Raw genomic sequence first — 54,991 nt, forward strand, 5'->3', positions numbered from 1 at the left:
AGACGCTCGACCGGCTCGACGTCGACCGCTCCGGCGACGACCTGATGGTGACGGCGGTGGCGCGCTCGTTCCTGCATCACCAGGTGCGCTCGATGGTCGGCTCGCTGGTGATGGTCGGCGACGGCCGCTGGAGCAGCGACGACCTTTTCGCGGCGCTTCAGGCCCGCGACCGCTCGGCCTGCGGCCCGGTCGCCCCGCCCGACGGGCTCTATCTGGTCGCCGTGGAGTACTGAGGCGGCGTCCGTCATTCCGGGGCGCCGCGCAGCGGCGAACCCGGAATGAATCAGCCAAAATATCTCGCAAAGATCTCGCGATAGACCGCCGTCAGCCCCACCAGATCGGCGATCGGAACGCGCTCGTCGACGCCGTGCATCGAGGCATTGGTGAGCCCGAACTCGATCACCGGGCAAAAATCCTTGATGAAGCGCGCGTCCGACGTGCCGCCCGAGGTGGACAGTTTCGGCGCACGGCCGGTGACGGATTCGATCGCCTCTCTCACCAGCGTCACGAACGGGCCCGGCGCAGTCAGAAACACGTCGGCATTGGACGGCTCCCAGACGAACTTGAACCGGGCCTCCGGCGCGGCTGCAATGGCACGCGCCTCGACCAGGGCCTTCAGCGACTCGCGCGTGTGATGATCGTTGAAGCGGATGTTGAAGCGCGCCCGCGCCTCGGCCGGGATGACGTTGACGGTGGGGTTGCCGACATCGACCGAGGTGAATTCGAGGTTGGACGGATCGAAGTGATCACTGCCGGCGTCGAGCGGCGCGGCGAGCAGCGCCGCCACCAGTTGCACCATGTGGCGCACCGGATTGTCGGCGAGATGCGGATAGGCAACGTGGCCCGATGTGCCGTGGACGATCAGCGTGCCGTTGAGCGAGCCGCGCCGGCCGATTTTCAGCATGTCGCCGAGCGCCGTCGGATTGGTCGGCTCGCCGAGGACGCAGTGATCGAACTTTTCGCCTCGCGCCGCGGCCCACTTCAGCAATTTGACCGTGCCGTTGACGGCGACGCCCTCCTCGTCGCCGGTAAGCAGAAAGGACAGCGAGCCCTTCGGGCGGCCGCCGCTGGCGGCGACATGGTCGAGCGCGGCGGCGAGCGCGCAGGCGACCGCGCCCTTCATGTCGACGGCGCCGCGGCCGTAGAGCACGCCGTCGGCGACCTCGCCGCCGAACGGCGGATGCCGCCACGCCGCCTCGTCGCCCGCCGGCACCACGTCGGTGTGGCCGGCGAAGACGAGATGCGGCCCCTCTTCGCCGGTGCGGGCGTAGAGGTTCTCGACATCGGCGTAGCCCGGCTCCGAGAACACCGGGCGCTCGACCGTGAAGCCCGCTCGCAAAAGCACGTCCGCCACATAGGCGAGCGCGCCGCCCTCGGCCGGCGTCACCGAGCGACAGCGCAGGAGATCGCGGGCGAACGCGACGGGATCGGCCGGCATGGTCGTGATCACTCCGAGCCGTCGATGCGGCGAAGGCCGCGCGCCTGCGGGTCGGGCCCGTAGCGGTTCGGTCCCGGCGTGCCCGGCCGGAAGCCGAGGTCGATCAGCAGGACGAGGGCGAAGACCAGCCACGGCACGGTGAGGAGCAGGAGCAGCGGGGTCGGCTGGTCGGCCGTGCCGGCCTCGCCGATCACGAACAGGAAGTCGATCAGCACGCTGATGGCGAAGAACGCGCCCGGCACGACGGTCGGCATGCCGCGGTCGTGGCCGCGCTTCGCCATGATGGCGAACTCGGGATAGCTGAAGGCGAGGCTGATGATCGAGGTCAGCCGCTCGCCGTCGATCTCGTTGGCGATGGCGTGGCACAAGAGCTCGATCGCCGTGACGGCGATGAAGGCGACCCAGAAGGTCTTGCGCCCGATGCGGCCGTCGAATCCGAACAGGACGTCATGCCATGTCATGTCGTCCCCCGCCTGGCGCCGCCGCTCAATCGCGTAGCAGCTCGTTGATGCTGGTCTTGGACCGGGTCTTCTCGTCGACCCGCTTGACGATGACGGCGCAGTAGAGGCCCGGCCCCGGCGAGCCGTCCGGCAGCGGCTTGCCCGGCATGGTCCCGGACACCACGACGGAATAGGCCGGCACCTCGCCGGTGAACACCTCGCCGGTGGCGCGGTCGACGATCTTGGTCGAGGCGCCGAGATAGACACCCATCGACAGCACGGAGCCGGTGCGCACGACAACGCCCTCGGCCACCTCGGCGCGAGCGCCGATGAAGCAGTTGTCCTCGATGATCACCGGTCCGGCCTGCAGCGGCTCCAGCACGCCGCCGATGCCGGCGCCGCCCGAGATGTGGCAGCTCTTGCCGATCTGGGCGCAGGAGCCGATCGTCGCCCAGGTGTCCACCATGGTGCCGGTATCGACATAGGCGCCGAGATTGACGAAGGACGGCATCAGCACGACGCCCGGCGCTATATAGGCGGACCGCCGCACGATCGCGCCCGGCACGGCGCGAAAACCGGCGTCGCGGAAATGCGCCTCGATCCAGCCGTCGAACTTCGACGGCACCTTGTCCCACCAGCCGCCGCGGCCGGGGCCGCCCGGGATCACGGTCATGTCGTTGAGGCGAAACGACAGCAGCACGGCCTTCTTGAGCCACTGGTTGACCCGCCAGGAGCCGTCCTGTTGCGGCTCGGCCACCCGCTCCTCGCCGCAGTCGAGCAGGCGCAGCGCCCGGTCGACGGCCTCCCGCACCGGCCCGGTGGTGTCCGGACCGACATCGTTGCGGCGCTCGAACGCCTCGTCGATGGTCTTGGCGAGCTCGGCATGGGACATGCGGGCAATCCTTCGCAGGCGCAATGGCGCCGCGTTGTCGGGGCAGGCGGCAGTTCTGTCAAGGGCGGCAGTCAAACGCCGGTCGCGAGCCGCCGGTCGCCGACCAGACGCTCCAGGAAGCCGGTGAGATCCTCGGTGACGTGGTCGACATGGGGCTCGTCGTGCCCCTCCAGCTCCCAGCCCTCGCGAAACACCTCGCGGGTGCGTTCCGGCACCACCAACACGGTCACCATGCCGAGCGTGTGCGGCACCTCGAGGTTGCGGGCCAAATCCTCGAACAACGCCGCCTTGCGTGGATCGACGCCGTGGCGGCCCAGGAACTTGTCGTAGACCTCGGGAAATGGTTTCGGCGACAGCTCGCCGGCGACGATGTCGAAGACGTCCTCGAAGCAGTGGTCGATCGCGAGCCTCGCCAGCACGGCGTCGGCATGCGCCCTGGTGCCGTTGGTGAGGATCAGCTTTCGCCCGGGCAGCCGCTCCAGCGCGTCGCCGAGCGCCGGGTTCGGCGTCAACGGCGAATGGTCGATCCGGTGCACGTAGTCGAGGAAGTCGTCCGGCTTCATGCCGTGCTCGGCCATCAGGCCGCGCATGCTGGTGCCGAAGCGCTTGTAGTAGTCCTTCTGCACCCGGAACGCCTCGTCATGCGTGATGGCGAGGAAATTGGCGATGTAGTCGCGGATCCGCACGTCGACCTGCTGCCACAGGTTGAGGTGATGCGGATAGAGCGTGTTGTCGAGATCGAACACCCAGGTCTCGACATGGTCGAACAATCGGGGCGCGGCGGAGCTTCGGGAGGCGGTCGAGGACATGGGCGGATGTTTAGCCCGATCGGGGCAGCGCGTCACTCCTGGAACCGCACCGTGGTGCTGGGCCGGCCGGCGAGGTCGACCGGAACGAAGCCGGTGGCGTCGAAGCCGGCGGCGGCGCAGTCCTTGTGGTCGGACAGCTCGAAGCGCGCCTCCCGGGTGCACAGCGTGAGGCCGCCGCCCCAGGCGAGTCGGTGGTCGCCGCGGCGCACCGGCTGGCCGTCGGCGTCGATCGCCTCGCCGAAGCTGTAGAGCCGGCGCGGCTTGCCGGCGACCTCGGGGCGCAGGCACTTGCCCGGCTCGATCCGATACCAGCCGCGGGCGACGATGGCGCCCTTCTCCTCGGTGCCGACCGCCGCCATCACGGCATAGCGGGTGTCATTGCACCAGGAGAAGCCCGAGGCGGCCGGCTGCTGCGCCGCTTCGATCAGCAGGTCGAAGAAGTTTTGGGCTGCCCGTGCCTCTGCCGGCAGGCCACGATCCTTGATGAACTGGGCAATGGCGCCCTCGGTCTTCGGCCCCTTCACCCCGTCGACCGGATTGACGTCGTAGCCGGCCAGCACCAGCAGGCGCTGGATGCCGGCGAGGCGCGCCTGCTCGTCCGAGTACTCGGCCTCCTCGGCGAGCGCGGCGACGAGGCCCTCCGGCGTCTCGGTCGGCTTCACGGCGGCGAAGCGGGCGAAGCGCTGCGGCGGCCGGCAGGCGCGCGCCGCCGCGATGAGGAAGTCGCCGGTACCGACGCAGAGATCGGCGTGGCCGCTCTGCGGCTCGGGCGAGGGGCCGTACACCGGCAGGGCGCGAGCATGCAGATAGAGCTGGTCGGCCTCGACGGCGCCCTGCAGCACGGTGCGGCACTGGCCGGGATCGAGCCGGAACCAGCCGCGCGTCGCGGTGGCGCCCTTCTCCTCCAGCCCGAGCGCCGCCTCGACCACGAAGCTCAGCCGGTTGCAGACCTTCAGGTCGGCCCTGGCCTCGCCGGCCGAGAGGACGCCCACCAGGACGGCGAGCGCGAGCGCCGCCACGCCGAGCCCGAGCCGCCCTCCCCTGCCCCGCATGAGTCCTCCGCCGCGCCGCGCGATTCGCGTGTCCCGAAAGGGATGAATCGATCCCGCCGCGGCCGCAAGGAGACTTGCGACTCGCCCTACTGGACGACGGCGTGCCGCTCGGTCGGCTCGCCCCGCAGCAGGGCCGGGCCGGCGGCGGCATCCAGCTCGGCGATGCGGCGGTCGATCTCGCCGATGGCATGGCGCGAGAACGGCCCGAGATGCAGATAGGCCGCCATCAGCAGAACGATGTAGCGCAGCGCCGCCGGATTCGACTTGGCGACCGAGACGAACACCCGCCAGAACGGCTCGCGCACCTCGGGCAGCGCCCGCATGATCTGATAGACCGTGTCGATGCCGCCCAGCCGCTTGCGGACGTCGCCCTCGGGCAGATCGCGGCGCCGGTCGGAGCGGTCCATCATGGCGGCCATCCGGCTGAGCCGGCCCGCATAGGCGACCGGATCGAACACCCGCGTCAGCACGGTGCGGTAGTCGACCAGGATGTCGCGCAGCGGCCGCAGCGTGTCGAAGTTGCAGCCGAGCGTGCACTGGTCGCCGGCCTGGTCGACCAGCATGATGTCGTGCCCGGGATGCAGCCGGCCCTCCTTTTCGAGCCGCCGGGTGAGCTGGGTGCCGGGCAGCGCATAGAGGAGGCCGACCATGCAGATCGGGATCGCGCATTCCTCGATGAAGTCGGTCATCGCGTCGGCGATCGACACCTTCTCGGTGTCGAAGCCGACGATGAAGCCGGCCGTCACGAACAGGCCGTAGCTGTAGACCTTGTGCACGCATTCGGCGATGTTGCGCCTGGTGTTCTGCTTCTTGCGCATCTGCCTGAGCGTCTCGGGATCCGGGCTCTCGATGCCGATGAAGACGGCGAAGAAGTTGGCGTCCTTCATGGCCTGCAGCATCTCGTCGTCGTCGGCGAGATTGATCGAGGCCTCGGTCGAGAACTCGAACGGGTAGTCGTGCTCCACCAGCCAAGCCTTCAGGCGCGGCATCAGGATGCGGATGTTCTTCTTGTTGCCGATGAAGTTGTCGTCGACGAAATCGACATGGCCGCGATAGCCACGGTCGTACAACGCCTGCAGCTCGGCCAGGATCTGGTCGTTGGTCTTGGTGCGCGGCACCCGGCCGTAGAGCTCGATGATGTCGCAGAACTCGCAGGTGAACGGGCAGCCGCGGGCGTATTGCACGCCGATATAGAGATAGTGCTCGAACTTGAGCAGATCCCAGCGCGGCAGCGGCGTCTTGGTGATGTCGGCCTGGAATTTCTCGGCCGTGAACACGCCCTTGCGCTCGCCACGCTCCCAGGCGGCGATGAAATCGGCGATCACGGTCTCGGCCTCGCCGATCACCTGGAAGTCCGCGGCGGCATAGAGATGCGGGCTCGACGACACGTCCGGGCCGCCGACGCAGACCGGCTTGCCGTGCTGGTGGGCGACGTCGATCAGATGGATGAAATCGGGCTGCTGGTTGAGCATCCCGCCGATCATGATCAGGTCGGCCCAGGCGAGGTCGTCGTCGGCGAGGGTCTCGGTGTTGCGGTTGATCAGCCGCACGTCCCAGCTCGGCGGCAGCATGGCGGCGACCGTGATCAGCCCGAGCGGGGCGGCCGGATACTTGGCGCCCACCAGCTCACAGGCTTCCTTGTAGTTCCAGAACGAGTTCGGGATGAACTCGGGATAGATCATCAGAATGCGTGGCGAGCATGCAGTCACGTCGGGGTCTCCGCGGCTGGCAGCAACATCCGGAAATGTTGCGGCACCTTGCACGGATCGCTCCGCGCACTCAAGCGCCCGCGCGCGACCTAGCCCATGTTGGTGTGTCGCCACCGTCGAGCGGTTCAATGCGTGTCGAAAGAACGTCCGCGGCGTGACGCCGCGGTGACGACGCCTCCGGCGTCACGGCGTGGTTCGGCGGGGGGCACATCGGCTCGGAGGCTTCGGTGCCGACCTCGGCAAGGCGTGCGCCTCTCGTCCGCTCCGGGCTCGCCCGGACGGGCGACCCCCGCCCGTCAGCCGCGGCAGCGCCGGGGTGCCACGACGGATCATTCCGACGTGATGCCGTTCTCGCGCGCGACCGGTCCCCAGATGCCCATCTGGTCGTGCACGAAGCGGCGGAGCTCGTCCGGGCCGCCGCCGACCAGGGTCACCTGCTGGCCCTCGGTGATCTGCCTGGCGAGGCCGGGGTCCTGCACGGCCGCGTCGACGGCGGCGCGGAAGCGCTCGGTCATCGCGTCCACCGTTCCGGCCGGTGCGAAGAAGCCCCACCACGCATCCGCAGCGATCTTCGGAAATCCGCTCTCCTTCGCGGTTGGCACGTCCGGCAATGCCGCGGCGCGCTTCTCGCCGAGCTGCGCGAGCGCCCGGACGGTCTTCGACTCGATCTGTGGCAGAGCGATCGCGATGCTGCCGACGAACAGCTCGACATGGCCCGCGAGCGCGTCGTTCAGGGCCGGCGCCGCACCGCGGTAGGGCACATGGACGAACTGCACGCCGGCTTCCTTGCCGAGCAGCGTCATCGCGAGATGGCCGAGGCTTCCGGCTCCGGGCGTCCCGTAGCTGAACTTGCCAGGCCGCTCCTTGGCCGCGGCGATGACGTCGGCGAGCGACCGATAGGGCTTGCTCGCCTGCGTGCAGACGACGTAGGGCGCCTTGCCGAGCAGATAGACGGGCTGCAGATCCTTCTCGGTGTCGAACGGAAGCTTGCCGAGGACGAAGGGGTTCAGGACGAGATTGTCGAAGCTGAACAGCCAGGTGCTGCCGTCGGGCCGCGCCTTGGCGACCATGTCGGTGCCGATGCTGCCCGAGGCGCCGGTCCGGTTCTCGATGATGACGGTGGTGCCGAGACGCTGCTGCAAGCCCGGCTGGATCAGCCGGGCGATCGCGTCGACCGAGCCGCCCGGCGGATAAGGCACGATGATCCGCACCGTGCCCGGCAGGGTCTGGGCACGCGCCGCGAACGGAGCGAGGGCAGCGCCGATGACGACGGCGCGTCGATTCAGTCGAAGCATGGTCTCCTCCTGTGATCGTGTCGGCAGGCGCCGTGCGGAGGCTCCCACGCTCAGGCCGGCGGCGCACCGCCGATCCCGAGCACGCGCAGACGCCCGTTCAGACGGCCGTAGACGCGGCGGGCATTCCCTTCGAAGATTTTTCCCCGGTCGGCGTCGCTCAGCGTCTTCACGCCGTCGATGTATCGTTTCGTGTCGTCGTAGTGATGGCCGGTCCGCGGATCGATGCCGCGCACGGCGCCGATCATCTCCGAGGCGAACAGGATGTTGTCGACGGGCACCACCTTGGTGAGAAGCTCGATGCCGGGGCGGTGGTAGACGCAGGTGTCGAAGAACACGTTGTTCAGCAGCAGCTCCTCGAGCGGCGGCCGCCCCATGTCCTGGGCGAGCCCGCGGTAGCGACCCCAGTGGTACGGAACGGCGCCGCCGCCGTGCGGAATGATCAGCTTGAGGGTCGGGAAATCCTTGAACAGGTCGCCGGTGAGGAGCTGCATGAAGGCGGTGGTGTCGCCGTTGATGTAGTGCGCCCCGGTGGTGTGGAAGCACGCGTTACACGACGCGCTGACATGAACCATCCCGGGCACGTCGAGCGCGACCATCGCCTCGTAGAGCGGATACCACCAGCGGTCGGTCAGCGGCGGCGTGGTCCAGAAGCCGCCGCTCGGATCGGGGTTCAGGTTGCAGCCGACGAAGCCGAGGCCGTCGACGCAACGCACCAGCTCCTCGACGCACGCCTTCGGATCGACTCCGGGCGACTGCGGAAGCTGGCAGACGCCGATGAAGTTCGTCGGGAACAGGTTGCAGATGCGATGGATCAGGTCGTTGCAGACCCGCGACCAGGCGAGGCTGACGGCGCCGTCGCCGACATGGTGGGCCATGCCGGCGGCCCTTGGCGAGAACAGCGTCAGCGAGGTGCCACGTTCCCTCTGGGCGGCGAGCTGCGCGCCCTCGACGCTCGCCCGCAGCGCGTCGTCGCCAATCGCCAGCGTCTCCGGATCGGGCGGTGCGGCGCCCTCGGCATGCGCAGTGATCTGCCGGCGCCGGAACTCGTGGAGCGCGTCCGGCTCGGTGGTGTAGTGGCCGTGGCAGTCGATGATCATGTCCGGCTCGCCCCGCTGAGTCTCCCCGGCCGCGCCGCCTCGGAAACCCGGCCGGCGCCGCGGCGAGAGTCGTCGTAGCATTGACGCCGCATGCACAAAAAGCGATAAATTATGATGCATTCCAATCGCTTCTAGGACTGTGTCGACGGACATAAGCCATGGTCACGCTCAAGCAGATCGAGGCTCTGCACTGGATCGCCCGCCTCGGCACATTCGAGCGGGCCGCCGCCCGGCTGAGCACGACACAGTCCGCCGTGTCGAAGCGCATCCAGGAGCTGGAGACGACGACCGGGTTGCCGCTGTTCGACCGCACGCATCGCGGCGCACGACTGACCGAAAGCGGCGAGCAGGTGCTGGCGCTCGGCCGCGAGATGATGGCGCTGCAGAGCCGCATCCTCGACCTGCGAAGCGGAGCCGAGACGCCGGCGCGGCGACTGCGGATCGGCGTCACCGACCTGTCGGCCCTGACCTGGCTGCCGCGCCTGGTGGCGGTCCTGCGCAAGACCCATCCGGCCGTCACGGTCGAGCCGGACGTCGACCTCACCCGCAATCTGCACGAGCGCCTGCTGGAGGGAGAGCGCGACCTCGTCGTCGCTCCGCAGCTCGCTCCGGATCCCGACGTCGTGACGGTGCCGCTGGCCGATGTCGAGAACGCCTGGATGAGCCGCCCCGGCCTGGTGAAGCGGCGCGGCGTGATCGCCATGCAGGAGCTGACCCGCTATCCGATCGTCACCCAGGGCAACCGCGCCGGCTCCGGGGTCTTGTATGCGAGATGGTTCAAGTCACAGGGAATCGCGCTGGAGCGCACCATGTCGACCGACAGCATGATGGCCGCGATCGGCTTCATCGTCGCCGGGCTCGGGGTCGGCTATCTGCCGCGCCACTGCTTCCGCCCGCTGGTGCGCGAGGGCAAGCTGGTGATCGTGCCGACCCGGCCGGCGTTGCCGCCAGTCCCCTATGTGGCGATGTATCGCCGCGACGGCCCGACGGCGTTTCTCTCGGGCGTTGCCGCGCTCGCCCGCAAGGTCTGCGATTTTTCGCGCCAGCTCCAGGGCTGAGCGGCCCCGGGCGAACCCGCGGCCGATGCGCCCCCGCAGGGTTCTTGGGCAGGCCGCCCGGGCTCAGCGATGGATCAGCGTGCCGGCGCCGAGATCGGTCAGGAGCTCGAGCAGCACGGCGTGCTCGACCTTGCCGTCCATGATGACGACACCCTCGACGCCCGCCTCGAGCGCGTAGATGCAGGTCTCGACCTTGGGGATCATGCCGCCCGAGATGGTGCCGTCGGCGATCAGCCGGCGGGCATCGTCGATCGACAGCTCCTTGATCAGCGACTTCGACTTGTCGAGCACGCCCGGCACGTCGGTGAGGAGCAGCAGGCGCTTGGCCTTGAGGGCGCCGGCGACCGCGCCCGCGAAGGTGTCGGCGTTGACGTTGTAGGTGCCGCCCTCGGCCGCGGTGGCGATCGGCGCCAGCACCGGGATCAGCTTCTTGCCGAGGATCTGGTCTAGCACGGCGGTGTCGACCGTCTCGGGCTCGCCGACGAAGCCGAGATCGACGATCTGCTCGATCGCCGAGCCGGGATCGACCACGGTGCGGCTGACCTTGCGGGCCGTCACCATGTTGCCGTCCTTGCCGCACAGGCCGACCGCCTTGCCGCCGGCCTCGTTGATGAAGCCGACGATCTGCTTGTTGATCGAGCCGGCCAGCACCATCTCGACGATCTCGATGGTCGCCGCGTCGGTGATGCGCAGGCCGGCCGCGAACTCCGACTTGATGCCGAGCCGCTTGAGCATGCCGCCGATCTGCGGGCCGCCGCCGTGCACCACCACGGGATTGATGGCGGTCTGCTCCAGCAGCACGATGTCGCGGGCGAAGCTCTTGGCCGCCGCCTCCTCGCCCATGGCGTGGCCGCCGTATTTCACCACGACGATCTCCTCGTCGTAGCGCTGCATGTGGGGCAGCGCCTCGATCAGCACGCGGGCGATGTCGTGCGGCGACACGGTCATGGGAGGTCCTCGGAAGCGAACGGCGGGGCCGGTACGGGCGCGTTTTACCGGGCCGCGCCGCCGCGGGAAAGGGCCGAGTGGGCGTCGGGGGGCGGCAACGACCGCCCGACATGGCGGCGAGCGCCCGGCGGGCGCGTCACGCGCCCTCCCACGCCGCCACGGCGGCGTCGACCTCGGCGGCGCTCGCCGTCGAGCTGTCGCCCGGCGAGGTCATCGCCAGGGCGCCGTGGACGACCCCGCGGTTGACGGCCGCCTGTGGATCCTTGCCGGCCAGGAACGCAGAGGCGAGCCCGGACGCAAAGGCGTCGCCGCCGCCCATCCGGTCGTAGATCTCGAGATTTTTTCGCGGGGCGCCCCGGTAGACCTGCCCGCCGGCCCAGAGGAGCGCGCCCCAGTCGTTGAAGCCCGCCGTCCGCGCGTCACGCTGGGTCGTCGCCGCCACCTTGAAGTTGGGGAAGGCCGCGACGGCGGCCGCCAGGATGGTCGTCGCATTGTCCGGATCGAACTGGGTCGCGCCGGGATGCGGCACCGTCACGTCGAGGCCCAGGCGGGCCAGAAAATCCTCCTGGTTGCCGATCATGACGTCGACGAAGGGCGCCACGGTGCGGTTGACGGCGCGGGCCGCGTCCGGCCCGCCGCGATCCTTCCAAAGGGACGCGCGAAAATTGAGGTCGTAGGACACGATGGTGCCGTGCCGGCGGGCCGCCGCGACGGCCTCGATCACGGCCTCGGCCGTGTTGGACGCGAGGCCGGCGAAGATGCCGCCGGTGTGGAACCAGCGCACTCCCTCCTGGCCGAACAGCCGATCCCAGTCGATCTCGCCGGGCCGGATCTGCGAGGCGGCCGAGTGGCCGCGATCGACGCAACCGAGCGCGGCACGGCCGCCAAATCCCTTCTCGGTGAAGTTCAGGCCCACGCGGGTGTTCTGGCCGATGCCGTCGCAGGGGCGCCAGACCACATGGGAGGTGTCGACACCGCTCTGCCAGACGAGATCCTCGGCCAGCCGGCCGAGCTCGTTGTCGGGCAGCGCCGTCACGACGGCGGCGCGCAGGCCGAAGCACTTTCGCACCGCACGGGCGACATTGTACTCGCCGCCCCCCTCCCAGACCCGGACCCGGCGGGTGTCGCGCACCCGGCCGAAGCCGGGGTCGAGGCGCAGCATCACCTCGCCGAAGGCGACGCAATCCCACCGCGTGTCGGTCGCCGGACGGATGGTGAGGATGTCGGTCATCGGGATGCAGCAGCACGGCCGGACTGCGGGACCACGCGGGTTGCCGCCGGCCCACTCGGCACCCGGAACCGAACAAGTAACTACATGGTTACTTGTTCGGCGTCCAGCCGCGGCGCCCGCCCGAAAGGCGTAGCGGCTCCACGCCGAAAGCACAGCCGCGGTGCCGGGGCGCGGCAAGTCCCGGCGTCCCCAGGGCGCCGGGAGGCGCGGCGGCGTGGGCGCCCTACTGCTCGATCATCGCCATGGCGCCGGGGGCGTAGCGCATGCCCACGGCACCCGCCGCGATCGGCTCCAGCGCCGCGAGGTCGGCGGCATCGAGCGTCAGGCTGCGCGCGGCGGCGTTCTGCTCGAGGTAGCTCACCCGCTTGGTGCCGGGGATCGGCACGACATCGGCGCCGCGCGACAGAACCCAGGCGAGCGCCACCTGGGCGGGCGTCGCGCCGTGCTTCTTCGCCACCTCCTCGACGGGCGCCACGGCGGCCGCGTTGCGGGCCGCGTTCTCGGCGCCGAAACGCGGGTCGTTGTTGCGGGAGTCGGTCGTCGCCAGCGCGCCCCTGCCGGTAACGGCGCCGGTGAGAAAGCCGCGGCCGAGCGGGCTGTAGGCGACGAAGCCGATGCCGAGTTCCCGCAACGTCGGCAGCACGGCTTTTTCGACGCCGCGCTCCCACAGCGAGTACTCGCTCTGCACGGCGGCGATCGGATGCACGGCATGGGCCCGGCGGATGGTCTGCGGCCCGACCTCGGAGAGGCCGAGATGGCGCACCTTGCCGGCCTTCACCAGTTCGGCCATCGCCCCGACCGTCTCCTCGATCGGCACGGCGGGGTCGCGCCGGTGCTGGTAGAACAGGTCGATGACGTCGATGCCGAGCCGCTTCAGCGAGGCGTCGGCGACCCGGCGCACATTGGCCGGGCTGCCGTCGACCCCGCGCGAGCGCATGTCGAGCGGATTGTCGGAATTGAACTTGAAGCCGAATTTCGTCGCGATCACGTAGTCGCCGCGGCGGCCCGCGACGGCCCGGCCGACCAGCTCCTCGTTGGTGAAGGGGCCGTAGAGCTCGGCGGTGTCGAGCAACGTGATGCCGAGCTCGTGCGCCCGGTGGATGGTGGCGATCGAGGAGGCGTCGTCGCGCTCGCCATAGGCGAACGTCATGCCCATGCAGCCGAGGCCCATGGACGAGACGGCGAGGCCGCCGAGGCGGCGCGCCGGATAGGTCGTGTCTGACATGTGGGATCCTGCCGGTTCGGGTCGCAGGTGGATCGGGAGGAACGAACCGCTGGGTCCATTTATGTCCGGTGCCGGCCCGCGGCAAGGGCCACGCGAGTTCCTGGGGCGTCCGACGCTGTCAGGCACCCCGCACGAGCCTGACGGCCGCCGCGACGGCGAGAGCGAGCCAGCTCAGAATCAGGATGCTGCCGCCGGTCGGCGCCGCCATCGGGAACAGGCGGTTGCCGACGAAGGCGCGCAACGCGATGTCGCCCGAGAAGAACAGCGCGCCGAGCACGAACCCGATGAGCCCCGCGAGCGCGAGCGGCCGCCAGGCGAGGCCGGCCGCGACGGCGGCAGCGCCGGCGAACAGCGCGACCGCGTGCACCATCAGGATCTGCGCGGCGCTCTCGAGGCCGACGCCGGGCGCGGCATGGGCGGCGGCCGCCGCGAGCGCGACTCCGGCGGCGCCCATCAGGCCGGCGATCAGCACGAAGAACGAGAGGGTCATCCGGTCGCATCCTTGCACGAGAGCGAGCTGCACCACCCGCAGCGTCATCGCCGGGCAACGACCCGGCGATCCATCCGGCAAAAAAGCATCTTCTGTCGATGGACGCGCGGGTCAAGCCCGCGCGTGACGGCGGCGGCGTGGAGGCGACGTCACCGCTTCTCGGACATCAGCCGGGCGACGGCGGCACGCAGCTCGCCGATGCCGGCTCCGGTGCGCGCCGAGGTCGCGAGAATGCCCGGATAAGCGGCCGTGTGCTTCTTCAGCACCGCCTCGGTCGCGGCGAGGACGTCGGCGAGCTCGCCCGGCTTCGGCTGGTCGGCCTTGGTGAGCACCACCTGGTAGCTCACGGCGGCCTCGTCGAGGAGGTCGAGCACCGGGCCGTCGGTGTCCTTGAGGCCGTGGCGGGCGTCGATCAGCACGTAGACCCGGCCGAGATTGGCGCGGCCGCGCAGATAGGCGCGGATCAGCTCGGTCCAGGCCGCGACCTTGGATTTGGGGGCCTCGGCGTAACCGTAGCCCGGCATGTCGACGAGGCGCAGGCGGTCGCCGGTCGCGAAGAAGATCAGCTCCTGGGTGCGGCCGGGCGTGTTGGAGGTGCGGGCCAGCCCGTCGCGCCCCGTGAGGGCGTTGACCAGGCTCGACTTGCCGACATTCGAGCGGCCCGCGAAGGCGATCTCGACGCCGAACATCTTCGGCAGTGCCGTCATGGTGTCGGCCGCCGCCATGAACTGCCAGTCCACAGCGAACAGCTTGCGGCCGGTGGACATCTCGGCGGGCGTGAAGGGCGCGGGCGCAACGGGAGAGATCGGTGCGTCGGACATGATGGCGGTGACCCAACTCCGAACCCGATGCCCGGGCGAGCAGCTCCTGATCCGCCCTCGTCCCGAGGAGCCGCCACCGATCTCGGGCTTGCCCGAGATCGGTACGATCGAGTGCCCAAGTCGGCAACGGCCGACTTGGGTGGCGGCGCCTCGAAGGGCGGGGGCGGCCCCGGACCGGACCTCGTGGCCTCATGGTTCGAGACGCGGCCTGCGGCCGCTCCTCACCATGAGGATGATGGCGGTGCAACGACGCACCGACTCGAGACGTGGATGGCCGGGACGAGCCCGGCCGAGACGCCGGAAACTACAGCGGAGTGGGTCTCGCCCGCTACTCCTGCGGCTTCCGCTTCGGGATCCATCCCTTGAGGTTGTCGAAGAGCTCGATCTTGGCGCCGTTGCGCTTCATGATGATGCTCTGCTGGACGACCGACAGGAAGTTGTTCCACGCCCAGTAGATCACCAGGCCGGCCGAGAAGCTGGCCAGCATGAAGGTGAAGATCACCGGCATCCAGTCGAAGATCATCTTCTGGGTCGGGTCGGGCGGCGCCGGGTTCAGCTTCATCTGGAACCACATGGTCACGCCCATGATGAGCGGCCAGGCGCCGAGATGGAGGAACGAGCCGATCATCGGCAGCGCCATCGGGTCGAACGGAATGAGGCCGAACAGGTTGAACACCGTGGTCGGATCGGGCGCCGAGAGATCGTGGATCCAGCCGAAGAACGGCGCGTGCCGCATCTCGATGGTGACGAACAGCACCTTGTAGAGCGAGAAGAACACCGGGATCTGGATCACCACGGGCCAGCAGCCGGCGATCGGATTGATCTTCTCCCGCTTGTAGAGCTCCATCAGCTCCTGCTGCTGCTTCACCTTGTCGTCCGGATAGCGCTCGCGCAGCGCCGCCATCTGCGGCTGCACGGCCTTCATCTTGGCCATCGAGGCGTAGGACTTGTTGGCGAGCGGGAAGAAGATGAACTTGATCAGCACCGTCACGGCCAGGATGGCGAGGCCGAAATTGTGCAGCCACTGGAACAGGAAATCGATGGTCCAGAACATCGGCTTGGTGATGAAGTAGAACCAGCCCCAGTCGATCAGCAGCTCGAAGCGGTTGAGCTTCAGCGCCTTGTCGTAGCTGTCGACGGTTCCGACCTCCTTGGCGCCGGCGAACAGGCGCCCCGTCGCCGTGCCGGTCTGGCCGGGCGCAATCGTCTGCGCGTCGAGCAGATAGTCGGTCTGGAAGGTGCGCAGATTGCCGATGAGGCCGGTCGAGAACTTGGCCTGCAGGCTGGCGGCCGGATCGGGCAGCAGAGTCGCGGCCCAGTATTTGTCGGTGATGCCGAACCAGGCATTGGTCACCTTGAAGGGGATGAGCTTCTTGTCCTCCATCGCCTTGTAGGTGATCTCCTGCAGGCCCTGGTCGCCGAGCACGCCGATCAGGCCTTCGTGCAGGATGTAGTAGCCGAGCGTCTGCGGGGTGCCGTGGCGCGACACCAGCCCGTACGGATAGAGCGTGACGGCGGCGGCACTCTTGTTGACGACGTCGTCCTTGACGGTGAACAGGAACTTGTCGTCGACCGTGATGGTGCGGCGGAACTCGAGGCCCTCGCCATTGTCCCACACCAGCGTCGCCGGCCGGTCCGGCGACAGCGCCCCCGAGCCCTCCTGGCGCCACACCGTGTCGGGGCCGGGCAGCTTGACCGGGGCGCCGGCGGCCGGCACCCAGCCGAACTCGGCGTAGAACGGGTTCGGCGTGCCGGACGGCGACAGCAGCACGATGGCGGGCGACTTCGGGTCGACCGTCTCGCGGAAGCGCACCAGCGCGACGTCGTCGATGCGGGAGCCCTTGAGAGCGATCGAGCCGTGGATGTTCGGGGTCTCGACCTGCAGGCGCGGACCGGCGGCCAGCGCGGTCTCGCGCGACTGCTCGGTGGTCGAGACGGCCTGGCCGGGAACCGGCGGGGCACTGCCGCCCGGCGTCGGTGCGCCTCCGGGCTGTGGCGTGCCGCCCGCCTGCTGGGCGGCGGGCTGGCCCGGAGCCGGTTGGGCCTGCTGGGACTGGGTCTGCTGCTGGGTCTGGCGCTGCTTCTCCAACTGCGGCATGCCGAAGAAGTACTGCCAGACGATCAGCACGACCGCCGACAGGACGATGGCCAGGATGACGTTTTTCTGTTCGTTCATGAGACAGCTCGGGCGGTCGGCCGCGGATCGGGTTGCTGGCTGGGCGCGCCGTCGCGCGCAGGCTGGTCGGGCTCGCGCGGGGGCCGGTGAACCCGCTTTATCGCGCCGATGAAGTCCGCGACGCAGCGGTCGAACGGCCGGTCCAGGGCGGCGCGCCGGCCGATCATCACGTAGTCATTGCCGTTCCGCAGACGCCCCGCGGCGGAAAGCCGCACGACCTCGCGGAGACGGCGGCGGACGCGGTTGCGTTCCACCGCGGTGCCGACTTTCTTTGTGACCGTGAAGCCGACCCGCGGCGGGTCGTGGTCACTCCGCGCTCGCGCCTGCAGGACGAAGGCCGGCGTGGGCGCCTTGGCACCCTTGGCGGCGGCGAGGAAATCGGACCGTTGCCGTAACCGTTGCATCGAGGTGACGCCCGGTCGGCATCGGCGCGATCACGCGCTGAGCCGCTTGCGGCCGCGCGCCCGCCGGGCGTTGAGAACCTTGCGTCCACCGACAGTCGCCATCCGGGCACGAAAGCCGTGGCGGCGCTTGCGCACCAGTTTGCTCGGCTGATAGGTCCGCTTCACGGTCTTCTACTCCGCTTCTCGTGTCGGCCGGATGGTCGGGCGCCGGCGCCTGGTCGGCAACGTTCCGCAGATCAACGCTGTTCGGGGATCGGCGCGGCCGAAAATTCAGGGCGGCTTATACGGGAGGGGCTCTGCCCCGTCAATGCGAGGCCTTCCGGGGCCGACGGCCGCGCGACGATGCCGCCGCGGGCAAGAGCCGCCACGCCGGCACCCGTCATGGTTGAGCTGGATTATGGCGTAGTCTCCCTGGTCTAAAGTCATGCGGCGGCCGTATTCTCGGTGCAGTCGTGGTGGGCACCCATGCGGGCAGGGACGCAGGGATAGAGCCCGCGGAGACATTTTTGTTCGCGCGGTCGGGCCGATCCGGGTGAGCCGGACGATCGGCCGGCTGTGTCGGTTGGGCTGATGGACGCCGAGATTTCTCCGCAGACGCAAGGCACGCCCCCCCCGGCCGCGCCTCCCGACGACGGCGCGGCTGCGACGTCGCGCGAGGCCGCGCCGGCCCGGCATCTCGGCCTGCCGCGCTTCGGCCTGTCGGCGCGCCTGCTCGTCCTCACGATCCTGTTCGTGATGATCGCCGAGGTGCTGATCTACGTCCCCTCGATCGCCAATTTCCGGCTGAGCTGGCTGAACGACCGGCTCGCCGCCGCCCATACGGCCGCCCTGGTGCTCGACGCGGCGCCGAGCGGAATGGTGCCGGACAGCCTGAGCCGGCAGATCCTCGACAGCATCGGGGCACGCGCCGTCGCCATGAAGATGGGGCAGCAGCGGCGGCTGCTCGCCACCACCGAGCTGCCGGCCGCGGTGAGCCAGGAGGTCGACGTCCGCGAGATCGGGGTCTGGTCGGCGATCTCCGAGGCCTTCACGACCCTGCTCGCGACCCGCGACAGCGACCTGATCCGCGCCGTCGGCCCCGCCCCGATGGGCGGCGAGTTCGTCGAGATCGTGCTCGAGGCCGGGCCGCTGCGGCACGCGATGTGGCAGTTCTCGCGGAACGTGCTCCTGGTCTCGCTGGTCATCTCGGCCATCACGGCGGCGCTGGTCTATCTCGCCCTGCACGTGCTGTTCGTGCGGCCGCTGCACCGGATCACCGCCAACATGACGGCGTTCCGGGCCAATCCGGAGAACCCGGCCCGCATCGCCCGCCGCTCGAACCGGATGGACGAGCTCGGCATCGCCGAGCGCGAGCTCGCCGCCATGCAGACCGACCTCGCCTCCATGCTGGCCGAGCGCTCCCGCCTCGCCGCGCTCGGGCTGGCGGTGTCCAAGATCAACCACGACCTGCGCAATCTGTTGAACTCGGCGCAGCTCATCTCGGACCGGCTCGGCGGCATCGCCGATCCGCAGGTGCAGCGCTTCGCCCCCAAGCTGATGCTGGCGCTGGAGCGCGCCATCGCGTTTTGCGAATCGACGCTGGCCTATGGCCGCGCCCAGGAGCCGCCGCCCGACCGCAAGCCGGTCGCCGCCGAGGCGCTGGTCGAGGAGGCGCGCGAATCGCTCGGCGTGGCGCTCGACGGGCCGATCGGCTGGGTGACGGCGATCGAGCGCGGGCTGACGCTCGACGCCGACTACGAGCAGATGCTGCGCGTTCTGGTCAATCTGGTGCGCAATTCGATCCAGGCGCTGGAAGGCCGCGCCCCCAACGAGCCGGGCCGCGACCAGATCCGCATCAGCGGCCGGCGCGAGGGCGCGGTGGCGGTGCTGGAGGTCTCCGACACCGGCCCGGGCCTGACGAGCCGGGCGCGAGAACACCTGTTCGAGGCGTTCCGCGGCTCGACCCGCTCGGGCGGCACCGGGCTCGGGCTGGCCATCGCGGCCGAGCTGGTGCGCCTGCACGGCGGCGAGATCAGTCTTGTCGCCGGGACGCTGGGGGCGACCTTCCGGATCGCCATCCCCGACCGTGCCGTCGACCTGCAGGACCGCCGCGACCAGCGCGCCCGGGCGTGAGGGCGCCGCGGGGCGCGACATCCGCCGTCATCGCAGCGCCGGCCGGCCCTGTTCGCCAGAGTCTTGCCAAGCCGGCGGCGAGACGTTAGGGAATGCGTCACCGCGCCCCGCGTCCCTCCGGATGCCCTCGGGCCGGGTTGGTATGCGCCCGTAGCTCAGCTGGATAGAGCACCAGACTACGAATCTGGGGGTCGGACGTTCGAATCGTTCCGGGCGCGCCAGTTTCTTTTTCAAGATCAATAGCCATCCGGCCCGACCGGGGCTCGTCACCGGACCCACCCTCGGGGTTGGACGCCAATTTCCGCGTCCTCCGACGCCCGTCGCGGACGCCCCTAGGCGGCCAGATCGGCGGGGCGGAATCGTCCGGGGTCACCCGAACCGCTTTCAGGCCGTGCGTCGTCGCCCGCCGGGATGACGTTCCGGATATCGGTGCCACTGCCACCCGGGCCGACATCTCGGCCTGCAATTCGGCGCAGCGGTTGGAGGTGCAGGTTTCGGAGGCCCGCCCGAGGACGGACCAATTCGGCGGGGTGCCCCGCCCCCATCGCATCGCCGGCCGGGTTCCGTCGATCGACGTTCGCCGCAACCGGACGGACGGCGTCCATATGCGGACGCATCGGCGAGAACCGGCCCACCTGCGCCGTCGGCCCCAGGGGGGCGACGGGCCGGCGTGGACGATCTCGGCGAGCGACACCCGCAGGCCGCGACGACAATCAGCGGGTCGCGATCCCGGCGGGCGGGATCACCTCCCGATCGGCATCACGAGCGGCGAATATGATGCTTCTCGCCACCCACCTGAATCGTGAAGCACCATCCGCCGAAGCCGTATGTGTCGTCAGGCGACGGCGGAAATATTCCATGTTCGACATATGACCTGACGAGGACCTCGACCATCCGCTTTTCCTCGTCCGTAGGACCGTCCAGGATGTCCTGCGCCGAACGATCGGATGCTTCGTTGTCTGCCGCCATCTCCACGGCGACACCCACGGCGGGATGCAGTCCGTGCTCGTCGATCCACTCTCGAGAGATATACGCGACTTCCCTCAGGTAATGCGGCTTCAGTTCTTGGGTCATTGTTCCTCCCGATGCCGGCTTGTATCTGTTCATTAGCAATAGACACTCACAGTCGGCAATAGCTCGGCGGACACGACAGCGTCACAGGCAGGGCCGAGCCTCGTCCAATCGTCGCATGACCGAGGTCCCGGCCGCCGATCGGGCCGGAGATGTGGGACCGACATGGGCGGCCATTGCTGCAGTGCGACGCTGTCCTCCACCTGACAGTCGACAGCGTCGATCAAGCCCGGACTGTTTGTCGACAGATGCCGCGCGACGCCGTCCGCGACCGGGAGGCGTCACGGCCGGCGGTTCCTGATCGTGATCAGTACGCTCGTCTTGTTGAACCTCACGTGATCACCCCGCCGTGATCATCACCCACACGCGCATGGCTCGCTCGTGACACGACCGATCTCGCCGGGAGCGTGGCGCCGACGACGGCACCGACACGCCACGAGATCTTTCGAGTGGGCGCGCCGCTCGCGCGTCCGCGTTCGTCACCGGAACAAGCCTGGGCGTGGACCGCAGGCAACCGCGCAACGAGAGCGCGGCGGGCCGCGGCTGCCGCGGCGGCGCGTGGGGTCTCACAGCGCCGCTCAGCGGCGGATGGCGCCGCCGATGACACCGCCGATGAAGCTGCCGGCGACCCCCGGATCGATGCCGGGCTGGGCGCGTTGCGGCGGCGGGGCGGCCGGTTGCATCCGCGGCTGCTGCGGCGGGGCGGCCTGGCGCACGACAGGGCGGGGCGGTTCGGCGACGGGCTGGATTTCCGCCAGAAGCGCCGTGTACTGCGGGCGATTGAGAAAGCCGGAATTGGGATAGCCGCGCGCCGCCTGCCAGCGCGTGATGACGGTGCGGGTGTCCGCCTCGAACTTTCCGCTCTGCCGGACGTCGAATCCGAGCCCGGTCAGACGCCGCTGCACGTCACGACGTTGGGCCTGGCTCAAGCCGATCTGGTCCTCGGTGAGCTGCGTCGCCTCCGCCGTCAGCACGGCCGGGTCGACGCCCGGGGCGAGCTGGCGCGTCGCCGCCGCCGGCGCCGCCTGCAGAGAGGCGATCCGCGCCAACGCCAGCGGCTTGAACTGGCCGTTCGGATAGGTCGTGACGTAGGCGTTGAGCTCTTCGACCTTGTTGGAATCCCTGATCGACCGCCAGAACTCGATCTCGGCCTCGGACCCGCCTGCGGGTGAGGCCATCGCCGTGGGCTGGGCCGACGATGCGGCGTCGGACGGCGTGCCCGCCGGCGCATTGAGATAGACCGTGCCGATCAGATTGGTGTGGCCCCACGGAAGCTGCTGCTTGCGGGTTTCCTCGTTCACCTGCGCGCGGACCTTGGTCATCGCCTGCTGGATCTCGAGGCCGGGCGAGGCGATGTTGTCGAGCAGGGCGCGCGTGAACGGGCTGTTGCCGCCGCTCTGGCCGTCGAGCGCGGTCTGGCCGGGACCGGTCGCAAAGGCGATCAGGGTTCCTTCGCCCGACTTCATCTCGGCGAGACCGGTCTGTACCGTGACGCTGCGGGTCCGCGACGCCGAGCGGATCCGCTCGGCAAAGGGATTGTCGCGGCAGGCGTCGAGGAAGACGAGCTTGACCTTGGCGTCGCTCATCGTCTGGTCGAGCGTCACGTCGACGTCGATCGCGGCGCCGAGCTTGACGTCCATCTCGGATTTCAGATCGGCGTCGATCGGCAGCAGATAGTTGATCCCGTTCACGGCGATGCCGTGGCCCGCATAGAAGAACACTGCGACGTCGGCGCCCTGTGCCCGCTTGCCGAACTCGATCAGCTTGTTGGTCATTGCTTCGCGGGTGAGATTGGTGCCCTCGACCACCTCGAAGCCGACATTCCTCAGCTTCGCCGCCATCGCCGTGGCGTCGATGGTCGGATTGGGCAAGGCCTGGACGTTCTTGTAGGCGCCGTTGCCCATCACCAAGGCGACCCGCCGATCGGCCTGGGCGCAGAGCGTGGAACCGAGGATGCACAACAGGGTCAGCGCAGGAACCGCGAGCCGCATCTGAAGCCTCATCCGCTCGATATGCTGTCGCCAAGCTACCATCGGGCAGACACCCCGCCCAGTGTTCGGCCGGCAACAGGCGTCCTAATTTCTTCCGTCCTCGACGCGATTATCCTGACGCGCCGAGACCGTCCCCCGACTCCGGACGGCGCCAGTGTCGACATTCGCGCCGGGCGTTGCCCGGCAACCGCGTCATGCCGCGCGGGTCTCCATATCCGCGACCATCTGGTCGATCGCGCCCATTCGCCGAACCGCTCCGCCCTCGTATCGCGTCCAGGCCGCCTCGAGCCTCAGACGGGTCCGCTCGAACCTCGCCGGGCTTGGAAGCGCGCCAGACGCGATGTTCTCATGGAGCATGCAGGCCGCATCATACGCTCGGCCCAGATAGTCCGGCATGTCCCGGTCCCAAGTGGCCAGCATGATGTGCTGGCACAGCTCTGTCAGGCGATTGGCTGATACGACCATTGTCCCCGACTCCACTTCGGCATCCGAGAGTAAAGCACGAGTCTCGCCGATTGTATGATGCGCCCCTGCAACACCCGCGCACTCTCTTCGAGTGCAATTGCGCCCGAAAGCAGACCAAAGGGCGCCGAAACGAAGCCTTCTTCGACGGTCGGGCGAGCCGCAAGGTTGCCGGTGTGGCTCGCCACGCCGTGACGTGGCGGCCCTCACGAGCCCTCGCCCTCGGCGCGCGCCTGGCGCGGCGTGCGCATGAAGAACATGGCGGCGACGAGCGCGACCATCAGCACGGTCAGGGCGGCCGGATGGTGAGCGAGCGACGTCACCTTGCCCTCGGTGATGATCAGGGCCTGACGCACGGAGAGCTCGAGCTGCGGCCCGATGACGAAGCCGATCAGGAACGTCACCCGCGAATAGTCGAAGCGGTGCATCAGATAGCCGAGCAGGCCGAAGCCGACCATCATGCCGACCGCGAACACCGAGTGGCTCTCCAGATAGGCGCCGACCAGGCACAGCATGGTGACGACCGGGATGATGATGGTGGCCGGGACGCGCGTGAGCTGCGCGAAGGCGAGGAGACCGATGCGGCCGACCACCAGCATCACCAGCGCGGCGATCAGCATGGCGCCGAAGATGCCGTAGATCAGCCGCGGCTGCTCCTCGAACAGGCGCGGCCCCGGCGTGACGCCGTGGATGGTCAGCGCCGCGATCAGGATGGCGGCCGAGACGCTGCCCGGCAGGCCGAGCGCGAACAGCGGAATGAAGCTCGCCGGCACCACGGCGTTGTCGGCCGTCTCGGCGGCCGCGACGCCCTTCAGCTCGCCCTTGCCGAACTGCTCGCCGGGCTTGGCGAAACGCTTGGCGAGCGCATAGGACGCAAACGACGCCACCGTCGGGCCGAGCCCGGGCAACAGGCCGATCGCCGTGCCGACCAGGCTCGACTGCAGGAAGGTCGGCAGCACATGGCGGAACTCCGTCCAGCCGAAGCGGTCGCCGGCGGCGTCGGTCACCACCGCGCTGGCCGCGTCGGCCGGCCTGGAAAACACCTCCTCGGCCTGGATGATCATCTCCGACAGCGCCAGCATGCCGACCGTGACGGCGAGCAGCGGGACGCCGTCGAACAGCGCCACCTGGTCGAAGGTGAGCCGCGGCGTGCTGCTCTCGATGTCGAGGCCGACGGTAGCGCAGAGAAGCCCGAAGGCGCCGGCGGCAAGCCCGCGCAGCAGCGAGTTGCCGGCGAGCGCCGCGATGAAGGTCAGCGCCAGCACCATCACGGCCGACATCTCGACCGGGCCGAAGCCGAGCGCCAGCGTCGCCAGCGGGCGCGCCAGCAGGATCAGGGCGAACGTGCCGACCAGGTCGCCGATCACCGAGCCGTAAAGGGCGACCTTGAGGGCCTGCTTGGCCTTGCCGGCACGCGCCAGCGGATAGCCGTCGAGGCAGGTGACGGCGGCGTTGGGCTCGCCCGGCGTGTTGATCAGGATCGCGGTCGTCGCCCCGCCGGCGCCGGACGCCTTGGCGATGCCGATCAGGAACGCGACGGCGGCGAGCGGTGTCAGGTAGTAGCTGATCGGGATGGCGATCGCGAGCGCCGCCGGACGGTTGAGGCCGGGCAGCACGCCGATGACATAGCCGAGCAGCACGCCGAGAATGACGAAGCCGATGGTGAGCGGTGCCAGCGCATCGCCGAGGCCGAGAAGCGCGTCGGACATGGGGCGACCTTCAGAAGACGAGCCAGACCAGACCAGCGGAAAGCAGCGCGGCGCCGGCGATCCACAAGGGCCGCCGCTCGCCCAGCACGGCCATGCCGGCCGGCACCGTGACCAGCGCACAGACCGCGATGCCGGCGTTGGCCAGCACGACCGCGCCGACGATGGCGACGGCGCCAATGCGCGCGAACGCTGTCCACCCCTCGGGATAACGTGGCTCCGAGGTACCGCGCAAAATACGGAGCACCGCGTCCGCCACGGCGAAGACGCCGAGCGCGCCGGCGCACACGGTCGGGAAGACGGCCGGCGACAGGCCGACGCCGCCGTCGGTCGTCTGCATCGGGATGACCCAGACCACCGCGGCGAGCGCGGCGCCGCCGAGCAGCACGGCCTCGGCGAGCAGCGAGACGCGCGAGCGTGGGGCCGACGCGTCGCCGTGCAAAGCGTCGGGCTGCGGAGCGTCGGGCTGCGAAGCAGCCGTCACTTCGAGGACTCGATCAGCTTGGCATAGCCGTCGATGTGATCCTGGACGGTCTTGGCGAGTGCGGCCCCGGTCTCGACGAAATTGTTGAGGCTGCGCTTCTCCATCAGCGAGACGATGGAGGGATCGCTGCCGGCCGCCGCGAAGGCTTCGTCGAGCTTCCTGGCGACGTCGCCCGGCAGGCCCTTGGGCGCGACGAACAGAATGAGGTTGACGCTGGAGATGCCGTAGCCGAGCTCCTTGAGGGTCGGCACGTCGGGCAGCCCGGCGACGCGCTTGTCACCCAGCACCGCCATCACGGCGATCTCGCCCGCCTTGGCCTGCGGATAATAGGCGCCGGACGAGTAGCCGAGATCGACATGGCCGCCCATGACCTGGGTGACGACCTCGGCACCGCTGCGGGTCGGCACCGGCACCAGCGCGACGCCGGCCTTCTTGGCGATCGCCGCCGAGATCATGCGGTCGACCGCCGTGTTGGAGGCGTAGTTCATGCGGCCGGTCGCCTTGGCCGCCGCCATGGCGTCGTTCAGGGTCTTCCAGCCGTGCTTGGGCAGCGCGATGAAGGCCTCGGGGAACTCGCCCACCGCCGCCACATAGGTGAAGTCGGCCGGCGCGTAGCCGAGCTTCATGAGCTGCGGATCGAGCGTGATGGTGGTCGAGGTGGTGGCGACCAGATTGTAGCCGTCCGCCGGCATCTTGGTCAGGCCGGTCGCCGCGATGGCGCCGCCGGCGCCCGCCTTGTTCTCGATCACGACCGGCTGGCCGAGCTTTCGGGCGACCACCTCGGCGACGGCGCGGGCCGCGACGTCGGTGGTGCCGCCCGCCGCGAAACCGACCGAGATGGTGATCGGCTTCTCGGGCCACTCCGCCCGGGCCGGCACCGCCAGGACGAGACATGCCGCGAGGAGCGCAGCCCCCCGGACGGCCGATCGGATCGGCATGGCGGACAAGGGCGCGGACACGGGCGCGAAGGTGGGCATCGACGGCTCCTGTTGGTTTTGCGCGCGACGGCGGAAGAACATGCGGCGGGACTGACGAATACAATTATCGTGCCCGCCGCCAGGCCGCGTGTCCAATCGGCAGAGGACGGTGGCGCGGCGTTGCGGCGGCCGGCGCGAAGATGGCACCTCGCATTCGGGCGTGGCGTAGGCCTGCCAGGGCCGGCCCCGGCGTATCACCGCGGGGTGGCGCACCGCCCGGTGCCCATGCTGAACTCACAAGGTGATTCCAATGGAGACGCGAATGTCCACGGCATGCGCGCGCCGGTCGCGGCGACTTCTTTCGGTTCTGGTCGTGCTCGGCGCGGCCGCCTGGCTCGCCGGGCCGGCGGCGGCCGAGATCGACCCCGCCAAGCTGCCGGCCGCCAAGGCCGCCGCCGCCAGCCTGCTGGCGATGGCCAAAGGCTCGGAGACCAGCGGACGGCTGCCGCGCGAAAACGATCCGGCGGCGAAGCCCCTGCTCGACGCGGTGTTCGATGCGAGCGACGTCGGCGCCGGCCGCGCCGTCTCGGTCCAGGAGCTGACGCCGCTCAGCGAGCGCATGGTCACGGGCGCCCGGGTCGGCACCGCCTACATGCTGGCCGGCACCGGTGCGGCCGATCTCGGCACGCTCGCCCAGGACCCGAAGGCGGACGAGAAGGTCAATCTCAACGTCGTCAAGTTCGCCCCCGAGATGGGGCACTTCCTCGACTTCCAGCTCCGCATCCAGGGCGCCATCGTCGAGGCCGTGCTGGCTCGCATCGCCACGGCGCGGCCGGGCGACGCCGCCACGCCGACCTTCCAGACCGGCATCGCCCAGATCCGCCGGAGCAGCCTGCGCACCGTCGCGAGCGTGATCGAGACGCTCGCGGTCGACGGCCTCTCCGACGACTGGCGGCGCGCCCGCCTGCCGGCGCTCGGCGCGATCGGTCCGCGGCTGGCGAAATTCCTGCAGCCGGACCAGAAGACCGAGTTGCAGACGCTCGTCGCCGCCTGCGCCGACATGATGAGCGACACGCAGGTGAAGCAGGGCCTGCGGGCTTTTGGCCGGACGATCGCGGGCGGGTAGGCGCTGCAGCGCCGCGCGGCCGTCCCGCGCTCCACTGCCGTTGTGGCCCCGGCGGGCGACATGGCATGGTGGCGCGGTCTGACAGGCCTTCGGGAGTTCATCGATGAGTACCGCGTCGCCGTCCGGGACCACGTCGCGCTGGCGCCGCCTGCAGGCAGCGACCGACGCGGTGCACCGCGCCCTCGACGCCCGCATCATGATGGGCGACCCGTTCCGCGACCGCGACCGCTACGGCCGCTTCCTCGCCATGCAGCTCGCCATCTTCCGCGACATCGACGTCCTCTACGCGGACCCGGCGCTGCGCGCGGTGTTTCCTGATCTCGCCGAGCGCCGCCGCCTGCCGCTCGCCGAGCAGGACGCCCAAGATCTCGGCCTCAACCTCGGCCTCGATGCGGCCCCGATCGTGCCGCCGGCCCTCGCGGGTCCGGTCGATCCGCCGACCGGCATGGGCTGGCTCTATGTGATCGAGGGCGCCGATCTCGGCTCGCCCTTCCTGCTGCAGGAAACCGTCAAGATCGGCATCGACGAGGATTTCGGCGCCCGCCACATGCGCGGCCACGCGCAAGGCCGCGGCCTGCACTGGCGGCATTTCACCGAGGCGCTGGACGCCGCCGTGCTGACCGAGGCCGAGGAGGCGCGGGTCGTCGCCGGCGCCGAGGCGGCCTTCGCCCGGGTGAACCGCCTGTTCGAGGCGGCCGGACTGGCGACACCCTCGCCCCAGGACGCGCCGGCGCGCTGACGCGCGCTCGGCATCACGCCGCCGGCAGGCCGCGCGCAACCAGGCGGTTGAGCCGCTGCGCGAAGGCGGCCGGATCGTCGGGCAATTCGCCGTCGAGGATCTGCGCCTGCTCGAACAGCAGGAAGGCGAGGTCGCTCGCCTCGTCGGCGTCGCCCGCCGTGCTGGTGCGCGCCACCGCCTCGACCAGCGCGTGGCGCATGTTGAGCTCGAGGATCGGCTTCGCCCCGGAGCCGCGGTTCTGCCTGGACAGCAGCCGCTCCAGCTCGCGGTCCGGCCCGAACCCGCCGGCGACCAGGCAGGCGGCGCTGTCGGTGAGTCTTTGGGACGCCTTGACGTCCGACACGCGCTCACCGAGCGCCAGCTTGACGGCGGCGATCACGGCCGCCTCGTCGACGGGCTTGTGGTCCGTCTTCTCCGCCTCGGCCTTGGCCTCCTCGGCGAGCGGCACCAGGCTGAAATCGACATCGCCCTGGCTCAGCGACTTGAAGCCCTTGCCCTCGAAATCGAGCCGCAGCGAGGTCCACAGCGCATCGACCGGATCGGTGAGCAGCAGCACCTCGATGCCGCGGGCGCGGGCCGCCTCCAGCTTGGGATTGGCCTTGAGGCGATCGAGATCCTCGCCGGCCAGATAGTAGATCTCGGTCTGGTTCTCCTTGATGTCGGCGACGTACTGGGCGAGCGAGCGGCCGCTGCCGGTCGTCGAGGTGAAGCGCGCGAGACCGAGAATCTGCGGGCGCCGCTCGGGCTCCTCGTAGAGGCCTTCTTTCACCACGGCGCCGAACGTGTCCCACACCTTGGCGAAGGTGTCCGGCTCCTTGGTCGCGACGCTCTCCAGCTCGGACAGCACCCGGCCCGTGATCGCCTTGCGCATCGCCGCGACCTGCGGGTTGTTCTGCAGCATCTCGCGCGACAGGTTGAGCGGCAGATCCTCGCTGTCCACCACGCCGCGGACGAAGCGCAACCAGCTCGGCAGCAGCGTCGCGTCGTCGGTGATGTAGACGCGGCGCACATAGAGCTTGAGGTGGCTCTTGCGGGCCGGATCGACCATGTCGAACAGCGTGCCGGACGGCACGAACAGCAGCACCGCATAGGACTGCCGGCCCTCGACCCGGTAGTGCAGCGTCACGGCCGGATCGTCGAAGGCGCCGCAGATCGACTGGTAGGCCTGCTTGTAGTCCTCCGGCTTCAGCTCGGACTTCGAGCGCTGCCAGACGGCGCTCGCCGTGTTGATCTGGCGGGGCGCCTCGTCGGCCTTCTGGTCGCCTGCGGGCTTGTCGCTTGCGACCAGCATGATCGGGAACTGGATGTGGTCCGAATAGGCGTGGACGACGCGCTCGATCTCGTGCGGGGCGAGGTATTTTTTGGCGTCCTCCTTGAGATGGAGAACGATCTCGGTTCCGCGGAGGACGCGGGCGGCGCGGGCCTCGTCGGCCGGCTCGATCTCGAAGCCGCTGGTGCCAGTCGAGCGCCACACGAACACGTCGGCGCTGCCGGCGCGGCGGCTGGTCACCTCGATGCGGTCCGCCACCATGAAGGCGGCGTAGAAGCCGACGCCGAACTGGCCGATCAGTCCGCCGCCGTCCTTGGCCTCGGCGAGCCGGTTGATGAAGGCGCGGGTGCCGGACCGCGCGATGGTGCCGAGATTGTCGATCAGCTCCTGGTGGTCCATGCCGACGCCGTTGTCGCTGACCGTCAGGGTGCCGGCCTCGGTATCGGGCCGGATGCGGATCGCGAGGTCGGGGTCCTCGGCCAAAAGCTCGGGCCGCGCGATGGCTTCATAGCGCAGCCGGTCGCAGGCGTCCGAGGCGTTGGAGATCAGCTCGCGCAGGAAGACGTCGGTTTCCGAATAGACCGAATGCACCATCAGGCGCAGCAACTCGGCCACCTCGGCCTGGAACGGATGGGTCTCGGGGCGGGGCTCGGCAGGTGCGTCGGGATGCGTGTCGGTGCTCATACGGACCACTCGGCAAGGTGATGAAACGAACGGGATATAGCGGGGAATTTCGCCCTCGCAAGAGGGACGTGGGCGGCAGACCCAAAAGGCAAAACACCTGCACCCGAAAAAATCCGCCCCCCATGTCACAGTCTGTACGGCCGCCTCGTCTTGCTCCCGAACCCACCGCTCGCAAGGGAGATCCGACATGACAGAGCGACTGAACAACTGGCTGGGCCGCAAGAACGACGGCGTGACCGCCATGATGGGCGTCGAGGCCTGGGTGGCCAAGGCGCTCGACAAGCGGCTGCTGTCGCTGGTGAAGACGCGCGTCTCGCAGATCAACGGCTGCGCCTTCTGTCTGCACATGCATTCGGCCGAGGCGCGCAAGGCCGGCGAGACCGACGCCAGGCTGCTGCTGCTCGACGCCTGGCACGAGTCGGCGCTCTACAGCGACCGCGAGCGGGCAGCGCTCGCCTGGGCCGAGGCGCTGACCCGGATTGCCGACACCCATGCGCCCGATGCAACCTGGGAGGAGGCGCGGCGGTTCTTCTCTGAGGACGAGCTGATCGCCCTGTCGATCGCCATCGGCATGATCAATGCCTGGAACCGGCTGGCGATCGGTTTTCGCGCCCAGCACCCGGCCGACCGCCCGGCGGCGGTCGTCGCCTGAACGCAGGAGCCGCACATGGGCACGGTGCCGCACGAGGCAGCCGACACGTTCGAGGCGCATCGGCGGCACCTGCTCGGCCTCGCCTATCGCATGCTCGGCTCGGTCGCCGAGGCCGAGGACGCCGTCCAGGACGCCTATCTGCGCTGGCACCGCACCGACCGCGCCGCCGTCGAGAACGCCAAGGCGTTCCTGTCCCGGACGGTGGCGCGGCTGTGCCTCGACCGGCTGCGCTCGGCCCAGGCGCGCCGCGAGATCTATGTCGGACCCTGGCTGCCCGAGCCGGTGCTGGACGCCGATGCGCTCGCCGCCGACACGGCGAGCGAGTACGCTTCCGACCTCTCGGTCGGATTGATGCTGGCGCTCGAGCGGCTGTCGCCGCTGGAACGCGCCGCATTCCTGCTGCACGACGTCTTCGACGTGGATTTTGCCGAGGTCGCCGGCCTGCTCGACCGCAGCGAGGCCGCCTGCCGGCAGCTCGCCGCGCGGGCCCGCAGCCATGTGCGGGACGCGCGGCCGCGCTTTTCTGTCTCGCCCGAGCTCGGGTCGAGCATCGTGTCGGCCTTCGCCGAGGCGGTGCGGAACGCCGATGCGGGCGCATTGGCAAAGCTGCTCGCCGCCGACGCCGTGCTGCACAGCGACGGTGGCGGCAGGAAGGCCGCGGCGCTCAACCCGATTTTCGGCCGCGACCGGATCGCGCGATTCTTCGCCGGCATCGCCACCAAGTTCCCAGACGTGGTGGCGGCGCAGCGCAGCGCCATCATCAACGGCCTGCCGGGCCTGATCGTCACCGAGGCCGACGGCAGCCTGCAGACCATGGCGTTCGAGATCGCCGACGGAGAGATCACCGCCATCTATTTCGTCCGCAACCCCGACAAGCTGGCGCATCTCGCGCCAGCGCGGCTGCAGTCCTAGGACCGCATCCCGGCGACGGCGGCGCGCGCCGGCCCGCGGATGCGGGTTCCGACCAGCAGGACCGCGACGACGGAGAGGCCGAGGCATCCGGTGATCACGGCGAACCCGGCGTGAAAACTGTGGGTCAGCTCCAGCGTCCAGCCGACGATCGACGGACCGAGAAAGCCGCCCAGATTGCCGACCGCGTTGATCAGCGCGATGCCGCCGGCCGCCGCCGTGCGGGTGAGGAAGATCGGCGGCAGGCCCCAGAACGGCCCCAGTGTCATATAAATTCCCACCGTAGCTATGCCGAGCGCAAAAAGCTCAGGCAGGCCGGACGGCACGGCGATGGCGGCCAAAAGGCCGGCGGCGCTGAGCAGCACCGGCAGCGCGACGTGCCAGACCCGTTCGCCCTTGGCGTCGCTGTGCCGCCCCCACACCAGCATCGCGCCGGCGCTGACCAGATAGGGCACCGCGGTCAGCAGCCCGACCTGGGTGATGGAGAAGCCGAGCCCGCGGGTGATCTGCGGCAGCCACAGGCCGACCCCGTAGAGGCCGACCACGATGCCGAAATACGCGGCGCCCAAGAGCCACACGCGGCCGTCGAGCAGGGCCGGGCCGAGCGCCGCCTGGAGCCGGTGCGTTGGGTGGGCGCGATCCTCGGCGAGGCGCGCCGTCACGATGGCGCGCTCCTGCTCGGTGAGCCATGCGGCGGTCTCGGGCCGGTCGGGCAGAAAGAACAGCACCGCGATGCCGAGCGCGCAGGCCGGCAGGCCCTCGATGACGAACAGCCACTGCCAGCCGGACAGCCCCAGAAATCCGTGCGCGGCGAGCAAAAAGCTCGACAGCGGCGCGCCGACGGCGCTGGCCAGCGGCACCGCCATCATGAACAGGCCGACGAAGCGGGCCAGCCGTTCCTGCGGAAACCAGTAGGTCAAGTAGAGGATCATGCCGGGCAGGAAGCCGGCCTCGGCGACGCCGAGCAGGAAGCGCAGCACGTAAAAGCTGGTCGGTCCCTGGACGAAGGCCATGGCGGCCGAGACGAGGCCCCACGTCACCATGATGCGAGCGATCCACAGCCGCGCGCCGACCCGCTCCAGGATCAGGTTGCTGGGCACCTCGAAGAGAAAGTAGCCGAGAAAGAAGATGCCGGCGCCCCAGCCGTAGACGGACGGCGACAGCGCGAGCTCGGCGTTCATGGTCAGCGCCGCGAAGCTGATGTTCACCCGGTCCAGAAACGCGACCAGGTAGAGGAGCATCATGAACGGGATCAGCCGGAGCGCGATTTTTTTATAGAGGGCTGCGTCGGGCGGCATGTGAGGATCCTCGTCCACTGTTCGCGCAACAAGCCCTCTCCGGCCGGGCCGCGACGACGATGCGCGATAGCGATGGCTCAGCCCGCGAGGCCGAGAACGACCATCAGGGCCGCGTTCAAGGCCCGAACGCTTGCGCTGTCGATCCGGCCCACCTGTCGTCGAATTCGGTCGCGACGGGCCGCGACGATCTTGTCGGTCATGATCTGCGAACGGACCACCAAACCCGCCTCGGGTGTCGGAAGGATGATCGGTCGAAGCGGCAAATCTTCGGTGATGTCGGACGTCAGTGGACAGACCAGGACCGTATTGGTGTTCGGGCCCAGCTCGTCCGCCTGAACCACTACGGCCGGACGAGGTTTTCCGAGGTCCCCCGACAGCACCACCAGCACGAGGTCGCCCCGTTTCACCGATCGTCCGGCTCGTAGACAGCGTCGATCCAGGCGTCGATCGCGTCGTTCTCGGGATGCTGGGCGAGCAGCCGGGCTTGGCGCCTGATATCGGCGAGAACCTTGGGATCACGAAGATCCGGGACCCAGTGCTGGACCGGACGCAAGCCTTGGGCGCGCATGGCCTCTCGTCGCGTCTGCATGCGCTGGCGCGGCGTCTTGGCAGGCGGCTTCTTCGGATGGACGGGCATGTTTTGCTCCGGACGATCGCGTAACATGTTACGCGATATGGCGGCCCGGAGCAACGAGTCCCGATATCCGTTCCGATGGCCGAGCTCGACGGCCGGCCCGGGTGAAAACCGGATCCGCTACGCGTCCGCGGCCGAAAAGTCAGGCCTGCGGGCTCGGCGTCGTCGGAGAACTCGGGATTTCGGCCGGCCCGGACGGCGGCACGCCGAGCGGCTCTCCCGCCGGCGGGGCTTCGGCCGGACCCGCGGGCGGAATGCCGATCGGCTCCATGGGCGTGCCCTCGCCCGGCTGCGCGGGTCGCGCCGGCGCCGGGTTCGGATCGGCCGGCGTCGGGTAAGGCTGGTTCGGAAGCGGAATGGCCATCGGTGCGGATCCTCTGTCGAGGGACAAGCCGCGAGGCGGCACCGCGTTCCGGGGAGCGCTGTGGGGTGGGTTAGATTAGCGCGCCAGCGCGTAACCCACCTCCCGCTCGTGATTGGTGGGTCACGGCGCGTTCGGGCCTAATTTACCCACCCTACGCGCTACAAAGTCCGCAGCGGATTCCGTGCCGCGGTGCCTGCGTGGTAGACTAACCGGAGCATCACGAGTCCGGATCGCCCCGTCGTCCCCAAAGATCAGCGGTTTGCGGCCACAGAGTACGACTTTGGGTTCCAAACGAGACGATTATCGAGGAGCTGCATTCATGAATGAGCGCAGTATCTTTGTCAGTGTCGGTAGCACGGCGACCGACCAACAGGAAATCTTCGTCAGGGCTGTCGAGGAAAGACTTCGATCCGAGGGATTGATTCCCTGCACCGTTGGTAGAAACACTTTTAGCGCGGACGCGCCGCTCAAGGCAATCGTAGACCTGATGGACAAATGTGCGGGCGCGGTCGTAATCGCCTTCGAGCGGATGTACTTCCCGAATGGTATAGAAAAGCGTGGAGGACCAAACCAGCTATCAGTGACCGATTTCAAGATTCCGACGCCCTGGAATCAGATCGAGGCTGCGATGGCGCAAAGTCGAGGACTCCCATTATTAGTGATCGTCGAAAAAGGCATTCAGTGTGGCGGGCTTCTTGAACCAGGCTACAATTGGTACGTTCAGAAGGTTAAGCTCGAAGCAACAGAACTTAACTCCAACCAGTTCAACGGAATTCTCGCCGATTGGAAGCACAGAGTTCTCGATGCCGCAGGCAAATTGAAGCAACCGAAATCCGCATCGGAATTAACGATTGCCGAGCTGGTTGGCACCATGAAGCCAAGTCAGCTCTGGAGCCTTCTCGGCGCCCTAGCTGTGCTTATTGCAGGAGCATTCGCATTGGGGAGCAAACTTTTCGGCGCCTGAGCCCTGTCTGGTCGACGGTGGCATATCGTTGCCCTTGCCTCACACATCCACCTTCAGCGCTGCAATGAACGCCTCCTGCGGTGTCCACCTTGCCGAACTGGCGCATGCGTTTCTTGGCTTCTTTCCGCTTGTCGAGGAGCTTGCGCTTGCGCGTGATGTCGCCGCCGTAGCACTTGGCGGTCACGTCCTTGCGGAAGGCCCGTACCATCCAATGGCGCCGCGTTTAGGCCGCCTCGCCGAGCAGTTCCGGTGAAAGTTGGGCACGCGCATCGAGGAGCTCGATGCCGACGATGCGGCCGTCCGCGTCGTAGTCGAAGACGACGTCGGGAGCGACTTCGGCGCTGTCGAGGACTTTCTGCTGCGACAGACGAATGTAGGCCGCATTGTCGTCGGGCCGATATTTGATCGTCGGGGTCATGACGGCCTCCGCGCATCTCTGTCGAAAAACACGGTCAGAACGCGAATGTCTTGCTCGGCTTCGACGCAGGCGACACGGAGCACGCGATTCCCGTATTCAGGAATCTCTCGAAATCTCCGCTCCACACCAACCCGCTTCGGATCAGGCTGAGTCCACTCGGGATCCCTAGCCGTTCTTTCGATCCAGCTTCGATCCAACTCACGTTCGAGGATAGCGTCCTCGGCGTGTTTTGTGAACCGGAGCGGCTTCGGAGCGGACATGGGACGTCACCGCGCCCGGTTCCTCACACATCCACCTTCAGCGCGGCGATGAACGCCTCCTGCGGGATGTCCACCTTGCCGAACTGGCGCATGCGCTTCTTGCCCTCTTTCTGCTTGTCGAGGAGTTTTCGCTTGCGGGTGATGTCGCCGCCGTAGCACTTGGCCGTCACGTCCTTGCGGAAGGCGCGGACGGTTTCGCGGGCGATGATCTTGCCGCCGATCGCGGCCTGGATCGGCACCACGAACATGTGGGGCGGGATCAGCTCCTTCAGCTTCTCGCACATGGCGCGGCCGCGGGCCTCGGCGCGGGTGCGGTGGACCAGCATGGAGAGCGCGTCGACCGGGTCGCTGTTGACCAGGATCTGCATTTTGACGAGGTCGCCCGGCTTGTAGTCGGTGAGGTGATAGTCGAACGAGGCGTAGCCCTTCGACACCGACTTGAGGCGATCGTAGAAATCGAACACCACCTCGTTGAGCGGCAGCTCGTATTTCACCATGGCACGATTGCCGATATAGGTGAGCTCGCGCTGGTTGCCGCGGCGGTCCTGGCACAGCTTCAGCACGCTGCCCAGATAGTCGTCGGGCGTCAGGATGGTGGCCTCGATCCAGGGCTCGTTGATCTCCTTGACCTTCACCGGGTCCGGCATGTCGACCGGATTGTGGATCTCGATCTCGCGGCCGTCGGTCAGCGTGATCTTGTAGATCACGCTCGGCGCGGTGGCGATCAGATCCAGATTGAACTCGCGCTCCAGCCGCTCCTGGATGATCTCGAGGTGCAGCAGCCCCAAAAAGCCGCAGCGGAAGCCGAAGCCCAGCGCCGCCGACGTCTCCATCTCGAACGTGAAGCTCGCGTCGTTGAGGCGCAGCTTGCCCATCGCCGCCCGCAGGTCTTCGAACTGCGCGGCATCGACCGGAAACAGCCCGCAGAACACCACCGGGATGGCGGGGCGAAAACCGGGCAGCGCGTGCGCGGTCGGCTTGCGGTAGTCCGTGATGGTGTCGCCGACCCTGGTGTCGGCCACGTCCTTGATCGAGGCGGTGATGAAGCCGATCTCGCCGGGGCCGAGCGTGTCCTTTTCCACCATCTTGGGCGTGAACACGCCGACCCGGTCGACCTCGTAGTCGGCATCGGTGCGCATCATGCGGATGCGCTGGCTCTTCTTGATCGAGCCGTCGACGATGCGCAGCAGCACGACGACGCCCAGATAGGCGTCGTACCAGCTATCGACCAGCAGGGCTTTCAGAGGGGCGTCGGGGTCGCCCTTGGGCGGCGGCAGGCGGGTGACGATGGCCTCCAGCACGTCCGGGATGCCGATGCCGGTCTTGGCCGAGATCAGCAGGGCATCATGGGCGTCGAGCCCGATCACGTCCTCGATCTGCTGGCGCACCTTGTCGGGCTCGGCGGCCGGGAGGTCGACCTTGTTGAGGACCGGCACGACCTCGTGGTTGTTGTCGAGCGCCTGGTACACGTTCGCCAGCGTCTGCGCCTCGACCCCCTGGCTGGCGTCGACCACCAGCAGCGAGCCCTCGCAGGCGGCCAGCGACCGGTTGACCTCGTAGGCGAAGTCGACATGCCCGGGGGTATCGATCAGGTTGAGGACGTAGTCCTTCCCGTCCTTGGCCCGGTAGGCGAGCCGCACCGTCTGGGCTTTTATGGTGATGCCGCGCTCGCGCTCGATGTCCATCGAATCGAGCACCTGCTCGCGCCCCTGCATCTCGCGCTCGCTCATCGCCCCGGTGAGCTGGATCAGCCGGTCGGCGAGGGTCGATTTGCCGTGGTCGATATGCGCAACGATGGAGAAGTTGCGGATGCCGTCGATGTTCTGGGTGGTCATGGGCGCGAGATAACATCCGCACCCCGGGGCGGCAAGGAGAGCCGGGGCGATGGCCGTGTATGAGGGGGGCGGGCGGGGCCAGAGGGACGGCGGCTTCGACGCGCGGCGCCAGCTCACCCTCGCCCCGCAAGCGCTACGGCATGCACAGATCTCGAAAACGTCAATGTGTTCAATGAGAATCGAGGCGTCGCCGCGTTTCACCGTCGTCATCGCCGGGCTCGACCCGGCGATCCATCACGCTTCGAAAAGTAGGCCTTTTGCGAAGGGATGGATGCGCGGGTCGCGCCCGCGCATGACGCCTCATAGGTGCTCCATGCGATGTGTGCATGCCGTAGCCCGCGCGGGGCGACGTAAAGGCAGGCTGCGACCGTCTGCGTAGCCGCCTACTCGGCCGCCACCTGCTGGGCGACCCGGAAGGGCAGCACCTCGGGCGCATGATTGGCCCGCGCCACCACCACGTGGTCGGGCGCCACTGCGTGCCATTCGGAGCGGTCCTCGTCGAGCGGCTCGGAGACGATCACCACGTCCTTGCCGACCGCCCGGTAGTAGAGCGTGTTGGCCTTGTCGTTGACCGCATAGCGGAAGGCGTAGAGGTCGCGGCCGTTGGCGATCGCCGCCGTGAAGCGCAGCGGATCGGCGTGGCCGTCCTCGCAGCACATCGCGGTGACGGCGGCGAGCGTACGGGCGACGGCGCCGATCGGGTCACGGTCCAGCCCGGCGCCCAGAATGGCCAGGAACATCGCCTCCGAATCGGTCGTCCCGGTGCGCGAGCCGTAGAGCTCGTCCGGAATCAGCGCCTCGACCCGGCGGCGGATGCGGGTCCAGTCGCCGATGAAACCGTTGTGCATGAACAGCCAGCGCCCGCAGGCGAAGGGATGGCAGTTCGGCCTTGTGATCGGCGTGCCGGTCGCCGAGCGCACATGGGCGAAGAACATGTGCGATTGGATGTGGCGGCAGAGATAGCGCAGGTTCTCGTCCGACCAGGCCGGGCGCACCTCGCGGTAGAGGCCGGGCTCCGGGTGGTCGCCGTACCAGCCTAGCCCGAATCCGTCGCCATGGGTCGAGGCGGTCGATTCGAGGGCGTGGAGGCTCTGGGCGACCAGAGAGCGCGCGGGCGCCGTGACATAGTGTTCGAGCGCAATCGTCTCGCCCCGATAGGCGATCCAGCGGCACATGGCGACTTGGCTCCTTCCCGGCCGGGCGACTCTGCACCCGAACGGCCGATTCAGCCACTATAATCGCAATGCGGCAGGGGGAAGGTCAATTCGGATGGCGGGCCGGCATTCCTGGGTCTCGAGGCGAGACCTTCGCAAGATCGTCATTCCGGGGCGGCGCGCAGCGCCGAGCCCGGAACGACAGAAGCAATGCCGGCATGCCCGGCCTCGGACGCCCGGCGCGGCCCTCAGTAGCGGTACTGGTCGGCCTTGAACGGGCCGTCCATCGGCACGTTGATGTAGGTCGCCTGCTTGTCCGACAGCCGGGTCAGCTTGGCGCCGACCTTGGCGAGATGCAGCCGCGCGACCTTCTCGTCGAGGTGCTTGGGCAGCGTGTAGACCTTCCGCTCGTACTTGCCGGGGTTGGAGAAGATCTCGATCTGGGCCAGCGTCTGGTTGGTGAACGACGCCGACATCACGAAGCTCGGATGGCCGGTGGCGTTGCCGAGATTCACCAGGCGGCCTTCCGACAAGAGGATGATGCGGTGGCCATCGGCGAACTCGATCTCGTCGACCTGCGGCTTGACGTTGTGCCACTTCATGTTCCGCAGCCCGGCGACCTGGATCTCCGAGTCGAAGTGGCCGATGTTGCAGACGATGGCGCGGTCCTTCATCTTGCGCATGTGATCGACCGTGATCACGTCGAGATTGCCCGTGCAGGTGACGAAGATGTCCGCGCGTGGCGCCGCGTCCTCCATCGTGGTGACCTCGTAGCCCTCCATGGCGGCCTGCAGGGCGCAGATCGGGTCGATCTCGGAGACGATGACGCGGCAGCCGGCGTTGCGCAGCGAGGCCGCCGAGCCCTTGCCCACGTCGCCGAAGCCCGCCACCATGGCGACCTTGCCGGCCATCATCACGTCGGTGCCGCGGCGGATGCCGTCGACCAGGCTCTCACGGCAGCCATAGAGATTGTCGAACTTCGACTTGGTCACCGAGTCGTTGACGTTGATGGCGGGCCACAGGAGCTGGCCCTTCTTCTGCATCTCGTAGAGGCGATGCACGCCCGTCGTGGTCTCCTCGGTGACGCCGCGGATCGCCTCGGCGTTCTTCTTGTACCAGCCGGGCTGCTCCTTCACGCGCTTCTTGATCGCGGCGAACAGGACTTCCTCTTCCTCGTTGGTCGGCTTGGCGATCAGCGCCGTCTCGCCGGCCTCGACGCGGGCGCCGAGATGGATGAGCAGCGTGGCGTCGCCGCCGTCGTCGAGGATCATGTTGGGCGTGCCGCCGTCGGCCCATTCGAAGATGCGGTGGGTGTAGTCCCAGTACTCGACCAGGCTCTCGCCCTTGACGGCGAACACCGGCGTGCCGCCGGCCGCGATCGCCGCGGCGGCGTGGTCCTGGGTCGAGTAGATGTTGCACGAGGCCCAGCGCACGTCGGCACCGAGCGCCTTGAGGGTCTCGATCAGCACCGCGGTCTGGATGGTCATGTGCAGCGAGCCGGCGATGCGGGCGCCGCGCAGCGGCTGCTCGGGGCCGTACTCGTCGCGGGTCGCCATCAGGCCGGGCATCTCGGTCTCGGCGATGTCGAGCTCCTTGCGGCCCCAGTCGGCGAGGCCGATGTCCTTCACGGCGTAATCGGTGGCGGCTGCGGACGCGGCTTTCGGCGAAGCGGTCATGGAGATCCCTGAGCTCGTGCGTTGGATTGTCTCGCGCCCGGCGCAACCGCGGGCGGTGTGGCAGCCCTATAGCAGGACCGCACAGGCCGGGCAAGAAACATATAAAGACTTCTTTATGTCGTTAAGAGAGGGTTGGGCTGAAGCGCGACGCAACGCCTTTCACCTCCCCCTGGAGGGGGGAGGTCGGCGGGCGAAGCCCGCCGGGAGGGGGTGGTCGGCGAAGCCGGTGCTTGCGGCTTCACCCCACCCCGGACGCGTGCTGCGCACGCGCCCGACCCTCCCCCTCCAGGGGAGGGTGAGCACCGGCGTCCGCGAAAAGCTGCCTCAGTCGTCCTCGCCGAAGCGGCCGCCGATCAGCTCCTCGAGGGCGGCGATCACGGCGTCGGCGTCGGTGCCGAGCGCCTCGACCATGATGGTCGTGCCGGGCGCCGCCGCCAGCATCATCAGGCCCATGATGGAGTCGCCGCCGACCGTCTGGCCGCAGCGGGTGACGAACACGGCGGCGCGGAAGCGCTCGACCGTCTGCACGAACTTGGCGGAGGCGCGGGCGTGCAGGCCCTTCTGGTTGACGATCGGGATGTGGCGCACGACGGCACCCGGGCGCGGCTCCGGAAACTCCGCCCCGCATGCGTCGTCGGCGTCGGTCTCGTCGTTCATCGCCCGGTTCATTTCCCGGCCAGGACGCGACTGGCGATGGTGATGTATTTGCGGCCTGATTCTTGCGCCGCGGCGACTGATTCGGCCAGCGGGCACTCGGCCCGGATCTTGGCGAGCTTGACCAGCATGGGCAGGTTGATGCCGGCCAGCACCTCGACGTTCGGCAGGCTCATCACCGAGATGGCGAGGTTCGACGGCGTGCCGCCGAACATGTCGGTGAGGATCGCGACACCGTCGCCGGTGTCCACCCGGGAGACCGCCTCGATGATCTCCTTGCGGCGAAGCTCGACATTGTCGGTCGGATCGATCGTGACGGTCTCGATCTGGCTCTGCGGGCCTACGACATGTTCCAACGCGGCACGGAACTCGACGGCGAGCCGACCGTGGGTCACGAGTACGAGGCCGATCATCGGAACACCCCGCGGCGCGTGTGCTGCGCCGCACGAGAAAACGAAACGATCATGACATTCCCGAGCCCGAGCGCAAGACCCTCGTCCCCGGCCGGTAAGTCCGCCGCCGGACACACGGAACCGGGGCGCGGCGCGGCCCCTCCGCACCCCGGGCGTCGCGGATACCCCACCTCCCGGCGACCCGCAAGCCGGGTCCGGGCAGATCACGTCCGCGGGTCGGCAGTGACGCGGGCACGGTGGGGGACCGACACCGCGGATCCTCTCAGACCCGCAGCTAAATTCAAGTCGTCATTCGTTAATATGCAGCCGTGACGATTCCGTGAAGGGCATGCGACGCGCCGCCTCAGGGCGTCGGCTCGAGGACCCGGGCCGACGCCAGGCCCGAAACGCAATCCGCAGGCGGGACGGCCAGCGCCGCCGCAACCACCGGCAGCGGATCCGTCCCGGCGGCGAGACCGAGCCGCGGCAGCGTGATCCCGGCGATCACCGCCGCGGTGGCGCTGTCCTGAGGCATGCGCTCCGCCCACGGATCAGCGAGGTCGACGACCAAGCCGACCACGGCGGCCGGCTCGTAGGGCAGACGCCGCAACCCCAGTCCGCGCACCTCGATCAGCCCGGCGAGCGACGGGGCTGGCCGTGCCACCAGCCGGCCGCCCACCGCCTCGACGACGGTGCGGTCGTCGGACACCAGCCGGACGAAGCGGAGCGGCCCGTCCGCGGCGGCGATCAGGCGGAGCGCGAGATGCGACTTGCCGGCCCCCGACGGCCCGCGGATCAGCACGGCCCGGGCCCCGACCAGCACGGCGGATGCATGGATGGTGGGCGTCATGGCGCAGCCCGGCGCCTAATTGAACAAGTCCGATCGTCGGCCGTCTCATGCCGATGCGCAACCGCGAGCAACTGCCTGCTCTCTCCCCCCTTGTGGGGGAGGGGTGGAGAGGGGGGTGAGCCGCTGGCGAACGAGTTCGTGGCAACCCCTCTCCCTGTCCCTCCCCCACAAGGGGGGAGGGAACGCAAGAACCGCGAAACCGGGGAATCGAGGTCGGTCAGCGCGCGGTCGGCTCGTCGGATCCCTGCCATCCCGCTCACGTCGCCGGCAGGCGGACGACGAAGCGGGCGCCGAGCACGGTGGGGCCGTCCCCGTTGTCGGGGCCGAGCCGGTTCTCGCCCCAGATCCGGCCCGCATGGGCCTCGACGATCTGCTTGGAGATCGACAGGCCGAGGCCGGAGTTCTGGCCGAAGCTTTGGTCGGGCCGGTCGGTGTAGAAGCGGTTGAAAATCTTCTCGACGGCGTCGGGGCTGATGCCCGGCCCGTCGTCGTCGACCGCGATCTCCAGCTCCTTGTCGCGCCGCCGGCACGTCACCCGCACGACGCCGCCCTCCGGCGAAAAGGAGCGGGCATTGTCGATCAGATTGTGCACCACCTGGCCGAGCCGCGAGTCGTTTCCGGAGAGCTGGAAGCTGCGCGGGCCGCCACCCTCGAAAGCGAGCGCGACACGGACGCCGTTGACGCCCTTGCCGCGCTTCACCTCGTTGGCGACCGCCACCACGGTGGTGAGCAGCCGGCGCAGGTCGACGGTGCCGGAATCGTTGCGCTGCAGCTCGGCGTCGAGCCGGCTGGCGTCGGAGATGTCGGAGATCAGCCGGTCGAGGCGCTTGACGTCGTGCTCGATGACGGCGAGCAGGCGCGCCTGGCTCTCCGGCGTCTTGACGCGCGGCAAGGTCTCCACGGCGGAGCGCAGCGAGGTCAGCGGGTTCTTCAGCTCGTGGGCGACGTCGGCCGCGAAGCTCTCGATCGCCTCGATGCGGCTGTAGAGCGCGTTGGTCATGTCGCGCAGCGCGCCGGAGAGATGGCCGATCTCGTCCTTGCGGCCGGTGAAGTCGGGGATCTCGACACGCGACTTGATGCGTCGGCGCACCCGCTCGGCGCCGTCGGCGAGCCGCCGCACCGGGCCCGCGATGGTGCCGGCGAGCAGAAGCGACAGCACGAACATGATGCCGGCGGCGATCAGCGACACCTTCAGGATGGCCAGCCGCTCGGCCTCGACGATCTGGTCGATGTCGCCGCCCTGGGTGGAGAGCAGGAGCGCCCCGCGCACCACCCGCGATCGCTGCACCGGGATCGCCACCGAGACGATGACGTTGCCGCGGTCGTCGATGCGCACCACGCTGCCTTTCTGGCCGTTGAGCGCCTGGGCGATCTCCGGATAGGCCTTGCCGTTCTCCTCGGGACCGAGCTCGCGATAGCGCGGCAGGTCGCCGCGCCCGAGCCAGCGCCGGATCGCCCCGAAGGTGCGCTCGACGACGCCCGGCTTCTCGGCGGTCGGCGGCGGCAGATCGTAGCGCAAGACGTCGCCGCGGCCGAGGAAGTTGCGGCTGTCCATGAACAGCACGCCCTCGCGGTCGTAGATGCGGGCGCGCGTGTTGGTCGGGGTGACGAGCCGGCGCAGCAGCGGCGCCACCTGCTCGGGATTGAGCGGGAACTCGTAGCCGAACAGCACGTCGTCGGAGGGGCCGTAGCTCTCGCCGGCCTGCAGCTCGAGCAGGCGCTGCGGGTCGATCGTGATGGTGTCGGTGTCGACCGTCGCCGACGAGGCGATGGCGCCGGAGATGATCTCCCCCTGCACCAGCAGGCTGTGAACCCGCGCATCGATCAGGCCGGCGCGGAACTGGGTGAGATAGAGAATGCCGACCACGAGGGCCAAGAGGCCGGCGACATTGAGGAAGACGATGCGCCGGGTCAGGCTCGAGAAGGTCAGCGCCGTGAACAGCTTCCAGGCGGGCTGCAGGGCCCGGCCGACGCGGTCGAGACGGAGCACGCGGGCGGTCGGGACGCCGACGGCGGCGAGCGCCGCCATGTTGCGCCGGTGAACGGCGGCCAGCCCGTCGCCGACCGCACGGGTGCCGCGCACCAGCGGGCTCGCCAGCGCCTGCAGGCGGACGCGGTGGCGACGCGCCGCGCGGCGCAGCCGCGCCATCCGGCGCAGCGTGCCGATGCCGAACAGGCCGTGCAGGACCGGCTCGTCCTTGCGGGCCGGCGGGCGGCCCGGCGCGGCGCGCTCGGCGGAGCGGCGGATCTGCTCGGAGGCGGGCTGCAGCCAAGCGCGGACGGCGCGCCGCAGCGGCTGCATGAGGCGGCGCCAGGGGCGATGGCGGCGGACCTGGACGGGCGGCGACTCGTCGGGTGCGGTCGCGACCGCCGAGCGGGACTCGACGGTGTCTCGAGCGGCACTGTCGCGTTCGGCGGTTCGATCGAGCACGGGCCTTGCGCCTCGTCGTTCTGGCGTCTCAACGATCGGGCCGTCTCACCGGTCGAAGCAGCTCTCCGGTTGGCCCCCTGCGCCGCCGGCACCACCCTGAAAACCTTCAGCCGGCGCGGGCGGCGGGTCCGTGCGAGCCGGCCCGGCGAACCCTATTCCTTGAACCGATAGCCGACGCCGTACAGGGTTTCGATCATGTCGAAGTCGTCGTCGGTCTGCTTGAACTTCTTGCGCAGCCGCTTGATGTGGCTGTCGATGGTGCGGTCGTCGACATAAACTTGGTCGTCATAGGCCGCGTCCATCAGGGCGTTGCGGCTCTTCACCACGCCCGGGCGCTGCGCCAGCGCCTGCAGGATCAGAAACTCCGTCACGGTCAGGGTGACGGGCTCGGCCTTCCAGGTGCAGGTGTGGCGCTCCGGATCCATGCGCAGCAGCCCGCGTTCCAGCACCTTGGCGGAATCGGTCTCCTTCGGCGCGGTCCCGTCCTTGGGAGAGGCGCGCCGCAGCACCGCCTTGACCCGCTCGACCAGCAGCCGCTGCGAGAACGGCTTCCGGATGAAATCGTCGGCACCCATCTTCAGGCCGAACAGCTCGTCGATCTCCTCGTCCTTGGAGGTGAGGAAGATCACCGGCACGTCGGACTTCTGGCGCAGGCGCCGCAGCGTCTCCATGCCGTCCATGCGGGGCATCTTGATGTCCAGGATGGCGAGATCGGGCATGCTGGTCTTGAACCCGTCCAGCGCCGAGGCGCCGTCCGTGTAGGTCATGATCCGGTAGCCTTCGGCCTCGAGCGCGATCGAAATCGAGGTGAGAATGTTCCGGTCGTCGTCGACGAGCGCGATGGTCGGCATGAGCCTCTTTCCCGTGAACGGGCATACTCTTCGGGCCTTGAAGCCCGCAAAGCTGGGCCGAAATGTGACCCGGCCGGGCGGTGTCCCGACCGGTCCGGAATGCGCGTCTGTCCAGAGAGTCTAGTGATTCAGAAGCAATTTCGCCATACCAGAGGCGAAATCGACTGGGGTTCGCCTTGGCGGCGCCCGACAGTCGAGGGCGAGCAGGAGAGAGCGCGTGACCGTCATCCAGCCTCCGCGGCCCGGCACGATGCCCGGGCGTCTTCCCGAAAACGCCAAGCTTCCCGAGGACTTCCATCCTGTTTCGGGGGCCCGGACGCTGCTCCGCGCAACCCGCGCCGGAACCCTCGCCACGAACGATCGGCATACCGGCCACCCGTTCGGCTCCTTGGTGAATGTGGCCACCAGCCCGGACGGCTCGCCCGTCATCCTGGTGTCGCGGCTCGCCACCCACACGGCCAATCTGGAGCGCGACGGCCGCGCCTCGATCCTTTTGGCGGCGACCGGCAAGGGCGATCCACTCGCCCACCCCAGGCTCACCGTACTGGGCAACCTGGTGCGCGACGACGACCCCGCGCTGCGGCGGCGCTTCCTCTCCCGCCATCCCAAGGCCGAGCTCTATGCGGCGCTGCCCGACTTCTCGATCTGGCGCATGATCGTCGCCGCCTTCCACCTCAACGGCGGCTTTGCGCGGGCCGCCGACCTTTCGCCCGAGCAGGTTCTGACCGACCTCGCCGGCGCCGAGGACCTCTTGGCGACGGAGGAGAGCGCGGTCGCGCACATGAACCAGGACCATGCCGAGGCGGTGGCGCTCTACGCGACCAAGCTCGCGGGCGGGCCCGAGGCCAAGGAGAACGTTCCCTGGACCGTGACGGGCCTCGACCCCGACGGGCTCGATCTCGCGGCCGGCGACCAGACGCGGCGCGTCGCCTTCCCGGAGCGCGTCACGTACGCCGCGCAGCTCCGCGCCGTGCTGAAGACGCTGGCCGACCAGGCACGGGCGACGGGGTAGGGATCGCGGCTCCCCGGGGCAAGCCGGGCACGGTAATCTGCAGGTGCCGTCGTCTATGAACCGGCCGGCTTGGGGACGGACACCGCCGTGATGAATGCACGCAGGGCGTCCATCACGTCCTTGGTCAGCGTGAAACCGGCATCGCCGCGCAGCCATGCGTTCACCAGACCGGACATCAGGCCGTAGCACGCAAAGCCGGCGATCGACGCGGGCCATTCGGGCTTCAGCCGGTGGTGTTGCTCGGCAAACTCAAAAATCGTGGTGATGGCGCGTCTCAGGTTGTGCTCGAACGCACGCAAGCGGTCGGGGGCCTGGACCGCGACGACGTTCGCGAGAGTTGTTTCGAGTTGGAACGCGGTGGAGTCCCGCTCCATGTCCGAGAAGACACGGCCGACGACAGCATCCAGCTCGTCCAGCGGATCAATCTCCTTGTTGATCTTCAGACGTTCGGCGAGTTGCTCGAGCGGAAGTCCTCTTCGGTCCGCCAGCGCGAGCAACAATCCTTTCTTGTCGTGAAAATGCCAGTGGACTGCGCCCCGCGTGAAACCCGCAGCCTCTGCGATTTCTTCGATCGAAACATCGACTACACCCTTCTCCTTGAAGAGGTTCTCGCTGGCCGCAAGGATACTTTCCCTCGTTTGCTCGGCTTCCTGCTTCGTTCGCCGCATGACCGATGTCCTGTTAACGAACTTTATACATACATATGAATGTATGTGCGCGGGTGTAGGCCCGGGACGGCAGCCGAGATCCCCAGCCTTCCTTCCGCAGGAGTGTCCGAATGGCAAGGCGAAAAGACGGGGGGCACGGCGGCCACGGATGGTTCGTCACCTTTGCCGACCTGATGGCTTTGCTGGTCGCATTTTTCGTCATGTTGGCTGCAACCTCGAACCAGGACCAGCAGAAGCTGCAGGCCATCGCCGGGTCGATGCGCGACGCCTTCGGCGTCCAGGCCGCTGTCCGCTATTCGGGCATCATCGAGGTGCCCGGCCTGCCGACCCGGCCGAAGCTCAAGAACGCCGCCCACATCCCGCCCGAGGAGGCCTCGGCCACTCCGACCCCGGATCAGCACGACCGCAACAGGACCATGGGCGCGCGGCTGAAGGAGGACAGGGCCTTTGCGCTGGCCGCGGCGTCGCTGCGCCAAGCCTTGCAGGACATGCCGGAGCTGACCGAGGTCAGCAAGCACATCATGATCGAGGAGACCCGCGAAGGCCTCAACGTCGAGATCATCGACCAGGATGGCCGCTCGATGTTCCCGGAGGGATCGCGCGAGCCCTACGAACGCACCCGGCGGCTGATCGAGAAGCTCAGCGTCCCGCTCAAGTCGGCCGCGTTCCGCATTTCGATCACGGGTCATACCTCGGCGACCAAGACGCCGTTCCGGCCCGGCTCCGGGCCCTGGGAGCTGTCTGCCGAGCGCGCCAGTGCGGTGCGGCGCATCCTGGAGGAGGAGGGGATGCCCGGCACCCAATTTTTCGGAGTGACCGGCAAGGCCGACATCCAGCCCCTCTTTCCCGATGATCCCTTCGTCGCGGCCAATCGGCGGGTGACGATCTCGTTGATCCGGGAGGAGCCTCCGATGCCGCTGGACCTGAAACCCTGATCCGCCTCGCGCGCGGCGGACGGCGGGTCTCGCAGCGGAGCAACGGCTCCGGAAATCTCTCCGCGAGAAATCGCGCGCTGCTCGCGCGCTCGGCGAGTGTTTCTATGTGCGAAATGCCGCAGACGGAGCGTGCGCGCGCGGCCCGGCGCGCTATGATCCCCGGCGTCGACACTTCCGGGAGTTCTCAAAACATGCACCGACTGCTGCTCGCCGGGCTTTCGCTCGGCTTCCTGGGCTCGTCCGCACTCGCCCAATCCCCCGCCCCGGCTCCGGCGCCGGCCCCCGCGCCCGCTGCGGCGCCGGCCACGTCGAGCCCGGTGCTGCCCTCCGGGTCCGCCAAGAAGGAGCCGATCGCGCTGCGCGACATGGGCTCGTTCCATATCGGCGGCCGCATCGTCGAGGTCGCCGGCAAGCCGGTGCGCGAGGTGGTGTTCGCGGCCGGCGGCACGCCCGCCAAGATGGACCCCAACGGGCCCTATCAGGTCGAGCAGATGTATGTGCAGTACTTCCTGCCGGCGAACCGCAAGGGCAAGGTGCCGCTCTTGATGTGGCACGGCGGCGGCCTCACCGGCGTGACGTACGAGACCACTCCGGACGGCCGCGACGGATGGCTCAACATGTTCGTGCGCAAGGGCTGGGACGTCTACAATTCGGACGCGGTCGAGCGCGGCCGCTCCGGCTATCCCGGCCCCGACATCTGGCCGAGCTCGCCCGTGTTCCTGACCCGCGGCAATGCCTTCGAGCGCTTCCGCATCGGCCAGGGCGCCGGCTCGTGGAATGCCGACCCGGCCAAGATGAAGGCGATGCCGGGCAGCCAGTTCCCGGTCGAGGCCTATGACAATTTCGTCCGCCAGGGCGTGCCGCGCTGGCTCGACAGCGACGGCCCGATCATCGCCGCCTATACGGAGCTGGTGCAGAAAGTCTGCCCCTGCGTGCTGCTGTTCCACAGCCAGGCCGGCGGCTTCGCCTTCAAGATCGCGCAGGCGCATCCCGACAAGGTCAAGGCGCTGGTCGCGGTCGAGCCGGCCGTGCCGGGCGATCCCGAGAAGGCGGCAGCCCTGAAGACCGTGCCGATCCTGATGGTGTTCGGCGACTACATCAACGAGGACTCGCGCTGGCCGGCGATGCGGGCCAAGGACGTCGCCTTCGGCGACGCCGTGCGGGCGGCGGGCGGCAGCGTCGACGTGATCGACCTGCCGACGGTCGGCATCAAGGGCAACTCGCACATGCTCATGATGGACAAGAACAACGGCCAGGTCGCCGACCTGATTCAGGACTGGCTGGTGAAGAGGGGGCTGGTGGAGTGAGCCTTCGCCACGCCGCGTGATCATCGACAAACGTCGTCCCGGAACGCAGGCCGAAACGCCGCGCTCCGGGACGGCGCGCTTCCTGACGACTTGCTTCGTGACGATGTGCTTTCCGGCATGCCTGTCCTGTCCGCGCCGGCATGCACTCCGGCCGTGGCGACGTTGATCTTTCGCGACCCCGGGCTTACGACTCGGAACACGCCTCAACAAGACTTTCGCAGTCCGAAATTTTCTGCTCGTTCGCCTTCTTACAATGACGCGGGACAGACCGCGACCATTCGCGCCGCGATCGCGCGTCTCGCCAAAGAACGACGACACGGGAGGGCCGCGATGACTCGCGTCGCCACGGCGACGAGGCGCAGGCTCGCTGCACTCGCGATGTGCGGTCTCGTCTGCGCATGGATCGGTTCGCCCGGCGACGCCGTGGCGCAAGCCGGCGAGTCGAATTGGCCGGACCGGCCGGTGCGCTTCATCGTTCCGTTCCCGGCCGGCAGCGCCTCCGACATCGTCGCCCGCATCGTCGCCCAAAAGCTCGGCGCGCTGCTCGGCCAGCAATTCGTCATCGACAACCGCTCGGGCGCGAGCGGAAATATCGGCGCCGAAGCGGTCGCACGCGCCGCACCCGACGGCTACACGATCGGGCTCGCCACCAACAGCACGCACGCCGTCGCAGCGAGCATGTCGTCGCGGCTCGGCTACGACCCGGAAGCCGACTTCACCATGGTGTCGATGATCGGCGCCTCGCCCTATGTGCTCGCGGTGCATCCCTCGGTGCCGGCCACCACGGTCGCCGAGCTGATCGCGCTGGCCAAGGCGAAGCCGCACGAGCTCAGCTACGGGACGGCCGGCCAGGCGAGCCTGGCGCATCTCGCCGCCGAGTTGTTCTCCACCATGGCCGGTGTCGACCTCGCCCACATCCCCTATCGCAGCTCCGCCCAGGCCGTTCTCGACGCGACGACCGGTCGGATCGAGCTGCAGTTCGGCACGCTCGGACCGACGCTCGAGCAGATCCGCTCGAAGCAGTTGCGAGCGCTCGCCGTGACGTCGCCGCAGCGGATCGCATCGCTTCCCGATGTTCCGACCATGCAGGAGGCCGGCCTGAAGGGCTACGACGTGGCGCTGTGGATGGCGCTGGTGATGCCGGCCGGCGTCGCGCCCGGCATCGTGGCGCGGCTCAACGCCACCACCCGCCAGGCGCTCACGTCACCGGAGGTGGTCGCGGCCCTCGAGGCGCAGGGCATGGACCCCGCCCCCGGCACGCCCGAGGCACTCGCCAGACTGATTCACGACGAGATCGGCAAATGGCGCGCACTCGTCGCCTCGACCGGGCTCAAGCCGTGAGTCGAACCCGGCGCGACGGCTCCCCGGATCGGCGCGCCATCGACGCGGTGTCCTGACGACATCATCTTCGACCCTTCGCAGCGTGGAGATATGCGATGCTCGACCAGACGGAGACCACCACCTCGACGAGCGGGCACGATCAGCGCCGCGACGGCCCGCTGCTTCCGGTGACGATGGCGATCGCCGACTACGACCGCACCCGCCTGCTGGTCGACGGCCGGGTCGAGCCGGCCGGCATCGACCTCGGCGTGACGGTCGGCAGCATTCCGGAGTTCTGCCTGGTGCCGGTCTACGAGCAGTACGACGTCGCCGAGATGTCGCTCTCCTGGTACCTGATGGCGCATTGCCGCAACGAGCCGGTCGTCGCCCTGCCGGTTTTTCCGCTCCGCATGCCGGTGCACGCCTACATGTACACCCGCGCCGATGCGCCTTACACGAGCCCGCGCGAGCTCGTCGGCAGGCGCATCGGCACCAAGCGCTACCGCTCCACCATCAATGTCTGGCTGCGCGGAATCCTGAAGGACTTTTACGGCATCGTGCCGTCGGACTTTCATTGGATCACGCCGGCCGAGGAGGGCGGCGGCTTCGTCGTTCCGGACGGCATCGAGGTGACGCTGAAGCCCGGCGAGATGGCCGACATCGAGGCGATGCTGTTCGCCGGCGAGATCGACGCGCTGTTCACGCCGGTGCTTCCCGAGGCGGTGCTGCGCGGCGACCGCCGCATCCGCCGGCTCTATCCCGACAGCCGGGCGGAATCGCGCGCCTACTCCCGCCTGACCGGCTTCCTGCCGATGACCCACACGATCGTCATGAGCAAGCGGCTTTACGAGCGCGAGCCCTGGGTGGCGCGGAGCATCGCCGCCGCTGTGATCGAATCGCAGCGCCAGTGGGTGAGCTTCGCCCATGCGGATCCGAAGCACCTCACCGCCTGCGAGGCCGTCTACACGCTGGAGGAGGAGCGCGCCGCCTACGGGCCCGATCCGTGGGCGCACGGCATCAAGGCCAACCGGCCGGCGCTGGAGACCTTCATCCGCTACGCCCACGAGCAGGGCTATATCGACCGCCGGCCCAGCCCCGACGAGATCTTCGCGACCAACACGCTGGACCTGTGAGGCCGGCGCGCCGGGGTACGCCCTCGACTGTCAGCTCGCGATCTCTGCAATCAGGGTTGTGAGCGGACCTTCATCGCCCTCGAAGCTGCGGATGGTCGCGTCCAGCATCGTCTCCGGCTGCATTCGGTCGAGGTCGAGCGCGTGCCCCGCATGCTCGGCCAGGAGGGTGATAAAAGCGAGCTGCGTGCGGCCGTTGCCCTCCCGGAACGGATGCACGGCATTCAGCTCGGCAAGAAAATGCGCGGCCTTGTGCGCGAAATCTCCGCGATCGATGCTCGCGAAGAAGCGATCCCGGCGCAGCCCGGCAAACAGCTTGTCCATCTCGGTCCCGATGTGCTCGGGATAGCAGAACAGGCTACCCCCTTTGCTGATGCGCACCGTGCGAAACCGGCCCGCCCACGCATAGACATCCTGGAAGAGGTGGCGGTGAACGGCGCGGTAATGCGTCGTACTGAACCGCCCGGCCGGCATCGGTTCGCTGCTGCGCTGGAGCAAGGCGTCGTGCTCGAAGGCATCCAACGCAGCCTGATCTCTGATGTTCGCGCGATTCCGCAGGACCGTCGTGCCGGGATAGCAATGGGGATCCTGCTGCGCGTCGTACACTGGACCGATCAGGCCTTCTTGGCGTGCTTTCGCAATATCGCGGACCGCCGCTCCTCGTCCGACAGTCCTCGCCGATCGAAGTCGGCGAACATGTCGCGACTGGCCGCGCTTGTCCGGATCCCCTCGACGGCGCTGATCTTCTCGAGGCGAGAGCGTCCCAGCACGAAGCCGGTTTTGCCGGACGATGTCTTTGCGGGTGGAGCAGGCTTTGTCATCGTCAAAGATTAGCATACTGCAAGGCTGTCGACAGCAGGCTCATCCCGCCCGGCCGCACCGGACCGCCCGGATCGTCGTGCCGGCCGCCCCTCAATCCCGCCGGAACACGATCGAGGCGAGCCAGCCGGTCATCAGCGCCATCATGGCCGTGACGATGCCGTAGAGGAGGCCGTTGTCGACCGCCGCGGTGGCGACGAAGCGCTCGAAGCCGACCTTGGTGATCTCGAAGGCCGAGGTCGAGCGCGTCACCAGCATGCCGTCGTGGAACAGCTTGACGTCGACCTCGTAGGTGCCGACCGGCGCCTCGGCCGGCACCGGGATCGAGGCCTGGAACAAGGTCGGCGACAGCATGGTCACGGCACGCGCGTCCTCGACATAGAGGCGCCGCTCGGTCTTCAGCCGCAGGAAGGCGCGGCGGAACGGGTCGTCCGTCACCACGTCGGCGACGTCGGGCCCGATCTGCTGCGGCAGCACCACGTTGTTGAGACCGATCTGCAGGCGGCGCAGCCGCTCGGCCGACACCACCTGGTCGAACGGCCGCGTGCCGAGGATCGCCAGATAGGCCGGCACATCGATGAAGGTGCGCGAGTCGGCGTTGATCCAGATGCCGAGCATCCGGTCCTTGCGCAGCGTCTTGAGGGTCTGGCGCGGGCCGACCACGGTGGCGATCACGTCGAAGCCGCCGCGCCGTACCGGCCCGGCGCCGTCGCTCTCGACCGCCCCGAACAGCACCACCTCGGCGCCCGTGAACACCGAGTTGATCAGCACCCGATGAGTCGACAGCGAGGTGACCAGCCGCTCGGCCGCGCCGGCCGGAGCACCGAGCGGGAGCAGCGCGACGAGCGCCGCAACGGCGGGGAGGAGCGCGCGTCTCACCGGTCGCCCTCCATCAGGCGGAACGAGAACATTTCGCCCGGCGTCACGAACAGGTTGACGGCGAAGCGCAGGCCGACCGCCAGCACCAGCAGGCCGAGCATCAGGCGCAGCCGCTCGGAGCGCATCTTCTGCCCGGCCTGGGCGCCGAACTGCGCGCCGATGACGCCGCCCACCATCAGGATCAGGGCGAGCAGCGCGTCGACCAGATGGTTGGTGGCGGCGTGCAGGATGGTGGCGCTCGCCATGGTGACGAGGGTGAGCACCATCGAGGTGCCGATCACCACATTGGTCGGCACGCGCAGGAGGTAGATCAGCGCCGGCACCAGGATGAAGCCGCCGCCGATGCCCATGATGGCGCCGAGAAATCCCATCACCAGGCCGATCGCCCATACCGGGATGACCGAGATGTAGAGCCGCGACTGCTTGAAGCGCACCTTGAGGGGCAGGCCGTGCAGCCAGGTGTGGCTGCCGGAATGGCGCGCCGGCGCCTGCTTGTTGCGATGCGCCCGCACGATGGCGCGCAGGCTCTCGGCCACCATCAGGCTGCCGACCGAGCTGAGCAGGATGACGTAGGACAATGCGATGACGAGGTCGAGCTGGCCGAGCGCGCGGAGCTGGGTGAACAGCCAGACGCCCGACGCGGTGCCGATCAGGCCGCCGATCAGCAGCATGAAGGCGAGCGCGAGATCGATGGCGCGGCGGCGCCAGTAGTTCAGCGCGCCCGAGAAGGACGAGGCGGCGATGTGGCTCGACACGGTGGCGACTGCGACGGCCGGCGACACGCCGATGAAGATCAAGAGCGGCGTCATCAGGAAGCCCCCGCCGATCCCGAACATGCCGGAGATGAAGCCGACCGCGATCCCCATCGCGAAGACGAGGAAGACGTTGACCGGCAGGTCGGCGATCGGAAGGTAGATTTCCACGGCTTCACGTCCGCGGCCTGGTCCGAGGACGCACGCCGGTAGGGGTACGGGGTCGTGACGACGGCGCAGTGCGGCGAAGCCCTACAGGCTCGTCCGGCAAACTCAAGTGAATTCTGCCCGCTCGCGGCGAACCGTCTCGGGGCCGGCAGGCCCCGGCCGCAACCCTGCGGCCACACCCGCGGCCGTCGCGCTCACAGCCGCGCCGCCTGCTCCATCGGGATGCGGCCCTTCGGCTTCGGCCGACCCTGGCCGGCGGTCGCGTCCTCCCATCCGCCGGGGGGCGGCGGCACCGTGACGGCCTCCTCCGGCGCGACCAGCGGCACGAAGGTCTGGGCGGCGAGCCGCGCCGCCGTCAGGCTCTGCTGGTCGAGTCTCTGGCCGAGGTCGTCGCGCTTCTTGGCGGCGTCCTTGTCGCCCTTCTGGGCCGCGATCGCGAACCACTTGTAGGCTTCGGCGAGGTTCTGCTCGACGCCGATGCCGCGCACATAGAGTATCGCGAGATTGAACTGGCTGTCGGCAACGCCGTGGCGGGCCGCCCGGGTGAACCACTGGGCCGCGGTGACGAAGTCCGGCTTGCCGTCGATGCCCTCGGCATACAGCACGGCGATGTTGTGCATGGCGTTGGCGTTGCCGCGGTCGGCGGCAGCCTGATACCAGCGCCGCGCCTCGCCGATGTCTTTCCTGATGCCCTGGCCTTTCTCGTAGAGGCTGCCGAGGCGGAACTGGGCCGGCGCGAGGCCGAGCTCGGCGGCGCGCAGGAACCACGGGACCGAGGCGGCGAGGTCGGCAGGAACGCCGCGGCCCTCGGCGAGCCGCATGGCGATCTCATAGGCGGCGGCCGGGCTCCTCTCGGCGACGCCGGCAAGCAACGGCTTGGTGGCGAGGCCGGACGGCAGCGTCTCGGGCCAGTCGCCGGCGGTGCCCGACGGCGGCACGGTGGCGAGCGGCGTCGCCGGCGGGATCGCCGGGGCCGCCGCGGCGGCGAGCGGGGTCGCGGGCGCGACCGACC

General features: G+C 68.7%; 57 protein-coding genes and 1 tRNA gene (1 of these 58 running past the window's edge). 15 read left to right on the forward strand and 43 right to left on the reverse strand.

The features are described 5' to 3' along the window. Positions 1-233, forward strand: the final stretch of a protein-coding gene (gene truA, locus HXX10_RS15365; protein ID WP_296523554.1) for a tRNA pseudouridine(38-40) synthase TruA. Its footprint begins 505 nt before the window's first position; the window shows 233 of its 738 coding nt (coding positions 506-738); the start codon falls outside the window, past its left edge; the stop codon is at positions 231-233. Positions 234-283: 50 nt separating this feature from the next. Here truA and dapE read toward each other — a convergent pair whose 3' ends face one another. The 8 genes from dapE to HXX10_RS15405 form a co-directional block, all read right to left on the reverse strand. Then, positions 284-1,438 (reverse strand): succinyl-diaminopimelate desuccinylase, encoded by a 1,155-nt coding sequence (gene dapE, locus HXX10_RS15370; RefSeq protein ID WP_296523654.1) that lies wholly within the window; start codon positions 1,436-1,438, stop codon positions 284-286. Positions 1,439-1,446: 8 nt separating this feature from the next. After that, complete coding sequence (locus HXX10_RS15375; protein ID WP_296523556.1) at positions 1,447-1,899, reverse strand: DUF805 domain-containing protein; 453 nt, start codon at positions 1,897-1,899, stop codon at positions 1,447-1,449. 25 nt (positions 1,900-1,924) lie between these two features. Next, positions 1,925-2,770 carry a 2,3,4,5-tetrahydropyridine-2,6-dicarboxylate N-succinyltransferase gene (gene dapD / locus HXX10_RS15380; protein WP_296523557.1) on the reverse strand — a complete coding sequence of 282 codons (846 nt, stop codon included), beginning with the start codon at positions 2,768-2,770 and terminating at the stop codon, positions 1,925-1,927. 71 nt (positions 2,771-2,841) lie between these two features. Next, a complete protein-coding gene (locus HXX10_RS15385; RefSeq protein WP_296523559.1) occupies positions 2,842-3,579 on the reverse strand; it encodes a pyrimidine 5'-nucleotidase in 738 nt (245 codons plus the stop codon). Positions 3,580-3,611: 32 nt separating this feature from the next. Then, positions 3,612-4,631 (reverse strand): DUF1036 domain-containing protein, encoded by a 1,020-nt coding sequence (locus tag HXX10_RS15390; protein ID WP_296523563.1) that lies wholly within the window; start codon positions 4,629-4,631, stop codon positions 3,612-3,614. A gap of 86 nt (positions 4,632-4,717) precedes the next feature. After that, a complete protein-coding gene (locus HXX10_RS15395; protein WP_296523656.1) occupies positions 4,718-6,313 on the reverse strand; it encodes a B12-binding domain-containing radical SAM protein in 1,596 nt (531 codons plus the stop codon). 356 nt (positions 6,314-6,669) lie between these two features. Further along, complete coding sequence (locus HXX10_RS15400) at positions 6,670-7,635, reverse strand: tripartite tricarboxylate transporter substrate binding protein (protein WP_296523565.1); 966 nt, start codon at positions 7,633-7,635, stop codon at positions 6,670-6,672. 50 nt (positions 7,636-7,685) lie between these two features. Further along, positions 7,686-8,732 carry an amidohydrolase family protein gene (locus HXX10_RS15405; protein ID WP_296523567.1) on the reverse strand — a complete coding sequence of 349 codons (1,047 nt, stop codon included), beginning with the start codon at positions 8,730-8,732 and terminating at the stop codon, positions 7,686-7,688. A gap of 158 nt (positions 8,733-8,890) precedes the next feature. Here HXX10_RS15405 and HXX10_RS15410 point away from each other — a divergent pair, with 158 nt between their 5' ends. Then, positions 8,891-9,790 (forward strand): LysR family transcriptional regulator, encoded by a 900-nt coding sequence (locus HXX10_RS15410; protein WP_296523569.1) that lies wholly within the window; start codon positions 8,891-8,893, stop codon positions 9,788-9,790. 63 nt (positions 9,791-9,853) lie between these two features. Here the strand turns inward: HXX10_RS15410 and argB are convergent, their stop codons facing one another. The 8 genes from argB to rpmH all read right to left on the reverse strand — a co-directional run bounded on the left by argB (position 9,854) and on the right by rpmH (position 17,250). After that, positions 9,854-10,738 (reverse strand): acetylglutamate kinase, encoded by an 885-nt coding sequence (gene argB / locus HXX10_RS15415; RefSeq protein ID WP_296523571.1) that lies wholly within the window; start codon positions 10,736-10,738, stop codon positions 9,854-9,856. Between the two features lie 136 nt (positions 10,739-10,874). After that, positions 10,875-11,969, reverse strand: a complete 1,095-nt coding sequence (locus tag HXX10_RS15420) for a sugar kinase (RefSeq protein WP_296523573.1) — start codon at positions 11,967-11,969, stop codon at positions 10,875-10,877. Between the two features lie 223 nt (positions 11,970-12,192). Next, the gene (locus HXX10_RS15425; protein ID WP_296523575.1) at positions 12,193-13,194 is read right to left on the reverse strand and encodes an aldo/keto reductase; all 1,002 of its coding nucleotides are present in this window, start codon (positions 13,192-13,194) and stop codon (positions 12,193-12,195) included. Between the two features lie 118 nt (positions 13,195-13,312). Further along, positions 13,313-13,684, reverse strand: coding sequence for a DUF423 domain-containing protein (locus HXX10_RS15430; protein WP_296523577.1), 372 nt, complete (start codon positions 13,682-13,684; stop codon positions 13,313-13,315). A gap of 149 nt (positions 13,685-13,833) precedes the next feature. Beyond that, positions 13,834-14,451 (reverse strand): ribosome biogenesis GTP-binding protein YihA/YsxC, encoded by a 618-nt coding sequence (gene yihA, locus HXX10_RS15435; RefSeq protein WP_296523658.1) that lies wholly within the window; start codon positions 14,449-14,451, stop codon positions 13,834-13,836. A gap of 382 nt (positions 14,452-14,833) precedes the next feature. After that, the gene (gene yidC, locus HXX10_RS15440; RefSeq protein WP_296523579.1) at positions 14,834-16,681 is read right to left on the reverse strand and encodes a membrane protein insertase YidC; all 1,848 of its coding nucleotides are present in this window, start codon (positions 16,679-16,681) and stop codon (positions 14,834-14,836) included. Beyond that, the gene (gene rnpA, locus HXX10_RS15445) at positions 16,678-17,085 is read right to left on the reverse strand and encodes a ribonuclease P protein component (RefSeq protein WP_296523581.1); all 408 of its coding nucleotides are present in this window, start codon (positions 17,083-17,085) and stop codon (positions 16,678-16,680) included. The genes yidC and rnpA overlap by 4 nt, the downstream gene beginning before the upstream one ends. Before the next feature lie 30 nt (positions 17,086-17,115). Further along, the gene (rpmH, locus tag HXX10_RS15450; RefSeq protein WP_111360736.1) at positions 17,116-17,250 is read right to left on the reverse strand and encodes a 50S ribosomal protein L34; all 135 of its coding nucleotides are present in this window, start codon (positions 17,248-17,250) and stop codon (positions 17,116-17,118) included. A gap of 570 nt (positions 17,251-17,820) precedes the next feature. Here rpmH and HXX10_RS15455 point away from each other — a divergent pair. Both HXX10_RS15455 and HXX10_RS15460 read left to right on the forward strand, forming a co-directional pair. Next, positions 17,821-19,197, forward strand: a complete 1,377-nt coding sequence (locus tag HXX10_RS15455) for a HAMP domain-containing sensor histidine kinase (RefSeq protein ID WP_296523661.1) — start codon at positions 17,821-17,823, stop codon at positions 19,195-19,197. 144 nt (positions 19,198-19,341) lie between these two features. Further along, positions 19,342-19,418 (forward strand) — tRNA-Arg (locus HXX10_RS15460). 538 nt (positions 19,419-19,956) lie between these two features. On the opposite strand, the gene HXX10_RS15465 is transcribed toward HXX10_RS15460, so the two are convergent. The 6 genes from HXX10_RS15465 to HXX10_RS15490 form a co-directional block, all read right to left on the reverse strand. Continuing rightward, positions 19,957-20,271 carry a hypothetical protein gene (locus tag HXX10_RS15465; protein WP_296523587.1) on the reverse strand — a complete coding sequence of 105 codons (315 nt, stop codon included), beginning with the start codon at positions 20,269-20,271 and terminating at the stop codon, positions 19,957-19,959. 575 nt (positions 20,272-20,846) lie between these two features. Then, a complete protein-coding gene (locus HXX10_RS15470; RefSeq protein ID WP_296523589.1) occupies positions 20,847-22,259 on the reverse strand; it encodes a caspase family protein in 1,413 nt (470 codons plus the stop codon). Between the two features lie 192 nt (positions 22,260-22,451). Further along, positions 22,452-22,724 (reverse strand): hypothetical protein, encoded by a 273-nt coding sequence (locus tag HXX10_RS15475; RefSeq protein ID WP_296523592.1) that lies wholly within the window; start codon positions 22,722-22,724, stop codon positions 22,452-22,454. Between the two features lie 203 nt (positions 22,725-22,927). After that, positions 22,928-24,430: a tripartite tricarboxylate transporter permease gene (locus HXX10_RS15480; protein WP_296523594.1), complete on the reverse strand. Its 1,503-nt coding sequence runs from the start codon at positions 24,428-24,430 to the stop codon at positions 22,928-22,930. Positions 24,431-24,440: 10 nt separating this feature from the next. Beyond that, on the reverse strand, positions 24,441-24,911 hold the full coding sequence (locus HXX10_RS15485; protein WP_296523597.1) for a tripartite tricarboxylate transporter TctB family protein: 471 nt from the start codon (positions 24,909-24,911) through the stop codon (positions 24,441-24,443). Further along, the gene (locus tag HXX10_RS15490; RefSeq protein WP_296523599.1) at positions 24,908-25,888 is read right to left on the reverse strand and encodes a tripartite tricarboxylate transporter substrate binding protein; all 981 of its coding nucleotides are present in this window, start codon (positions 25,886-25,888) and stop codon (positions 24,908-24,910) included. The genes HXX10_RS15485 and HXX10_RS15490 overlap by 4 nt, the downstream gene beginning before the upstream one ends. 262 nt (positions 25,889-26,150) lie before the next feature. On the opposite strand from HXX10_RS15490, the gene HXX10_RS15495 reads away from it, so the two are divergent. Beyond that, complete coding sequence (locus HXX10_RS15495; protein WP_296523601.1) at positions 26,151-26,954, forward strand: hypothetical protein; 804 nt, start codon at positions 26,151-26,153, stop codon at positions 26,952-26,954. 103 nt (positions 26,955-27,057) lie between these two features. Beyond that, a complete protein-coding gene (locus tag HXX10_RS15500; RefSeq protein WP_296523603.1) occupies positions 27,058-27,693 on the forward strand; it encodes a biliverdin-producing heme oxygenase in 636 nt (211 codons plus the stop codon). Between the two features lie 13 nt (positions 27,694-27,706). Here HXX10_RS15500 and htpG read toward each other — a convergent pair whose 3' ends face one another. Continuing rightward, the gene (gene htpG, locus HXX10_RS15505) at positions 27,707-29,647 is read right to left on the reverse strand and encodes a molecular chaperone HtpG (protein ID WP_296523605.1); all 1,941 of its coding nucleotides are present in this window, start codon (positions 29,645-29,647) and stop codon (positions 27,707-27,709) included. Between the two features lie 187 nt (positions 29,648-29,834). Here htpG and HXX10_RS15510 point away from each other — a divergent pair, with 187 nt between their 5' ends. Continuing rightward, positions 29,835-30,299, forward strand: a complete 465-nt coding sequence (locus HXX10_RS15510) for a carboxymuconolactone decarboxylase family protein (RefSeq protein WP_296523606.1) — start codon at positions 29,835-29,837, stop codon at positions 30,297-30,299. A gap of 15 nt (positions 30,300-30,314) precedes the next feature. Continuing rightward, positions 30,315-31,211 carry a sigma-70 family RNA polymerase sigma factor gene (locus HXX10_RS15515; RefSeq protein WP_296523608.1) on the forward strand — a complete coding sequence of 299 codons (897 nt, stop codon included), beginning with the start codon at positions 30,315-30,317 and terminating at the stop codon, positions 31,209-31,211. Here the strand turns inward: HXX10_RS15515 and HXX10_RS15520 are convergent. From HXX10_RS15520 to HXX10_RS15535, 4 genes are all read right to left on the reverse strand, one after another. Continuing rightward, complete coding sequence (locus tag HXX10_RS15520; protein WP_296523609.1) at positions 31,208-32,506, reverse strand: MFS transporter; 1,299 nt, start codon at positions 32,504-32,506, stop codon at positions 31,208-31,210. The two genes, HXX10_RS15515 and HXX10_RS15520, sit on opposite strands and share 4 nt — an antisense overlap. Positions 32,507-32,583: 77 nt before the next feature. Then, positions 32,584-32,913 (reverse strand): type II toxin-antitoxin system PemK/MazF family toxin, encoded by a 330-nt coding sequence (locus HXX10_RS15525; protein WP_296523611.1) that lies wholly within the window; start codon positions 32,911-32,913, stop codon positions 32,584-32,586. Beyond that, positions 32,910-33,143 carry an antitoxin MazE family protein gene (locus HXX10_RS15530; protein WP_296523613.1) on the reverse strand — a complete coding sequence of 78 codons (234 nt, stop codon included), beginning with the start codon at positions 33,141-33,143 and terminating at the stop codon, positions 32,910-32,912. Before HXX10_RS15530 ends, HXX10_RS15525 begins: the two co-directional genes overlap by 4 nt. A 139-nt stretch (positions 33,144-33,282) precedes the next feature. Continuing rightward, positions 33,283-33,504: a hypothetical protein gene (locus HXX10_RS15535; RefSeq protein WP_296523615.1), complete on the reverse strand. Its 222-nt coding sequence runs from the start codon at positions 33,502-33,504 to the stop codon at positions 33,283-33,285. A 319-nt stretch (positions 33,505-33,823) separates the two neighbouring features. Between HXX10_RS15535 and HXX10_RS15540 the strand changes: the two genes are divergently transcribed. Beyond that, on the forward strand, positions 33,824-34,468 hold the full coding sequence (locus HXX10_RS15540) for a hypothetical protein (protein WP_296523616.1): 645 nt from the start codon (positions 33,824-33,826) through the stop codon (positions 34,466-34,468). Here HXX10_RS15540 and HXX10_RS28990 read toward each other — a convergent pair. From HXX10_RS28990 to HXX10_RS15585, 11 genes are all read right to left on the reverse strand, one after another. Further along, positions 34,422-34,676, reverse strand: coding sequence for a hypothetical protein (locus tag HXX10_RS28990; protein ID WP_367141985.1), 255 nt, complete (start codon positions 34,674-34,676; stop codon positions 34,422-34,424). The two genes, HXX10_RS15540 and HXX10_RS28990, sit on opposite strands and share 47 nt — an antisense overlap. Before the next feature lie 15 nt (positions 34,677-34,691). Continuing rightward, positions 34,692-34,886, reverse strand: coding sequence for a DUF2283 domain-containing protein (locus HXX10_RS15545; RefSeq protein ID WP_296523618.1), 195 nt, complete (start codon positions 34,884-34,886; stop codon positions 34,692-34,694). After that, complete coding sequence (locus tag HXX10_RS28995; RefSeq protein ID WP_367141986.1) at positions 34,883-35,146, reverse strand: DUF4258 domain-containing protein; 264 nt, start codon at positions 35,144-35,146, stop codon at positions 34,883-34,885. Before HXX10_RS28995 ends, HXX10_RS15545 begins: the two co-directional genes overlap by 4 nt. Positions 35,147-35,169: 23 nt before the next feature. Continuing rightward, positions 35,170-36,981: a translation elongation factor 4 gene (gene lepA / locus HXX10_RS15550; protein WP_296523620.1), complete on the reverse strand. Its 1,812-nt coding sequence runs from the start codon at positions 36,979-36,981 to the stop codon at positions 35,170-35,172. 383 nt (positions 36,982-37,364) lie between these two features. Further along, the gene (locus HXX10_RS15555) at positions 37,365-38,156 is read right to left on the reverse strand and encodes a class II glutamine amidotransferase (RefSeq protein WP_296523622.1); all 792 of its coding nucleotides are present in this window, start codon (positions 38,154-38,156) and stop codon (positions 37,365-37,367) included. 227 nt (positions 38,157-38,383) lie between these two features. Further along, positions 38,384-39,811, reverse strand: coding sequence for an adenosylhomocysteinase (gene ahcY / locus HXX10_RS15560; RefSeq protein WP_296523624.1), 1,428 nt, complete (start codon positions 39,809-39,811; stop codon positions 38,384-38,386). A gap of 324 nt (positions 39,812-40,135) precedes the next feature. Then, positions 40,136-40,468 carry an HPr family phosphocarrier protein gene (locus HXX10_RS15565; RefSeq protein WP_296523625.1) on the reverse strand — a complete coding sequence of 111 codons (333 nt, stop codon included), beginning with the start codon at positions 40,466-40,468 and terminating at the stop codon, positions 40,136-40,138. An 8-nt stretch (positions 40,469-40,476) separates the two neighbouring features. Then, positions 40,477-40,878 carry a PTS sugar transporter subunit IIA gene (locus HXX10_RS15570; RefSeq protein WP_296523627.1) on the reverse strand — a complete coding sequence of 134 codons (402 nt, stop codon included), beginning with the start codon at positions 40,876-40,878 and terminating at the stop codon, positions 40,477-40,479. A gap of 343 nt (positions 40,879-41,221) precedes the next feature. Continuing rightward, positions 41,222-41,707 carry an HPr kinase/phosphorylase gene (locus HXX10_RS15575; RefSeq protein ID WP_296523628.1) on the reverse strand — a complete coding sequence of 162 codons (486 nt, stop codon included), beginning with the start codon at positions 41,705-41,707 and terminating at the stop codon, positions 41,222-41,224. Positions 41,708-41,963: 256 nt separating this feature from the next. Then, the gene (locus tag HXX10_RS15580) at positions 41,964-44,138 is read right to left on the reverse strand and encodes a sensor histidine kinase (protein WP_296523630.1); all 2,175 of its coding nucleotides are present in this window, start codon (positions 44,136-44,138) and stop codon (positions 41,964-41,966) included. Positions 44,139-44,290: 152 nt separating this feature from the next. Further along, complete coding sequence (locus tag HXX10_RS15585) at positions 44,291-44,989, reverse strand: response regulator transcription factor (protein WP_296523632.1); 699 nt, start codon at positions 44,987-44,989, stop codon at positions 44,291-44,293. A 217-nt stretch (positions 44,990-45,206) separates the two neighbouring features. Here HXX10_RS15585 and HXX10_RS15590 point away from each other — a divergent pair, with 217 nt between their 5' ends. Continuing rightward, positions 45,207-46,001: a DUF2470 domain-containing protein gene (locus tag HXX10_RS15590; protein WP_296523634.1), complete on the forward strand. Its 795-nt coding sequence runs from the start codon at positions 45,207-45,209 to the stop codon at positions 45,999-46,001. A 53-nt stretch (positions 46,002-46,054) separates the two neighbouring features. Here HXX10_RS15590 and HXX10_RS15595 read toward each other — a convergent pair whose 3' ends face one another. Further along, on the reverse strand, positions 46,055-46,669 hold the full coding sequence (locus HXX10_RS15595; RefSeq protein WP_296523635.1) for a TetR/AcrR family transcriptional regulator: 615 nt from the start codon (positions 46,667-46,669) through the stop codon (positions 46,055-46,057). Positions 46,670-46,779: 110 nt separating this feature from the next. Here HXX10_RS15595 and HXX10_RS15600 point away from each other — a divergent pair, with 110 nt between their 5' ends. From HXX10_RS15600 to HXX10_RS15615, 4 genes are all read left to right on the forward strand, one after another. Further along, on the forward strand, positions 46,780-47,604 hold the full coding sequence (locus HXX10_RS15600) for a flagellar motor protein MotB (RefSeq protein ID WP_296523637.1): 825 nt from the start codon (positions 46,780-46,782) through the stop codon (positions 47,602-47,604). Between the two features lie 191 nt (positions 47,605-47,795). Next, positions 47,796-48,911 (forward strand): esterase, encoded by a 1,116-nt coding sequence (locus tag HXX10_RS15605; protein WP_296523639.1) that lies wholly within the window; start codon positions 47,796-47,798, stop codon positions 48,909-48,911. A 330-nt stretch (positions 48,912-49,241) separates the two neighbouring features. Beyond that, a complete protein-coding gene (locus HXX10_RS15610; protein ID WP_296523642.1) occupies positions 49,242-50,252 on the forward strand; it encodes a tripartite tricarboxylate transporter substrate binding protein in 1,011 nt (336 codons plus the stop codon). Between the two features lie 95 nt (positions 50,253-50,347). Beyond that, a complete protein-coding gene (locus HXX10_RS15615; RefSeq protein ID WP_296523644.1) occupies positions 50,348-51,364 on the forward strand; it encodes a hypothetical protein in 1,017 nt (338 codons plus the stop codon). Between the two features lie 30 nt (positions 51,365-51,394). Here HXX10_RS15615 and HXX10_RS15620 read toward each other — a convergent pair whose 3' ends face one another. Then, complete coding sequence (locus tag HXX10_RS15620; RefSeq protein ID WP_296523646.1) at positions 51,395-51,967, reverse strand: Fic family protein; 573 nt, start codon at positions 51,965-51,967, stop codon at positions 51,395-51,397. On the opposite strand from HXX10_RS15620, the gene HXX10_RS15625 reads away from it, so the two are divergent. Beyond that, a complete protein-coding gene (locus tag HXX10_RS15625; RefSeq protein ID WP_296523664.1) occupies positions 51,866-52,195 on the forward strand; it encodes a hypothetical protein in 330 nt (109 codons plus the stop codon). The two genes, HXX10_RS15620 and HXX10_RS15625, sit on opposite strands and share 102 nt — an antisense overlap. Positions 52,196-52,273: 78 nt before the next feature. On the opposite strand, the gene HXX10_RS15630 is transcribed toward HXX10_RS15625, so the two are convergent. From HXX10_RS15630 to HXX10_RS15640, 3 genes are all read right to left on the reverse strand, one after another. Next, positions 52,274-53,059 carry a TIGR02186 family protein gene (locus HXX10_RS15630; RefSeq protein ID WP_296523648.1) on the reverse strand — a complete coding sequence of 262 codons (786 nt, stop codon included), beginning with the start codon at positions 53,057-53,059 and terminating at the stop codon, positions 52,274-52,276. Beyond that, positions 53,056-53,982, reverse strand: coding sequence for a sulfite exporter TauE/SafE family protein (locus HXX10_RS15635; protein WP_296523650.1), 927 nt, complete (start codon positions 53,980-53,982; stop codon positions 53,056-53,058). Before HXX10_RS15635 ends, HXX10_RS15630 begins: the two co-directional genes overlap by 4 nt. A gap of 191 nt (positions 53,983-54,173) precedes the next feature. Next, on the reverse strand, positions 54,174-54,991 hold an 818-nt coding region (locus tag HXX10_RS15640), incomplete at its 5' end, for a tetratricopeptide repeat protein (RefSeq protein ID WP_296523652.1).

The sequence above is a fragment of the Rhodoplanes sp. genome, from assembly GCF_013377085.1.
Lineage (GTDB): Bacteria > Pseudomonadota > Alphaproteobacteria > Rhizobiales > Xanthobacteraceae > Rhodoplanes.

Excerpts from the sequence above, each read along its gene's own strand:
- HXX10_RS15475 (WP_296523592.1), bottom strand. The coding sequence starts at position 22,724 with ATGGTCGTATCAGCCAATCGCCTGACAGAGCTGTGCCAGCACATCATG.
- HXX10_RS15455 (WP_296523661.1), top strand. The coding sequence starts at position 17,821 with ATGATCGCCGAGGTGCTGATCTACGTCCCCTCGATCGCCAATTTCCGG.
- HXX10_RS15555 (WP_296523622.1), bottom strand. The coding sequence starts at position 38,156 with ATGTGCCGCTGGATCGCCTATCGGGGCGAGACGATTGCGCTCGAACAC.
- HXX10_RS15535 (WP_296523615.1), bottom strand. The coding sequence starts at position 33,504 with ATGGCCATTCCGCTTCCGAACCAGCCTTACCCGACGCCGGCCGATCCG.
- HXX10_RS15530 (WP_296523613.1), bottom strand. The coding sequence starts at position 33,143 with ATGCCCGTCCATCCGAAGAAGCCGCCTGCCAAGACGCCGCGCCAGCGC.
- HXX10_RS15375 (WP_296523556.1), bottom strand. The coding sequence starts at position 1,899 with ATGACATGGCATGACGTCCTGTTCGGATTCGACGGCCGCATCGGGCGC.
- HXX10_RS15465 (WP_296523587.1), bottom strand. The coding sequence starts at position 20,271 with ATGACCCAAGAACTGAAGCCGCATTACCTGAGGGAAGTCGCGTATATC.
- HXX10_RS15515 (WP_296523608.1), top strand. The coding sequence starts at position 30,315 with ATGGGCACGGTGCCGCACGAGGCAGCCGACACGTTCGAGGCGCATCGG.
- yihA (WP_296523658.1), bottom strand. The coding sequence starts at position 14,451 with ATGTCCACCGGCCGCAAGCTGTTCGCTGTGGACTGGCAGTTCATGGCG.
- HXX10_RS15405 (WP_296523567.1), bottom strand. The coding sequence starts at position 8,732 with ATGATCATCGACTGCCACGGCCACTACACCACCGAGCCGGACGCGCTC.
- HXX10_RS15385 (WP_296523559.1), bottom strand. The coding sequence starts at position 3,579 with ATGTCCTCGACCGCCTCCCGAAGCTCCGCCGCGCCCCGATTGTTCGAC.
- HXX10_RS15520 (WP_296523609.1), bottom strand. The coding sequence starts at position 32,506 with ATGCCGCCCGACGCAGCCCTCTATAAAAAAATCGCGCTCCGGCTGATC.
- HXX10_RS15575 (WP_296523628.1), bottom strand. The coding sequence starts at position 41,707 with ATGACGCCCACCATCCATGCATCCGCCGTGCTGGTCGGGGCCCGGGCC.
- HXX10_RS15595 (WP_296523635.1), bottom strand. The coding sequence starts at position 46,669 with ATGCGGCGAACGAAGCAGGAAGCCGAGCAAACGAGGGAAAGTATCCTT.
- HXX10_RS28995 (WP_367141986.1), bottom strand. The coding sequence starts at position 35,146 with ATGTCCGCTCCGAAGCCGCTCCGGTTCACAAAACACGCCGAGGACGCT.
- HXX10_RS15500 (WP_296523603.1), top strand. The coding sequence starts at position 27,058 with ATGAGTACCGCGTCGCCGTCCGGGACCACGTCGCGCTGGCGCCGCCTG.
- HXX10_RS15605 (WP_296523639.1), top strand. The coding sequence starts at position 47,796 with ATGCACCGACTGCTGCTCGCCGGGCTTTCGCTCGGCTTCCTGGGCTCG.
- HXX10_RS15410 (WP_296523569.1), top strand. The coding sequence starts at position 8,891 with ATGGTCACGCTCAAGCAGATCGAGGCTCTGCACTGGATCGCCCGCCTC.
- HXX10_RS15490 (WP_296523599.1), bottom strand. The coding sequence starts at position 25,888 with ATGCCCACCTTCGCGCCCGTGTCCGCGCCCTTGTCCGCCATGCCGATC.
- HXX10_RS15615 (WP_296523644.1), top strand. The coding sequence starts at position 50,348 with ATGCTCGACCAGACGGAGACCACCACCTCGACGAGCGGGCACGATCAG.
- HXX10_RS15430 (WP_296523577.1), bottom strand. The coding sequence starts at position 13,684 with ATGACCCTCTCGTTCTTCGTGCTGATCGCCGGCCTGATGGGCGCCGCC.
- HXX10_RS15565 (WP_296523625.1), bottom strand. The coding sequence starts at position 40,468 with ATGAACGACGAGACCGACGCCGACGACGCATGCGGGGCGGAGTTTCCG.
- HXX10_RS15585 (WP_296523632.1), bottom strand. The coding sequence starts at position 44,989 with ATGCCGACCATCGCGCTCGTCGACGACGACCGGAACATTCTCACCTCG.
- HXX10_RS15400 (WP_296523565.1), bottom strand. The coding sequence starts at position 7,635 with ATGCTTCGACTGAATCGACGCGCCGTCGTCATCGGCGCTGCCCTCGCT.
- HXX10_RS15610 (WP_296523642.1), top strand. The coding sequence starts at position 49,242 with ATGACTCGCGTCGCCACGGCGACGAGGCGCAGGCTCGCTGCACTCGCG.
- HXX10_RS15570 (WP_296523627.1), bottom strand. The coding sequence starts at position 40,878 with ATGATCGGCCTCGTACTCGTGACCCACGGTCGGCTCGCCGTCGAGTTC.
- dapD (WP_296523557.1), bottom strand. The coding sequence starts at position 2,770 with ATGTCCCATGCCGAGCTCGCCAAGACCATCGACGAGGCGTTCGAGCGC.
- HXX10_RS15395 (WP_296523656.1), bottom strand. The coding sequence starts at position 6,313 with ATGATCTATCCCGAGTTCATCCCGAACTCGTTCTGGAACTACAAGGAA.
- HXX10_RS15480 (WP_296523594.1), bottom strand. The coding sequence starts at position 24,430 with ATGTCCGACGCGCTTCTCGGCCTCGGCGATGCGCTGGCACCGCTCACC.
- HXX10_RS15510 (WP_296523606.1), top strand. The coding sequence starts at position 29,835 with ATGACAGAGCGACTGAACAACTGGCTGGGCCGCAAGAACGACGGCGTG.
- lepA (WP_296523620.1), bottom strand. The coding sequence starts at position 36,981 with ATGACCACCCAGAACATCGACGGCATCCGCAACTTCTCCATCGTTGCG.
- htpG (WP_296523605.1), bottom strand. The coding sequence starts at position 29,647 with ATGAGCACCGACACGCATCCCGACGCACCTGCCGAGCCCCGCCCCGAG.
- argB (WP_296523571.1), bottom strand. The coding sequence starts at position 10,738 with ATGACCGTGTCGCCGCACGACATCGCCCGCGTGCTGATCGAGGCGCTG.
- HXX10_RS15600 (WP_296523637.1), top strand. The coding sequence starts at position 46,780 with ATGGCAAGGCGAAAAGACGGGGGGCACGGCGGCCACGGATGGTTCGTC.
- HXX10_RS15540 (WP_296523616.1), top strand. The coding sequence starts at position 33,824 with ATGAATGAGCGCAGTATCTTTGTCAGTGTCGGTAGCACGGCGACCGAC.
- ahcY (WP_296523624.1), bottom strand. The coding sequence starts at position 39,811 with ATGACCGCTTCGCCGAAAGCCGCGTCCGCAGCCGCCACCGATTACGCC.
- dapE (WP_296523654.1), bottom strand. The coding sequence starts at position 1,438 with ATGCCGGCCGATCCCGTCGCGTTCGCCCGCGATCTCCTGCGCTGTCGC.
- HXX10_RS15470 (WP_296523589.1), bottom strand. The coding sequence starts at position 22,259 with ATGCGGCTCGCGGTTCCTGCGCTGACCCTGTTGTGCATCCTCGGTTCC.
- HXX10_RS15545 (WP_296523618.1), bottom strand. The coding sequence starts at position 34,886 with ATGACCCCGACGATCAAATATCGGCCCGACGACAATGCGGCCTACATT.
- HXX10_RS28990 (WP_367141985.1), bottom strand. The coding sequence starts at position 34,676 with ATGGTACGGGCCTTCCGCAAGGACGTGACCGCCAAGTGCTACGGCGGC.
- rnpA (WP_296523581.1), bottom strand. The coding sequence starts at position 17,085 with ATGCAACGGTTACGGCAACGGTCCGATTTCCTCGCCGCCGCCAAGGGT.
- HXX10_RS15495 (WP_296523601.1), top strand. The coding sequence starts at position 26,151 with ATGTCCACGGCATGCGCGCGCCGGTCGCGGCGACTTCTTTCGGTTCTG.
- HXX10_RS15425 (WP_296523575.1), bottom strand. The coding sequence starts at position 13,194 with ATGTCAGACACGACCTATCCGGCGCGCCGCCTCGGCGGCCTCGCCGTC.
- HXX10_RS15420 (WP_296523573.1), bottom strand. The coding sequence starts at position 11,969 with ATGACCGACATCCTCACCATCCGTCCGGCGACCGACACGCGGTGGGAT.
- yidC (WP_296523579.1), bottom strand. The coding sequence starts at position 16,681 with ATGAACGAACAGAAAAACGTCATCCTGGCCATCGTCCTGTCGGCGGTC.
- HXX10_RS15390 (WP_296523563.1), bottom strand. The coding sequence starts at position 4,631 with ATGCGGGGCAGGGGAGGGCGGCTCGGGCTCGGCGTGGCGGCGCTCGCG.